Below are 41,478 nucleotides of genomic sequence, written 5' to 3'. Positions count from 1 at the left end.
CCTCGACACGCACCTACGGGCCGTCCTCGGGACCGGCCTCGACGACTTCACCGCGCGCTGGCGCGCCTATGTACAGCGGGAGTTGGCATGACGACCGGTGGGAGCAGTGACGGTGACGGGGTGCCGGAGGCGGACTTCACCCCTGAGGAGATCGCGCGGGGACGGGCGCTGCGGCGCGGGCAGTGGCCGCCCGCCCTCGCCGGCCGGCTGGCCTCCCTCCTGCTCCTTCTCGTCCTCGGGCTGACCCCGGCCGGCGCCGGCCTCGTCGGTCTCTTCGGCGACTCCTGGGCCGCGCGGATCGTCGGCGGCGGGCTCGCCCTGGTGCTGCTGCGACAGCTCGTCGCGCTGCCCTTCGCCGCCCGGGTGCGGATCGTACGGGCCCGGTTCGGGCTGGTCACCCAGGGGTGGGGCGGCTGGGCGGTGGATGTGCTGCGCGGGCTGCTCGTCTCCGTACCGCTCGCGCTGGGTGCGCTCTTCGCCGTCTACGCGCTCGCCGGGACCACCTCCCGGTGGTGGATCTGGACGGCGCTCGGTGCGGCCGCCGTCACCGTCGCCCTCTCGTGGCTGGCCCCCGTCGTGTTCGAACCGCTCTTCAACCGCTTCGCCCCGATGGAACCGGGTCCGCTGCGCGACGCGCTCCTCGCCCTCGCGGCGCGCGACGGGATCGCCGTACGCGATGTCCTCGTCGCCGACGCCTCCCGGCGCACCACCGCGCTCAACGCGTACGTCTCCGGCTTCGGCCGGACGCGGCGGATCGTCGCCTACGACACGCTCCTGACGACCGCCGAGCCGCGCGAGGTCGAGCTGGTCGTGGCGCACGAGCTGGGCCATGTGAAGCACCGGGATGTGGCGCGGGGGACGGTGCTCGGCGCGCTGGGGGCGGCGGCCGGGGTGTGCGTGCTGGCGGCGGTGGTGAGCCGGCAGCCGCTCCTCGACGCCGCGGGCGTGTCCCGCTTCTCCGACCCGCGCTCGATGATGCTGCTCGCGGCGGTGGCCGCGGTGGGGTCGACGCTGGCGGGGCCGTTCGGATGTGCGCTGAGCCGCCGGGTGGAACGCCGGGCCGACGCGCACGCGCTGCGGCTGACGGGGGATCCGGCGGGGTTCATCGCGATGCAGCGCCGGCTGGCGGTGGCGAACATCGCGGATCCGGAGCCGCCGCGGGTGCTGCATGCGCTGTTCGGTACGCATCCGACGTCTGCCGAACGGATCGCGGCGGCGCGGTAGTGCCACGCGCCCCGGGCGGTGGGGACGTCAACGGGAGGTGAGCGCGGGGGTGCGGATTCCGGCGGTGCGCTGACGGGGGAGCGGATCCCCCAGACCCAGGCCCCGGTGAGCCGCCGGCCGGGGCCCCGGCCGGCCCGCAGCAGGCCGCGAACACCGCGGCGTCGGCGGCGCACACGAGGCAGAAGAACTCCGCCGCGTAGCCCAGGAACGGCAGCAGCGCGGGGGAGAGCACGACGAGGGCGGCGGCCGGCGGATACTGCCAGGTCACGTCGTCCAGCGGGAAGGTGCCGGTGCGCAGGATCTGGTACCAGCCCTGGTAGATCACGGACACATCGGTCGTGACATCCGGGCACGGCAGGACGACGACGTGGAAGACGCACAGCAGCAGCGCACCGCGGGTCAGCGCCCACACGAGGACGACGGGCTTCCTGCTGACCTGTGCGGTGCTCACCGGTGCGTCATGCGGCCGGAGTGACCGGAGGGAGCCCACGACGCGGCGGCGGCGCCCAGTAGGGTGAAGGCTCGTTCACGAGGGAGGGCGTCGAACGGTGGCACAGCTCGTCGCATCGCAGTCCGCGCGCGAGAGCGCGGCAGCCGCGCCGATCGCGCGGCAGCGGGACCGAATACGCACGGTCGCCCTGACCGTGCTCTGCTTCGCCGCCGTGCTGGCCGTGGGGCTGCAGCAGTGGGTGACCGTCCGGATCGGCGGGTTCGACCTGGGGATATTCGACCAGGCGGTCCGCGCGTACTCCCACTTCCAGCTGCCGCGCTCGCCCATCAAGAACTACCACCACGAGTTCCCGCCCGGCTTCTCCCTGCTGGGTGACCACTTCTCGCCGGTCCTCGCCCTCCTCGCCCCGCTGTACTGGGTGTGGGACGACCCCCGCATGCTGATCGGCGCCCAGGCGGCGCTCTTCGCGGCCGGCGTGCCGGTCGTGCGGCGGATCGCGGGGCACTGCTTCGCCGAGGCGCCGCAGGCCACCGTCCGCAGGGCCGCCGACCTGAGCTGCCTGGTCCACGGGCTGGGCTGGCCGCTGCTGCGCGCTTCGGGGGTCGGCTTCCACGAGGTCGCCTTCGCCGTCCCGCTGACCCTGCTGATGCTGGAGCGCGGGCTGGCCCGGCGCTACGGCGCGGTGCTGGTCTGCGCCGTCCTGCTGTGCTGCACCAAGGAGGACCTGGGGCTGCTCGCGGCGGCGTACGGGGCCGTCCTCATCGGCCGCGGCCGCCGGGACGGGGACCGGCCGGCGGTGCGTACCGGGCTCACGCTGTTCGTGCTGGGGCCGGTGGCGGCGCTGCTCGCGATCCGGGTGCTGATACCGGCGATGGGCGGGGTGCCCGGCTACTACTGGAACTACAGCGCCCTCGGCCCGGACATGGGGTCCGCGGCGCTGCGCTTCCTGACCGATCCGATCGCGGCCTTCGCGGTGACCGTCGACCACTCGGCGAAACCGGTTCTCCTGCTGTGGCTGCTGGGGCCGCTGCTCCTGCTGCCGCTCGGGTCCGCCACCTTCTGGTGCGCGGTCCCGCTGCTCGCCGAGCGGCTCTTCTCCGACAACCCCAGCCACTGGGCGACCACCCACCACTACGACGCCTTCCTGTGGCCGGTCCTGCTGGTGGCCGCGGTGGAGACGGCGGCCCGGCTGCACCGCAGACACACCGGGCGGCCGGTCGCTCGCTGGACGCTGGTGGCGGTGGCCTGTTCACTGCTGGTCTCGGTCGTGTGCGGTCTGGGCAATCTTCTGCTGCCGGCCGCCTGGACGCCCAGCCCCTCGGAACGGGCGCTCGCCGAGGGCGTGCGCCTGGTGCCGGCGGGGGCCACTGTCGAGGCCGACAACAACGCGGCGCCCCGGCTGACCCGCCGCGCCCAGGTCGTCATCGCGGACGAGACCCCGCGCGACGCCGAGTACGTGCTGCTCCAGACGGTGCGGAAGATGTTCCCCTTCACGACGGTGGACGACCAGCGCGACCGCGTGCTGCTGCTGCTCGACAACGGCTACACCGTGCTGTGGGCGAAGGACGGCGTCGTCCTGCTGCACCGGACCGACCCCGGCCGCCCGGTACCCGGCGCGCGGGTGCCGGGCGACGACAGCGTGCCCGTCAAGGAACCGGAAGTCCGTTCCTGACACCCAGGGGCAGGGACCGGTGCGGACCGGCAGGGACCGGCACCGGTCGGCTACTCTCGGCGGCGATGGACAAGACCTTGATCGTCACCAATGACTTCCCGCCCCGGCCCGGCGGCATCCAGGCCTTCGTGCACAGCATGGCGCTGCGGCTGGATCCCGGACAGGTGGTCGTGTACGCCTCGACGTGGAAAGGGCCGGACGGCGGCGAGGTCGAGCGCTTCGACGCCGAACAGCCGTTCCCGGTCATCCGCGACCGTACGACGATGCTGCTGCCCACCCCCGGCGTGACCCGGCGCGCGGCCGGGCTGCTGCGCGAGCACGGCTGCTCGTCGGTGTGGTTCGGAGCGGCGGCGCCGCTGGGGCTGATGGCCCCCGCGCTGCGCCGGGCGGGCGCGCGCAGGCTGGTCGCCACCACGCACGGCCACGAAGCGGGCTGGGCCCAACTGCCCGCCAGCCGGCAGCTGCTGCGCCGGATCGGCGAGGGCACCGACACCATCACGTACCTGGGCGAGTACACGCGGTCGCGGATCGCGAAGGCGCTCACGCCCGCCGCGGCGGCGCGGATGGTGCAACTGCCGCCCGGTGTCGACGAGAAGACCTTCCACCCGGCCTCGGGCGGCGCCGCGGTACGGGCCCGGCTCGGGCTCGCGGACCGGCCGGTGGTGGTGTGCGTCTCGCGGCTGGTGCCGCGCAAGGGACAGGACACGCTGATCCTGGCGATGCCGCGGATCCTGGCCGCCGTGCCGGACGCGGTGCTGCTGGTGGTCGGCGGCGGACCGTACGCCAAGGACCTGGCCGAACTCTCGGCGCGGACCGGCGTCACCGACTCCGTGCGCTTCACGGGACCGGTGCCCTGGGAGGAGCTGCCCGCCCACTACGGCGCGGGGGACGTCTTCGCGATGCCGTGCAGGACCCGCCGCGGCGGGCTGGACGTCGAAGGCCTGGGAATCGTCTACCTGGAGGCCTCGGCGACCGGACTGCCGGTGGTGGCGGGCGATTCGGGCGGCGCCCCGGACGCGGTGCTGGACGGCGAGACCGGTTGGGTGGTGCCCGGAGGTTCGCCCGCGCAGGCGGCGGACCGGATCGTCACCCTGCTGGGCGACCCGGAGCTGCGCCGGCGGATGGGCAAGCGCGGCCGGCGCTGGGTCGAGGAGGCGTGGCGCTGGGATCTGCTGGCGGAACGTCTGAAGTCGTTGCTGTAAAGGGCACTTGACGCGCAACGGCTCCCCCGGACGAGGTCCGGGGGAGCCGTTTTCCGTGCGTGCGCTCAGTGCTGGTAGAGCGCCTCGATCTCGCCCGCGAAGTCCTTCATGACGACGTTGCGCTTCAGCTTCAGCGACGGCGTCACATGGCCCGACTCCTCGGTGAACTGGTTCGGCAGGATCTGGAACTTGCGCACCGACTCGGCCTTGGAGACGGCCGCGTTGCCCTGGTCCACCGCGTGCTGCACGGCGGCCAGCAGCTCCGGGTCCTCGGCCAGTTCGGCCACGCTGCGGCCGGCCTTGCCGTGCTGTTCCGCCCAGCGGGGCAGGAACTCCTCGTCCAGGGTGACGAGGGCGGCGATGAACGGCTTGCCGTCACCGACGACCATGCACTCGGCGATCAGCGCGTCGGCCCGGATCCGGTCCTCGATCACGGCGGGGGCGACGTTCTTGCCGCCGGCCGTGACGATGATCTCCTTCTTGCGGCCGGTGATGGACAGATAGCCGTCCTCGTCGACCGTGCCCAGGTCACCGGTGTGGAACCAGCCGTCGGAGACCGCGTCGGCGGTGGCCGTCTGGTTGTTCCAGTAGCCGGAGAACAGGTGCTCGCCATGCAGCAGCACCTCGCCGTCGTCGGCGATCCGCACCGTCGAACCGGGCAGCGGCTGGCCGACCGTGCCGATCTTCGTACGGTCCCAGGGGTTGAACGCGGTGGCCGCACAGGACTCGGTGAGGCCGTAGCCCTCCAGGACGGTGAAGCCGATGCCCCGGTAGAAGTGCCCGAGCCGCTCGCCCAGCGGCGCGCCGCCGGAGATGGCGTGCGTGGCGCGGCCGCCGAGGACGGCGCGCAGCTTGCTGTAGACCAGCCGGTCGAAGACCTTGTGCTTGAACTTCAGGCCGACCGACGGGCCGCCGGCGGAGTCCAGCGCCCGGCTGTAGGTGATCGCGGTGTCCGCGGCCTTGTCGAAGATCTTGCCCTTGCCGTCGGCCTGCGCCTTGGCCCGCGCCGAGTTGTACACCTTCTCGAAGACCCGGGGCACGCCCAGGATCATCGTCGGCCGGAACGCGGCCAGCTCGTCGGTGAGGTGCTTGATGTCGCTGACGTGCCCGAGCTTGATCGGCGCCATCACGGCCGCCACCTCGACCAGCCGGCCGAAGACGTGCGCGAGCGGCAGGAACAGCAGCACCGAGGACTCGCCGGTCCTGAACAGCGGGGCGAGGCGTTCCACCACATTGCCGCACTCGGCGAAGAAGGCCCGGTGGCTCAGCACACAGCCCTTGGGGCGGCCGGTGGTCCCGGAGGTGTACACGATCGTGGCGGGGGAGTCCGCGATGGCGGTCGCTCCCCGCTCGTCCACCACCTTCTCGGAGATGTCGGCGCCGACGGACACCAGGTGTTCCACGGCGCCGGCGTCGATCCGCCAGACGTGCTTGAGCTCGGGGAGCCGGTCGTGCACCGAGGCGACGGCGGCCTCGTGGGTACCGGACTCGACGATGCAGGCCACCGCGCCCGAGTCACCGAGGATCCACTCGACCTGTTCGGCCGAGGACGTCTCGTACACGGGCACGGCGACCGCGCCGGCGCTCCAGATCGCGAAGTCGAAGAGCGTCCACTCGTACCGGGTGGGCGACATCAGGGCGACCCGGTCGCCAGGCTGCACGCCGGATGCGATCAGTCCCTTGGCGACGGCTCTGACCTCGGAGAAGAAGTCGGTGGCGGTGACGTCCTGCCATTCGCCGCCCGCGTTCTTGCGGGCGATCACCGGAACAGCTGGGTGCTGAGCGGCGTTGCGGCGGATCAGATCCGTCAGGTTGCCGTCCGCGGGGACCTCGTAAAGGGCCGGAAGGCTGAACTCACGCAAGGCTGGTGCTCCTCATCGGCGCGACGGCGCACCCGGAGGGATAGTTGGACGGCCTGGACGTTACCCACCGGTAAAGCTTTCGCGATAGGGGTGCAGTACAGATGTTTTATGCATCACATACCCAGGAGTGCGGCTGAACCGCTCCGCGAACAGTAGTCCAGAGCGCCGGTAACCCGCAGGTAACCGGCGATAGGCTGACGGCCATGCGGGTCCATGTGGTGAGCGATGTGCACGGTGCGGCGGAGGCTCTGGCCAGGGCCGGAGACGGTGCGGACGCCTTGATCTGCCTCGGCGACCTCGTGCTCTTCCTGGACTACGCCGATCACTCACGGGGGATCTTCCCGGACCTCTTCGGCGCGGCGAACGCCTCGCGCATGGTCGCGCTGCGGACCGCCAAGCGCTTCGAGGAGGCCCGCGCCCTCGACCGCGAGCTGTGGGAGGGCATCGACCGGCGCGGCGCCATCGAGACCGCCGTACGGAAGCAGTACGCGGAACTCTTCGCGGCCTTTCCCGCGCCGACGTACGCCACCTACGGCAATGTCGACATTCCGGCGCTGTGGTCGGAGTACGCCACCGAGGGCACCACGGTCCTGGACGGCGGCACCGCCGAGATCGGCGGCCTGGTCTTCGGCTTCGTCGGCGGCGGACTGCGGACGGCGATGCGCACCCCGTACGAGATCGACGAGGCCGAGTACGCCGGGAAGGTCGCGGCGCTCGGGCGGGTCGACGTGCTCTGCTCGCACATCCCGCCCGCCGTTCCCGAGCTCTGCTACGACACCGTCGCCCGCCGCTTCGAACGCGGCAGCGAGGCGCTGCTCGACGCGATCCGCACCACCCGCCCCAAGTACGCCCTCTTCGGCCATGTCCACCAGCCGCTGGTCCCGCGGATGCGGATCGGCAGGACCGAGTGCGTCAACGTCGGACACTTCAACGCCACCCGCAGGCCATGGGCCCTGGAGTGGTGAGTGCCGGGGTGACAGTTGTTCGACCGGCAGGCGGTAGCCTGCACCAGCAGACCCAGACATACGGCGCGAAGTCCCGGAGGGGCCACAGCGATGGCGGAACACACCAAGTCGAGCATCACCATCGAGGCGGCCCCGGCCGACGTCATGGGCGTCATCGCCGATTTCACCCGCTATCCCGAGTGGACCGGTGAGGTGAAGGAGGCGGAGATCCTCTCCGCCGACGCCGAGGGCCGCGCGGAGCGGGTCCGGCTGCTGCTGGACGCCGGGGCGATCAAGGACGACCACACGCTCGCCTACCGCTGGGTCGGCGACAGCGAGGTCCACTGGTCGCTGGTCAAGTCCCAGATGCTCCGCACCCTGGACGGCTCGTACGCCGTCGCCCCGCTGGACGGTGGCGCGCGCACCGAGGTCACCTACCAGCTGACGGTCGACGTCAAGATCCCGATGCTCGGCATGATCAAGCGCAAGGCCGAGAAGGTCATCATCGACCGCGCACTCGCCGGTCTGAAGAAGCGCGTCGAATCCGGTCCGCCCGCCGGCGCGCCCGACAGTCCGCCCGACAAGAGCTGAGCGCCGTGCGCACGGTCCTGGTCACCGGCCCCGGCGGAGCCGGCCGCACCACGGCGGCCGCCGCCACGGCGGTGAGCGCGGCCCGGCAGGGTGCCCGCACCCTGCTGCTGTCCACGGACCGTGGCACGTCACTGGAGGCCGTACTCGACGGGGACCGGACCACCGTGCCCGGTCTGCGCGCCCACCGGATAGACACCCAGGCGACGTTCCGGGCCGACGCCCGCGACGTCCAGTCCCGGCTCGGCTCCCTCCTGGACCTGCTCGGCGCCGAACCGCTGGACCCCGAGGAACTCACCGAACTCCCCGGCGCCGACTCGCTGGCCCTGCTGCGCGCGCTGCGCGAATCGGCCGACGGATCCGCCGGCTGGGACGTGGTCGTCGTCGACCTGCCGGCCACCCCCGCGGCGCTCGCCGCCCTCGCCCTCCCCGAGCAGCTGCGCCGCTACCTGCGGCGGCTCGTCCCCGTCCAGCGCCAGGCGGCCAGGGCGCTGCGCCCGGTGCTCGCCCAGCTCGCGGGCGTGCCGATGCCGGCCCAGTGGGCGTACGAGGCCGCCGAGCGCGTCGACCGTGAACTCGCCGCCGCCCAGGCGGTGATCGAGGCCGCGGGCACGACCGTACGGCTGGTCGTCGAGCCCGGCGCGGCCGCGGCCGACGCGGTCAGGACCGCCCGTACCGGACTGGCGCTCTTCGGGCACCGGCTGGAGGCCGTGGTCGCCAACCGGCTGCTGCCCGACCACTCGCCCGACCCCTGGCTCGCCGACCTGTCCGGCGTCCAGCACAAGGAACTCGCCGCGCTGCGGGCCGAATTGGCCGGAACCGGTACGGCGGTCCATGAACTGCCGCACCTGGGACGGGAACCGCGCGGCACCGACGACCTCGGCGCGCTCGGCGCCGGACCGCCGGGTCCCGGGGCGGAGCCGGACGGGACGGACGGGCGCGCGGCCGATCCGTGGAGCGTGACCGACCAGCCCGGCGCCGAGGACCGTTTCCGCTGGCGGCTGCCGCTGCCCGGGGCCACCCGTGAGGGTCTCGGACTGGTCCGGCGGGGTGACGAACTCGTGGTCGACGCGGAAGGTTTCCGCCGGATCCTCCCGCTGCCCTCCGCCCTGCGGCGCTGCACCGTCGACGGCGCGGCGCTGCGCGACGGAGCCCTGGAGGTCCGGTTCGCGCCGGATCCCGACCTCTGGCCGCGCTGAACGCAGTGCGTCCATTCGGGTACCGTCGGTAGAACAACCCCGGAGCGCCGCGAGGGAGACCGTCATGAGCGAGACCACCGACCGGCCCGACGCCGACGCGTGGGCCAAGGCCAGCGCGGAGGACACCGCCGCCGAGAACGCCCGGCGGCGTGAGCAGGCAGGACAGGGCGTCGGCAGCGCCACGGAAGAGCTGCGACGGCTCGCCGAGGCCGTGACCGAGAAGCTCGCCGAATTCCGCAACCCGGCGGTGACACTCGCCGCACAGACGGTGATCTCGCAGGTCAAGTCGGTTGTCGAGCCCATCCGCGAGCGCAACCCCGAGGTCTTCGAGCATCTGTCCTCGGCCGGCGTCGAGCTGCTCGCCGCGTACCGCTCGGTCGTCGCGGGACACGAGACCCGGTGGACCGCCAAGGACACGGCCGCCGGACACCGCGCTTCCGAGACACCGCCCGACTCATCCACCGGCTCAACCAGTGAGCACATCGACCTCGACTGACCTCCCCTCCGGTACGGTTGGCTGAAGCGGGGATCGACCGAAAACTGAGGGACACATGGGACTCACCATCGGCGTCGACATCGGCGGCACAAAGATCGCGGCCGGCGTAGTCGATGAGGACGGCTCGATTCTTGAGACGTGCAAGGTGCCGACCCCGGCGACCCCCGAGGCAGTCGTGGACGCCATCGCGGACGCGGTGCGCACGGTCAGCACCGGCCATGAGGTCGACGCGGTCGGCATCGGCGCGGCCGGCTACGTGGACGACAAGCGTGCCACCGTGCTCTTCGCCCCGAACATCAACTGGCGGCACGAAGCGCTCAAGGACAAGGTCGAGCAGCGCGTCGGCCTCTCCGTCATCGTCGAGAACGACGCGAACGCGGCGGCGTGGGGCGAATACAAGTTCGGTGCGGGCCAGGGTCACGACGACGTCGTGTGCATCACCCTCGGCACCGGCCTCGGCGGCGGCATCATCATCGGCGGCAAGCTGCACCGCGGCCGGTTCGGTGTGGCGGGCGAGTTCGGCCACGTACGGATGGTGCCGGACGGGCTGCTGTGCGGCTGCGGCAGCCAGGGTTGCTGGGAGCAGTACGCCTCCGGGCGCGCTCTCGTCCGCTACGCGAAGCAGCGTGCCGCGGCCACGCCGGAGAACGCGGAGCTGCTGCTCTCCCTCGGCGACGGCAACCCCGACACCATCGAGGGCAAGCACATCAGCGAGGCCGCGCGGGGCGGTGACCCGGTGGCGATCGACTCGTTCCGTGAGCTGGCCCGCTGGGCGGGCGCGGGCCTGGCCGACCTGGCCTCGCTCTTCGACCCGTCGGCGTTCATCGTCGGCGGCGGGGTCTCGGACGAGGGCGAGCTGGTGCTCGACCCGATCCGCAAGTCCTTCCGCCGCTGGCTGGTGGGCGGCCAGTACCGGCCGCATGCCCAGGTGCTCGCCGCGCAGCTCGGCGGCAAGGCAGGACTGGTCGGCGCCGCCGACCTGGCCCGCCAGGGCTGACGACCGTGCTCGCGGACCTGCCGCCCTCGACCACCGAGCCGGGTGACTCGGCGGTGGTCCGCGTGCTCAGTTACAACATCCGCTCCATGCGGGACGACAGGGGGGCGCTCGCCCGGGTCATCCAGGACTGCGCCCCCGACCTCGTCCTCCTGCAGGAAGCGCCGCGCTTCTTCCGCTGGCGCAAGGCCGCCGCCTGGCTCGCCCATGAGTGCAACATGGTCATCGTCACCGGTGGCGCCACCGCCGCGGGACCGATGATCCTCTCCTCGCTGCGCGCCCATGTCGAGCGCACCGAGGACATCCTGCTGCCGCGTACCCCCGGTCTGCACCAGCGTGGTTTCGCCACCGCCGTCGTACGGATCGGCGGCGCCCGGCTCTCCGTGCTCAGCTGCCATCTCAGCCTCAGCGCGGCGGAACGCGACGGACAGTCCGCGCTGCTGCTGGAACGGCTCGCGGAAATGGGCGAGCCGTATGCCGTGGCGGGCGGCGATCTCAACGATCATCCGGACGGCCGTGCGTTCGGCCGGCTGTCGGCGGAGCTCCAGGACGCCTGGGCCACCAAGCCGTGGGGCAGCGAGTTCACCTCGGTGCCGGACAACCCCTACCAACGCATCGACGCGATCTTCGCGACGCAGGGCGTCGAGGTGCTGGGGTGCGGGGTGCCGCAGGGCCTTCCCGGTGTCGATCCGGCGGACCTGCTGGCCGCCACCGACCACCTGCCGCTGCTGGCCGCGTTCCGTATCCCGGCCGCGGCCCCGTCGGTCATCCCCGGCGGCTGAACCGCGCGGGAAACGGCCTGGTCAGACGACCGCGCCGCCACCGGGCAGCTCGTCGTCGTCCTCGCCCGTGCGCAGCCGCGTGACGAGGGTGCAGAAGCCGCCGACGAAGCCGCCGACGCCCAGTGTCATGACCCACCAGGTGATCTCCTGCTGGAGCAGGATGAACACGATCAGCAGCAGCGGCCCGCCCAGGACCGCGAGCCAGGCGAACTTGGTCGTGACATCGGCCCGCGGAAGCGGCGGGGGCTCGGGCGGTACGTAGTGGCCCTCGTCCTCGTCCTCATGGGCCGTGTAGTCGCGCGGGCCGTGGATCACCGGGTGGACGACGATGCTGCGGGTCGGCGGGCCGGACCCGGCGTCCGGGTCGCTGTCGCCGGCAGGGTCGTCGGGCCGGGCGGGCGAGAGGTTCTCGGCGTCGGGCCAGGAGGCGGTGCCCGGCTCGGGCTCGTCGTCGAAGCCCGCGACCAGCTCGGCCCAGGCGGCGTCCTCGTCCAGCGGCGCACGGGCCGCCCCGTCGGCGGGGTCCGCGACGGCCGGCTCGGGGGCGTCGGGAGCGGTCTCGTCGGGAACCTGGTCCTCCTCGCGCTCAGCCACTGGCCGTTACCTCCTTGTCCACCGCGGGCGCCAGGCGCCGGATGAATCCGTAGGACTCCTCGAAGATCTGTTCCGCGTCATGGTCCAGCGTCGCCACGTGGTAGCTCCGCTCCAGCACGATCTCGGTGACGTCGCTGGAGGAGACCTTGCTGAGGACGACCGCGGTGTTCGACGGGTGGACCACATGGTCCACCCGGCTGTGCAGCAGCAGCAACGGCTGCGTGACCTGCGGCAGCCCCGCTCTGACGAGTTTCCAGAAGCGGCTGAGGGAGTACACGGCGTGCAGCGGCGTCCGGTCGTAACCGACCTCCAGGCCGCCCTCCTTGGCGATGTCGCTGGTGATGCCCGGCACCGACGGCACCAGATGGCGCAGCACCGGAACCGCCTTGATCTGGTGGCTGTCGGCCTTGACCGAAGGATTCACCAGGACGATGCCGCTGATCGAGTGGCCGTGCAGCGCGGCGAGCCGCAGTGTCAGGGCGCCACCCATCGACATGCCGCAGACGAAGACCTGCGAGCAGCGGGCCGACAACTCGCGCAGCGCGCGGTCGACCTCGGCGTACCAGTCCTGCCAGCCGGTCTGCTGCATGTCCTGCCAGCGGGTGCCGTGACCCGGCAGCAGCGGCACGGACACCGTCAGGCCGCGGGCCGCCAGATACTCGCCCCAGGGGCGCATGGACTGCGGTGTGCCGGTGAATCCGTGACAGAGCAGGACACCGGTCTCGCCACCGTCGTGGCTGTACGGCTCGGCTCCGGGCATGAGCGGCACCGTGGGACTCCTGTTCGCCGCGGGGAGGGTGGCAGGAGTTCAGCGTACGCGGCCCGGATACCCCCCGGTAAGCCCCGTCGCGTGGACGCGGGGAGTGCCGGGGGCCGAACTGGCGTTAAGGTCTTTGCGTCAGCTACAGGAGGTCCTCGGTTGTTCTACGGCGCGATGAAGCTCGCGATCGGTTCGCCGCTCAAGCTCGCCTTCCGCCCCTGGGTGGAAGGCATTGAGAACATCCCCAAGGAGGGGCCGGCGATCCTTGCCAGCAACCACCTCTCCTTCTCGGACTCCTTCTTCCTCCCCGCGATGCTCGACCGGCCGGTCACCTTCATCGCCAAGGCGGAGTACTTCACGTCCCCGGGCGTGAAGGGGAAGCTGACGGCCGCCTTCTTCAAGGGCGTCGGCCAGCTCCCGGTGGACCGCTCCGGCGCGCGCGGCGCCGGCGAGGCCGCGATCAACAGCGGGATCCAGGTGCTGGAGCGCGGTGAGCTGTTCGGCATCTACCCCGAGGGCACCCGTTCCCCCGACGGCCGGCTCTACCGGGGCAAGCCCGGCGGCCTGGCCCGGGTGGCGCTGGCCTCCGGAGCGCCGGTGATCCCCGTCGCGATGATCGACACCGAGAAGGTGCAGCCGCCCGGCAAGGTGCTGCCCAAGGTCTCGGTGCGTCCCGGCATCCGGATCGGCAAGCCGCTCGACTTCAGTCGCTACCACGGCATGGAGGGCGACCGCTTCATCCTGCGCTCGGTGACCGACGAGGTCATGTACGAGATCATGAAGCTGTCCGGCCAGGAGTACGTGGACATCTACGCCACCGCCGCGAAGCGCCAGATCGCGGAGGAGGCCAAGCGGCAGGCCGAGCTGGAGAAGTCCGAGAAGGCCGAGCGGGAAGCCGCCGAGAAGGCGGCCCAGGACAAGGGCGGGCCGGCCGGGTCCTAGGACCGGCCGGACGGGCCCCGGGCGGGCCGTGGGGGGAGGGGGAGCGGTGGCGGCGAAGGCGATCCGGATGTCCGTCGAGCAGCCGCTGTGGCGTGCGCTGATCGCGTACCGCGTGCTCACCCTCGGCTATGCGCTGGCCCTGTTCGGCGACGCCTACGGGGAGTACCGGCACCCGCTGGTCGCCGCCGTGTACATGACGGTGCTGACCGTCTGGACGTTCCTCACCCTGGGGCGGGTGCGGTCCGCCGAACGGTGCACCAAGCGCTTCCTCTTCGCCGACCTCACCATCGCGCTGACCGGGATACTGCTCACCCCCGTCGCCGACACGCATCTGCGGATCGTCGAGGGCGCCCCGACGCTGCCGTCCATCTGGACGGCGGGATCCGTCCTCGCCTTCGCGATCAAGGGTGGCTGGCGCTGGGCCGCGGTCGCCTCCACGCTCGTCGGCGTCGCCAACGTCGTCCAGCGCGGCTCCTTCGCCCGCGACAGCCTGCACAACGTCCTGCTGGTGTGGGTGGCGAGCATCGCCATCGGCTATGTCGTCGAGGTCGCCCGCGCCAGCGAGCGGACCCTCGCGCGGGCGCTGCAGATCGAGGCGGCCACCCGTGAGCGGGAACGGCTCGCCCGGGACATCCACGACAACGTGCTCCAGGTGCTCGCCATGGTCCAGCGCCGGGGCAGCGAGGCGGGCGGCGAGGCCGCGGCGCTCGGCCGGATGGCCGGTGAGCAGGAGTCGGCGCTGCGGGCGCTGGTCTCCGACGGCTTCGTCCCCAACCCCCGGCACCCCGAGAACGCCGCCGCGGTCCGCCGTGGCCGGCTGCTCGCGGCGCTCCGCTCGCGCACCGGCGCCGCCGAGGCCGACCAGGAGGCCGCGGACGCGGCACTCGGCCCGTGCGACGTACGGGCCCTGCTCACGCCCTACGGCAGCTCGCAGGTGACGATCTCGGCACCCGGGACCCCGGTCCTGGTCGACGCGTACGCCGCCGCCGAGCTCGCGGCGGCCGTCGGCGCCGCCCTCGACAACGTCCGCACGCACGCCGGGGAGCAGGCCCACGCCTGGATCCTGCTGGAGGACGAGCCCGGCGAGATCCTCGTCAGCGTCCGCGACGACGGCCCCGGCATCCCGGAAGGCCGGCTCGCCGACGCCGAACAGGAGGGCCGGCTCGGCGTCGCCCAGTCCATCCGCGGCCGGCTCCGCGACCTCGGCGGCACCGCGTCCCTCATCACCACCCCCGGCCAGGGCGCCGAGGTCGAACTCCGGCTCCCCAAGAAGCGCCCCACGCCCTGAGCTCCGCGTATCCGCCGCGTTTGTAGAGTTGCCCCGGCACGGAGATTCGGCCGGACGAGAGGCAGTCACATGGCGGGGGACACCCAACCCGAGCAGGACCACACCGTGAAGGTGATGGTGGTCGACGACCACCCGATGTGGCGGGACGCGGTCGCGCGGGACCTGTCCGAGGCCGGCTACCAGGTGGTGGCGACGGCGGGCGACGGGCCGGAGGCCGTGCGCCGGGCCAGGGCGGCGATGCCCGAGGTGATCGTGCTGGACCTCAACCTGCCGGGGATGTCCGGAGTGCAGGTGTGCAAGGACGTGGTCGCGGACAATCCCGCGCTGCGGGTGCTGGTGCTGTCGGCGAGCGGCGAGCACGAGGACGTGCTGGAGGCCGTGAAGTCCGGTGCCACCGGCTATCTGCTGAAGTCCGCCGGCCGTGACGAGCTGGTGGAGGCGGTCCGCAGGACGGCGATCGGCGATCCGGTCTTCACCCCGGGGCTGGCCGGGCTGGTCCTGGGCGAGTACCGGCGGCTGGCCTCCGACCCGGCCCCCACGTCCTCGGACGAGCCCGAGGCGCCTCGGCTGACGGACCGTGAGACGGAGGTGCTGCGGCTGGTCGCGAAGGGCCTGAGCTACAAGCAGATCGCCGAGCGGCTCGTCATCTCGCACCGCACCGTGCAGAACCACGTGCAGAACACCCTCGGCAAGCTGCAGCTGCACAACCGGGTGGAACTGGTGCGATACGCGATCGAGCGCGGTCTCGACGGCGAATGACCCCGTTCGCCCCATCCCGCATGTGACCCAAGTCACGCTAGCGTTGCCCGAGTTGGTTCCCGTTAAGGCAATGCAACGCAGTGCTGGCGAAGGGAAGAGTCCATGCGGGTCGGAGTACTGACCGGTGGTGGTGACTGCCCCGGTCTCAACGCGGTCATCCGGGCGATCGTCCGCAAAGGTGTCCAGGAGTACGACTACGAGTTCATCGGCTTCAGGGACGGCTGGCGCGGTCCCCTCGAAGGCGACACCGTGCCGCTCGACATCCCCGCCGTGCGGGGCATCCTGCCGCGCGGCGGCACCATCCTCGGTTCCTCGCGCACCAATCCGCTCAAGGTCGAGGACGGTATCCGCCGGGTCAGGGAGAACCTCGCCGCCTTCGACGTCGACGCGCTCATCGTGATCGGTGGCGAGGACACCCTGGGGGTGGCCGCGACCCTCTCCGACGAGCACGGCATTCCGTGCGTCGGCGTTCCCAAGACCATCGACAACGACCTGTCCGCCACCGACTACACCTTCGGCTTCGACACGGCGGTCAACATCGCCACCGAGGCGATCGACCGGCTGCACACCACTGCCGAATCGCACATGCGTGTCCTCGTCGTCGAGGTGATGGGCCGGCACGCCGGCTGGATAGCCCTGCACTCGGGGCTGGCCGGCGGGGCCAACGTCATCCTCATCCCGGAACAGCGCTTCGACGTCGAGCAGGTCTGCGGATGGGTGGAGAGCCGGTTCAAGATCCGTTACGCGCCCATCGTGGTCGTCGCGGAAGGCGCCATGCCCAAGGACGGCGACATGGTGCTCAAGGACGGCACCCTGGACTCGTTCGGCCATGTCCGGCTCTCCGGCGTGGGCGAATGGCTCGCCAAGGAGATCGAGAAGCGCACCGGCAAGGAGGCCCGCACCACGGTGCTCGGGCACGTCCAGCGCGGTGGAACGCCCAGTGCGTTCGACCGCTGGCTGGCCACCCGGTTCGGGCTGCACGCCATCGACGCGGTGCGCGAAGGGGACTTCGGGAAGATGGTCGCGCTGCGCGGTACGGACATCGTCCGGGTGCCGATCGCGGAGGCCACCGCCCGGATCAAGACCGTCGATCCGAAGCTCTACACGGAGGCGGGGGTCCTCTTTGGCTGAACCTTGAACATCAGGGGAACATCACTGCTTGCAGCAGACGATCAGTGCGCCTTATTCTCCGTCCACCCGGCTTGTCCGGCCGCTTCGTTTTCCCCCTTTGAGCACATGAGGAGCGCCCGGTATGACGGGTGTGACGAACAGGTGGCGCACACCTGTACTGGCGGTCGCAGGCGGCACCGCATCGGGCAAGTCAACCCTTGCCGAGGCGCTGTCGCTGCACCATCACGAGACCATCGGTCTGATCCACCTCGATGACTTCTACGTGCCCGCGCACGACACCGTGCGCGGGGTGCGCACGGTCAGCGCGAGCGGGTCCGAGGTCCTGGACTGGAACCATCCCGGCTCGATCGACGAGCTCGCGGTGGTCGCGGCGATCGAGGCCGCGGCCACTTCGGGCCGGCACCGGCTGGTCGTCGTCGAGGGCCTGTTCGCCCTCACCCTGCCGTCGGTCGCCGGCCGGGCGACCTGGCGGGTGTACGTCGACACCCCCGACGACATCCGGCTGGCCCGCAAGATCCTCCGCAAGATCGACGTCCAGCGGCAGGACCCGCGGCTGTCGCTGCTGAACTACCTGGAGACCGGGAGGGAGCGGCATGCCGCGCATGTCGCCCCCTCCCGGGCCCTGGCCGACCTGGTGGTCGACGGCACCGCCGACGAGTTCCGCATGATCGCCGAGGTGATGATGCTGATCGGACCGGTGCTCGCCGATCCCGTGCTGGACGCCTCGGCGTTCAGCGAGACGGCGTGAGCACGGCCGCCAGCAGCTCCGCCGCGATCGCGGTGCCGTTCAGGGTGAGCACCGACTCGGGGTGGAACTGCACGCCCGCGAACCCCGGCCCGCGCATCGCGTGCACATCACCGGTGGCCGGGTCACGGCTCAGCTCCACCCGGTGGGTGGCGAGCTCCTCGGCGGTCGCGTCGTCGCAGCGCGCCGTGAAGGTGTTGTAGAACCCGACGGTCTCCGGCCGGCCGAAGAAGTCGATGCGCTCCTGGGCGCCCTGGAAGGGGACGTCCTTGCGCACGATGTCCAGCCCCAGTTCCGCCGCGAGCAGCTCCTGGCCCAGGCACACACCGAGCAGCCCCTGCCGGTGGCCCTTGACCAGGTCGGCGGCGAGGGTGCGCAGGAAGCGCATCTTCGGGTCGGTGGCGTCCGCCGGATTGCCGGGTCCGGGGCCGAGCACGACCGGACCCTCGTGGGACAGCGCCGCCTCCCGCAGGCCCGGCTCGTCGTAGCGCCGTACGGTGACGCCCAGCCCGGACGAGCGCAGCACATGCGCGAGCATCGCGGTGAAGGTGTCCTCCGCGTCGATCACCAGCGCGTGCGCCGACAGCGCGCGCCGGTCGGCCGGGGACGGCTCGACCTGCATCCGCAGCCAGAACGGCGCCAGGTTCGCCCGCCGGGCGTCCAGCGCGGCCCGCACCCTGATGTCGTCGGCCAGCCGGTACGCCGGCTCGGGAGCGTGCTCGGGGGCCGGCCGCACTCCGAGCGCGGTGAGCACCCCGGCCGCCTTGGCGTGCGTCTCGGCGACCTCGCCGCGCGGGTCGGAGTGCCGGACCAGCGTCGCGCCGACCGGCACCTTCAGCTGCCCGCCGGGGTCGATGTCCGCGGTCCTGATCAGGATCGGCGAGTCCAGCGTCCTGGTCCCGGCCGCGTCCCGTCCGATCAGGGCCAGCGCGCCCGCGTAGTAACCGCGGCCCCCCGGCTCGTACCGCTCGATGACGCGGCAGGCGTTCTGCACCGGGGAGCCGGTGACGGTCGCGGCGAACATCGTCTCGCGCAGCACGTCCCGTACATCCATGGTGGTGCGGCCGCGCAGCTCGTACTCGGTGTGCGCGAGGTGGGCCATCTCCTTGAGCCGCGGCCCGACCACCACACCGCCGAGGTCGCCGACGGTGCACATCATCTTCAGTTCCTCGTCGACCACCATCGTCAGCTCCTCCACCTCCTTGGGGTCGTGGAGGAAGGCGAGCAGCCCCTCGGGGTCCGGCCCGGTGACGGGATAGCGGTAGGTGCCGCTGATCGGGTTCATCACGACCGTGCCGCCCGCCATCCGCACATGCACCTCGGGACTGGCGCCCACCAGCGTGCGGTCCGGGGTGTGCACGACATACGTCCAGTACGCGCCGCGCTCACCGCTGAGCAGCTTCCGGAACAGGGCGAGCGCGGAGCGCGGCCCGTAGCCCGCGATCTGCCCCCGGAACGTCCGCCGGATCACGAAGTTGGCGCCCTCGCCGCGGCCGATCTCGTCCTCGATCACCCGCTCGACGATCCCGGCGTAGGTGTCGTCGTCCACGTCGAACGCACCCTCGTCGACCGTCACCTCCTGGTCCGGGAGCGCGGCGAGGACGTCCGCCAGCGGCAGCTCGTACGTCTCGTCGGGCCGCAGCACGGCCAGCGGCGTCCCGTCGTCGCGCACGTCGAAGCCGCGTTCGCGGATCTGCCGGAACGGTACGAGCGCGAGCGCGTCCAGCGCCGGGCCGTCACCCGGTGCACCGTCCGGCAGGGTGATGTCCCGCAGCCGGCCGGCTTCGGTGACGGGCCCGAGGAGCACTTCGACGAGGTCGGTGTCGCGGCCCGGGGTGCGGCGGCGGAGCAGGGCGAACGGTGGGCAACCGGGGGAGAGCAGCCGCTCGACGAGGGCGGTGGCTGTGGTGGCTTCGGTGCCGGAGACGGGATGCACGGCGGGTCCTTCCGATGGTGGGACAACGGAGGGAGCGGCCGGGAAACAGAAAAGGCCGCCCCTTGGGCGGCCTTCGCGGTGAGTCGTTACGTACGCGCGATGAGGTGGGCCGCCGGTTGAGCGGGCCACCACCAGTTGGTGTGCTGTTGCGCGAACATGTTCAGAACCCTAACGCACGGGGGACGGCGCAGTGGGGCTCGTCTCATCCAATGGGCGGCGTCGGATTCCGCCTGTCGTCACCCCGTAGTGTGGTCGTGTGACCGTGAACGCTAACCCCGCAGCCGGTGGAAACACCTGGCGATCCCTTCCCGCGGCGCAGCAGCCCGAGTACCCCGACTCCGAGGCGCTGCGCAATGTGCTCGCGGAGCTCGAGTCGTATCCGCCTCTCGTCTTCGCCGGCGAGTGCGATCAGCTGCGTACCCGCCTGGGGGCTGTCGCCCGTGGCGAGGCGTTCCTGTTGCAGGGCGGCGACTGCGCCGAGGCCTTCGACGCCGTGTCCGCGGACCAGATCCGCAACAAGCTCAAGACGCTCCTGCAGATGGGTGCGGTGCTGACGTACGCGGCCTCCGTGCCGGTCGTGAAGGTGGGCCGGATCGCCGGCCAGTACTCGAAGCCGCGCTCCAAGCCGACCGAGACCCGCGACGGCGTGACGCTGCCGACGTACCGCGGTGACTCGGTCAACGGCTTCGCCTTCACCGAGAAGGAGCGGGTCCCGGACCCCGAGCGGCTCAAGCGGATGTACAACGCGTCCGCCTCGACGCTCAACCTGGTGCGCGCCTTCACCACCGGTGGCTACGCGGACCTGCGCCAGGTGCACGCCTGGAACCAGGACTTCGTGAAGTCCTCGCCGTCCGGACAGCGCTACGAGGCGCTGGCCCGCGAGATCGACAACGCGCTGAACTTCATGGCGGCGTGCGGGACCGACCCCGCCGAGTTCCGGACCGTGGAGTTCTACGCGTCGCACGAGGCGCTGCTGCTGGACTACGAGTCGTCGCTGACCCGCGTCGACTCGCGGACCGGCTCGCTGTACGACACGTCGGGCCACATGGTGTGGATCGGCGAGCGCACCCGGCAGCTCGACGGGGCGCACATCGAGTTCGCCTCGAAGATCCGGAACCCGATCGGCATCAAGCTCGGCCCGACGACGACGCCGGAAGAGGCGCTGACGTACATCGACCGGCTGGACCCGGAGCGTGAGCCGGGCCGGCTGACGTTCATCGTCCGCATGGGCGCGGACAAGGTCCGCGACAAGCTCCCGACGCTGGTCGAGAAGGTCACGGCCTCGGGCGCGCAGGTGGCGTGGGTGACCGACCCGATGCACGGCAACACCTACGAGGCGGCGTCCGGCCACAAGACGCGGCGCTTCGACGACGTGCTCGACGAGGTCAAGGGCTTCTTCGAGGTCCACAAGGGCCTCGGCACCCACCCGGGCGGCATCCACGTCGAGCTGACCGGCGACGATGTGACCGAGTGCGTGGGCGGCGGCGACGAGATCTTCGTCGACGACCTGCACCAGCGGTACGAGACGGCCTGTGACCCGCGGCTCAACCGCAGCCAGTCGCTGGACCTGGCGTTCCTGGTCGCGGAGATGTACCGGGGCCAGTAGTCCTGGCGGACAGCCGGAAGACGGCACAAGGGGCGCGGATCACACAGATCCGCGCCCCTTGCCGCTTTTCACCGACGGACGTGCCGGGTAAGGTAAGGGTAACCTCAGCCCAGGCGCCCGAGAGGGGTGAACCGCGTGTACGTGTGCTCTTGCTTCGGCATCACCGAGCAGCAGGTCAAGCAGCACGCGGATTCCGGCGCCTGCAGCCCCCGCAAACTCGCCTCGGCCTGCAAGGCCGGCACCGACTGCGGGTCGTGCGTCAAGCGCATCCAAGCACTGCTCGGCCGTACGGCGACGCCGGTGGCCCGGCCGGCCGCTGGGCAGCTGGCCGTAACGGAAGAGCCGATGGCCGAAGCGGCCTGAGCTGTCCGCTGCGCGGGACCGGCGTCAGCTCTCCGGTTGTTCGATGAGCTGCGCGATGTAGAGCGGCTCGCCCAGCTTCTCCACCAGTTCGAGCTGGGTGTCGAGGTAGTCGATGTGGTGCTCCTCGTCGGCGAGGATCGACTCGAAGATGTTCGCCGAGGTGATGTCGCCCTTGGTCCGCATGACCTCGACGCCGCGCTTGAGGCGGTCGATGGCCTCGACCTCGACCTGGCGGTCGGCCTGGAACATCTCGGTGACCGTCTGGCCCACCCGTACATGGAACAGCCGCTGGTAGTTCGGCAGGCCGTCGAGGAAGAGGATGCGGTCGGTCAGCAGTTCCGCGTGCTTCATCTCGTCGATGGATTCCGAGCGGGTGTATTTCGCGAGCTTCGTCCAACCGAAGTTCTCCTGCATCTTCGCGTGCAGGAAGTACTGGTTGATCGCGGTCAGCTCTGCGGTCAGCTGTTCGTTGAGGAACTCGATGACCTCGGGGTCGCCCTGCATGGCAACGCCGTCCTTCCAAAGGGAATCGACAAGATGGCCGCATCTTTGCACTGCGGGCACGGCTGATCCAGTAAGTGCACGCTTACATCCGGTGGGGACCGGCGGTCCCGAATCGGGCCCAGCCCGGTCAGAAGCACTGGGTCCGGTCTGTCACCATGGAGTCATGGGTCAGTCCGAAAGCCGTGCGGGTGAGCTTCCCCCGGGGCAGCGGCTACAGCGGGGCTGGCCGGTCACCCACTACGGTCCCGTGCCGCGCTTCAAGCCGGACCGGTGGGAGTTCCGGGTCTTCGGGAACACGGCCGACGGGGACAAACACTGCTGGAACCACGAGGAGTTCTCGGCGCTGCCGTACTCGATCGTGAAGGCCGACTTCCACTGCGTGACGAAGTTCAGCATGGTCGGCATGGAGTGGGGCGGGGTCGCCGCCGCGACGGTACTGCGGCTCGCGCCCCCGGCCCCCGGCGTCACGCACGTGATGGTGTGGGCGGAGTACGGCTTCAGCTCGAATCTCCGGATCGAGGACTTCTCCGACGACAAGTCGATATTCGCCACCCACAAGGGCGGCGAACCGCTGACCGCGGAGCACGGTTTCCCGGCCCGGCTGGTGGTCCCGCACCTCTACGCCTGGAAGGGGCCCAAATGGGTCAGGGGCGTGGAGTACATGACCGCCGACCGCCGCGGCTTCTGGGAGGAGCGCGGCTATCACAACGTCGGCAGCCCCTGGTCGGAGCAGCGCTACTCCTACCAGGAGGAGCCCGGGGACGGCCCGGAGCTCTGACCGCCTGATCAGTGGTACTGGTGGACGACCGCGTGGCCCTTGCCGCGGCCTATCAGCCACTTGTTGACCGGTGTGGTCACGAGGAACGCGACGACGAACGACAGCGCCAGGCTCACCCAGAAGAGTGCGTCCGACAGTGTCGCGTCCATGGCGCCGGGAAAGACGATGATCGTCCCGTTGTCGGCGAGCTCCATGAAGATGATGGAGACGGTGTCGGCGGCGAGCGCGACCCGGAACGCGGCGCGCAGGTCGAGTCCGGCGCGCAGGACCCCGCGCATGGTGAGCGCGTAGCCGAAGGCGAAGGCCAGCACGATGGCCAGGATCATCGTCGGAACGTTGTGCCAGCCGAGCGCGGTGCCGATCAGCATGCCGAGCACCTCGCCGATGGCGCAGCCGGTGAGGCAGTGCAGGGTCGCCGTCGCCGCCATGCGCCAGGACGCGGAGCCGTGGGCGGCATGCCCTTCGTGGCCGGTCTGTGGCTCGTGGTGCGTGTGTTCTTGGTGCGTCGTGTGGTCGTGCTGCATGACGTTCCACCCCCATCAGGAATCGCCGGTTGGTTGCTCTGTAGCCAACCGTATACCCCCAGGGGGTATTCCCGTAAGGGGTTATCCGTCCTGCGGACCGTCCCTCAGCGCCTTCAGGAGCGCCACGTCCGCGGCATGGCCCTCGGGCCCGCCCGGTGTCTCGATGATCAGCGGAACCCCGGCGGTGGCCGGGTGGCGGAACAGCTCGCGGAACGGCTCGGCGCCGATGTGGCCGGCCCCGATGTTCTCGTGCCGGTCCTTGTGGGCGCCGCTCACGTCCTTGGAGTCATTGGCGTGGATCAACTTCAGCCGGCCCTCGCCGACGGTGTCCACCAGCTCGTCGAGCAGCAGCTTCATCCCGCCGGGCGCCGCCATGTCGTGCCCGGCCGCGAAGGCGTGGCAGGTGTCCAGGCAGACCCCGAGCTTCGGATGCCGGTCGAGGGCGTCGGCGTACGGGCCCAGGTCCTCGATCAGCGAGCAGAGCGAAGCGCCCTGGCCCGCGGTCGGCTCCAGCAGCAGCCATGGGTCGTCGTCGTGGGTGAGCTCGTCGAGCAGCGGCAGCATGTGCTCCCGCACCTGTGCCAGGGCGGTCGAGCGGGGCCGCCCGCCCGTCGCGGACCCGGTGTGCACCACCACGCCCAGCGCGCCGATCTCCCGGCCCCGGCGCAGCGAGTGGCGCAGTGATTCCACCGACTTCTCGACCGTCGCCGGGGTGTCCGAGCCGAAGTTGATCAGATACGGGGCGTGGACGTACGCGGGCACCGACCCGGCGGCGCGGCCCGCGCGGAACAGCTCGTCCTGCCGCGGATCGCCGGGCGGGGTGGCCCAGCCGCGCGGGTTGGCCACGAAGACCTGGACGGCCTCGGCCGTCAGCCGCTCGGCGTTGGCCAGCCCGACGGTCGCGAGGCCGCCGGCCACCTGCACATGGCCGCCGACGGGATTGCGGTTCACCGGACCCACACGGTGATCGTGGCGCCCCTGGGCGCCTGCTGGCCCCCCTCCGGCGACTGGCTGAACACGGTGTCGCCGAAGAACGCGTGCATCACCCGGATGTCGAAGCCGGCGTTCTTGAGGATCTGCTTCGCGTCGCCCGCGCTCCTGCCCTTCACATCCGGCACGTCGAAGAGCTGCTGTCCCTTGGAGATCGTGATCGTGACGGTGTCGCCCGCGCCGGCCTGGGTGCCCTTGCCCGGCGTCTGGAGGGCCACCTTGTCCTTGTCGGCCACGTCCGAGAAGACCTTGTCCGGGGCGAGCACGACGGTCAGCCCGGCGTCCTGCAGCGCCTGCTGGGCGTCGGCGACCGAATCCCCGACCACGTCGGGGACATCCACCGGGGCGCCCTTGCTGACGACGATCGACACGACGGCGTCCGGCGAGCGCTTCGTACCGGCCGGCGGGTCCGTGGAGATCACGGCGCCCTTGGGTACGTCCTCCGTGAACTCCTGCGTCACCGTGCCCGGCGTCAGCGCCGCGCCCTTGATCTGCTCCTGCGCCACGGCCAGCGTCTTGCCCGTGACATCGGGTACGTGGACCTCCTGCGGCCCCTTGGAGACGGTCAGCGTGACCTCGGCGTTGCTGCGGACGCGCCGGCCCGGTCCGGGATCGGTGGAGATCACCTGGCCGCGGGGAACGGTGAGGCTGAAGCCGGTGGTGACCTTGGTGTGCAGCCCCGCGTGGTCGAGCTTCTGCTGCGCGTCCGCCTGCGACAGCGCGAGAACGGCCGGGACCTTGGTGAACTGGCCGTCGCTGATGTACCAGACGCCGGCGCCGACCCCGAGGATCAGCAGCGCCGCCACGATCACCGCGAGCACACCGCGCCGCGGGCCGCGCCGGGCGGTACGGTGCCCCGCGGGCCCCGACGGTCCCGGCGGGCCGGCCGGAACCGGCGGCAGCGGCGGCGGAAGCTGGAGAACGCTCGTGCGGTTGAGCTCCTCCTCGGCCGGCAGGACCGGCCGGGAGATGACGCTGGTCTGCTCCTCGTCGCCCGGCGCGCCCTGGGAGTCCTTCAGCCAGCCGGTGCCCGGAACGGCGTCCTGCGGCTCCTGAGCGTCCGGCACCGCCCGCGGCGGCACCAGGTCCAGCTGCTCCTGGCTCAGCGCCTGACGGGTGGTGTGCAGCTGTGCGAGCAGCTCCACGGCGTCGGCGGGCCGCAGCTGCGGGTCACGCGCGGCGGCCCGGCCGACCAGCGCGTCCAGCACGGGCGCCAGCCCGGGGACGGCCTCGGACGGCGCGACGATGTCCTCGTTCAGCACGTGGAAGATCACCTGCATCGGCGTACCGCCGGTGTGCGGCTTCCCGCCGGTCAGCATCTCGTACAGCAGCACGCCGCAGGCGTACACGTCCGTGCGCTGGTCTATGGTGCCGTGCTCGATCTGCTCCGGGGCGAGGTACGAGACCGTGCCCAGCACCGAGCCGGTCGTCACGCTGGTGTTGGTGTCGACCGCCCGGACCAGGCCGAAGTCCACGACCTTCACCCGGCCGTCGTCGCCGATCAGGACGTTCTCCGGCTTCACGTCCCGGTGGATGAGCCCGGCCCGGTGCGCGGCGCCGAGCGCGGCCAGCACCGGCTCCAGGATGTCCAGCGCGGCCCGTGGCTGCAGGGCGCCGCGCTCGCGCAGCACGTCGCGCAGCGTGCAGCCCGCGATGTACTCCATGGCCAGGTACACGAACGTGCCGTCCGTGCCCTGGTCGTACACGCCGACGACATTCGGGTGCGCGAGCCGGGCCACCGCCTTCGCCTCGCGGATGAAGCGGTCGACGAAACCGGCGTCGGCCGCCAGCCCGGGGTGCATCACCTTCAGCGCGAGCACCCGGTCGAGGCGGGTGTCCACAGCCCGGTAGACCGTGGCCATACCGCCGACGGCGATGCGCGCCTCGACCCGGTAGCGGCCATCGAGCGTCTGCCCGACGAGGGGATCCTGCAGGGTCGTATCCACGACACGGAAGTCTACGAGCCGCCGCCGACCCGTCTCGCCGAACGCGGCCGTACTGTGTCCCGCCCGTAGCGATCCGGGACGCAACCGTGACCGTCCGCCCCGGTGGGAGCGCTCCAGGCGGCGGATCGGATCCCGGACCGGGGCCCGGATCCGCCGCCCGGAGCGGGTCGTGGATCAGGTCCCGCTGAAGGCGGGCCGCTCCGGATCGAACGCGGCGACGCCCTCGACGGGGGACGACGCGGCGGCGTACTGCCGGCGGGGGATGCGTCCGGCCCGGAACGCGAGCCGCCCCGCCGCCACCCCGTGCCGCATGGCCTCCGCCATGAGAACCGGCTGCTGGGCGCGGGTCACGGCCGACGCCAGCATGACGGCGGCGCACCCCAGCTCCATGGCGAACGCCGCGTCGGACGCGGTGCCGGCCCCGGCGTCGAGGATGACCGGGACGCCCGCCCGCTCGGTGATCAGCTGGAAGTTGTGCGGATTGCGGATCCCGAGCCCGGAGCCGATCGGCGACCCCAGCGGCATGATCGCCGCGCAGCCGACGTCCTCCAGCTTGCGGGCGAGCACCGGATCGTCGTTGGTGTAGGGCAGGACGGTGAATCCGTCGTCGACCAGCGTCTCGGCGGCGTCCAGCAGCTCGACGGTGTCGGGCAGCAGGGTGCGCTCGTCGGCGATGACCTCGAGCTTGACCCAGTCGGTGCCCAGCGCCTCGCGGGCCAGCCGCGCGGTGAGGACGGCCTCGCCGGCGGTGAAGCAGCCGGCTGTGTTCGGCAGGACCCGGATGCCGTGCCGGCCCAGCACGGAGAGCACGGAGCCCTTCGTCGCCGGGTCGAGGCGGCGCATCGCCACCGTGGTGAGTTCGGTACCGGAGGCGAGCAGCGCCTGTTCGAGGATCTCCAGGCTGGGCGCACCACCGGTGCCCATGATCAGCCGGGAGGTGAAGGGGACGCCGGCGATGCGCAGGGTGTCGTCGGCGGCACCGGCCGTGTGCGGGGGGTGCGGCACGGGATCAGCCTCCCTGGACGGCGGTGAGGACCTCGACGCGGTCGCCGTCGGCGAGTGCGGTGGTGGTCCAGCGGCTGCGGGGGACGACGGTCTCGTTGAGAGCGGCGGCGACGCCCGAGGGGGCGGCGGTCAGGGAGGCGACGAGCCGGTCGAGGGTCAGGCCCTCGGTGATCTCGCGGGCCTCACCGTTGACGGAGACGGTCATGCGGGCTGCTCCTGAAGCGTGAAGCGTGCGGGGGAGAAGGGCCGGGCCGACTCCGGCACCGAGCCCGTCGTGAGCAGCTCGGCCATGATGTCGCCGGTCACCGGGGTCAGCAGCACACCGTTGCGGTGGTGGCCGGTGGCCAGCAGCAGACCGGGCAGCGCGCTGCGGCCGAGCAGCGGGGCGTTGTCGGGGGAGCCGGGGCGCAGGCCCGCGAGGGTCTCCACCAGCGGCAGTTCGGTGAGCCCCGGCACCAGTTCGTGGGCGTCGCGCAGCAGTTCGTAGACGCCGCCCGCGGTGACCGTGGTGTCCCAGCCGAGTTCCTCGCTGGTCGCGCCCACGACGAGCTCGCCGTTCTCGCGCGGCACGAGATACACCTGGCCGCCGCGCACCACGGCCCGCACCGTGCGGGAGAGGAACGGCGCGTAGCCCGGTGGGATGCGCAGCCGCAGGATCTGCCCCTTGACCGGGCGGACCGGCGGCAGGGCGTGCTCGGGGATGCCCGGCAGACCGCCGCTGCGGCTGCCCGCCGCGAGCACGGTCTGCTCGGCGGCGAGCACGGTGCCGTCGTCCAGCACCGCGCCGGTGGCGTGGTCCCGGACGGTCTCGATCCGGGCCACCGAACTCCGGTGCAGTGCCACGCCCGCGAGTTCGGCCGCGCGCAGCAGCGCGGCGGCCAGCCGGCGCGGATCGACCTGGTGGTCGCCGTCGACACGCAGTCCGCCTCGCACACCGGGCGCCAGCATCGGCTCCAGCCGGCGGCACTCCCGGCCGGACAGCCACTCGGACTGCAGGCCCAGCGACGTCTGGAAGGCGTGCAGTTCGCGCAGGTCGGCGCGGTCGTCGGCGTCCAGGGCGACGGCGAGCGTGCCGCACCGCCGGTAGCCGAGGCCCAGCCCGGTGGCGTCCTCCAGCTCGGCGGCGAAGGACGGATAGCGGCGGGCCGACGCGAGGTTGAGGTCGAGCAGCGTCTGCTCGCCGTACTGCAGCTCGGTGACGGCGGCCAGCATGCCGGCCGCGACATGCGCGGCACCGCCGCCCGGCGCCGGGTCGGCGACCGCGGTGCGCAGCCCGCGCTGCGCGGCGCGCCAGGCCGTGACGAGTCCGATGATTCCGCCGCCCACGACCAGTACGTCGTAGCGGTGGCGAGATGGATGCATGAGTGTCCCGCTCCTCCCTTCGCCGGCATGACCCGGATCAGGTTCGTACGGTCGGCGGCCGGTCAGCCGCCCTCTCAGCCCGGTACGTCCGGACTCCCGCGAGTGCGTTAGCCCCGCCACCCTAGTACGCGGGCCCGAACGGCGGTAAGGGAGCACCGTTCGGGCGGGAGGGGAGTGCGGAGACAGGGGGATCGGATTTCGCACTGGTGGCCTGCCGGTAATCAATGGGGCGTTACGGTGATCGTGTGAGCCAGCCAAGCGCCGAGCGCGCAGTGATCGTCGGGGCCGGGATGGCCGGAGTGCAGACCGCTGTGTCGTTGCGGGAACAGGGGTGGCGCGGCGACATCACGCTGATCGGCGCCGAGCCGCACGCACCGTACGACCGCCCGCCGCTGTCCAAGTCCGTACTCCTCGGCACGGCCGAGGGCTCGCCCTTCGACGTGGACTTCAACGGCCTCGGCGTCGAGTTGCTGCTCGGCCGGCACGTGAGCGCGCTGAGCGCCGCGGAACGGCACGTGGCCACCGAAGAGGGCCTGGTCCGGTACGACCGGCTGGTGCTCGCCACCGGCGCCCACCCGGTGGCACTGCCCGGCAGCGAGGGCATCCCGGGCGTCTTCATGCTGCGCACCCTGGACGACGCCGCCGAGCTGCGGCCGGTGCTCGACGAGAAGCGCGACGTCGTCGTGGTCGGGGCGGGCTGGATCGGCGCGGAGTTCGCCACGGCGGCCCGCCAGGCGGGCTGCGCGGTGACCGTCGTCGAGGCGGCCGACCGGCCGCTGGCCGGAGTCCTGCCGGGCTCCGTCACCGACCACATGCGCGGCTGGTACGCGGACGCGGGCGCCGAACTGATCACCGGGACCGCGGTAGCGGCCGTCGAGCCCGGCGCGGTGCTGCTCGCCGACGGGAGGCGGCTGCGGGCCGGGGCCGTCGTCGTCGGCATCGGCGCCCGGCCGGCCACCGGCTGGCTGGCGGGCTCCGGCGTCGAGCTGGGACCGGACCGCTCCGTGCTGGCCGACGACCGGCTGCGGACCTCCGTCGCCGATGTCTTCGCGGTGGGGGACTGCGCGTCCTTCCCGTCCGCGCGCTTCGGCGAGCGGCTGCTCGTCCACCACTGGGACAACGCGGTCCAGGGGCCGCGCGCCGCCGCCGCCAATGTGCTGGGCGGCGACGAGGTCTACGACCCGGTCCCGTACTTCTGGTCCGAGCAGTTCGGCCGTTTCGTGCAGTACGCGGGGCACCACTCCGCCACCGACACGATGCTGCTGCGCGGCGACCTGACCGGGCCCGCCTGGTCCGTCTGCTGGCTGCGGGACGGCGTGCTCGCGGCGCTGCTCGCGGTCGGCCGCCCGCGCGACCTGGCTCAGGGCCGCAAGCTCATCGAACGCGGCGCCCATCTCGACCCGGGCCTCGTCACCGACCCCGCGGTCCCGCTCAAGACCGCGGTACAGGCCACCCCCGGCAACAGCCCCGCGGGCGTCTGAGGCCAAAACCGGGCCTGCGCGTCAATTGTGGTCAAACCGTCAGGCCCGGCGGCGGCGAACCGGTACGCGGGTGCCCGTCAGGGATGGCACGCTTGTCCCGTGACCGAGATCGACGCAACGATTGATGCCCTCGTACCTTCCTGGCTGAACCTCCCCGAGGTCGCCGAGCGACTGGGTGTGCCCATCACCCGGGTCCGCCCGATGATCAAGGAGAAGCTGTTCCTGGCGATCCGCCGCGGTGAGAACCGGGTCCTGATGGTCCCCGCCGACTTCATCGGCGAGGGAAGCATCGTCAAGGGGCTGCCCGGCCTGCTGACGGTCCTCAAGGACAACGGCTTCAGCGACGAAGAGGTGCTGGAGTGGCTGTTCACCGCGGACCCGACGCTGCCCGGCACGCCCATCCAGGCACTGAAGGAGAACCGCGGGACCGAGGTGAAGCGCCGCGCCCAGGCGCTCGCCTTCTAGATCCCCTCAGCCGCCTGCCCGCAGGCCCGTAACGCAGTCAGGACCCGCAGCACCGAGGGGGAGCGCACCATGACCACGCCGAACACCGTCCGTGAGCGGTTCGCCGACGCCCGGCTGTATCTGTGCACCGACGCCAGGACCGGGCGGGGCGACCTGGCCGAGTTCGCGGACGCGGTGCTCGGCTCGGACGTCGACGTCATCCAGCTGCGCGCCAAGGGGATCGAGGCCCGCGACGAGCTGGACGCGCTCGCGGTCCTGGCCGACGCGTGCCGCCGGCACGGAAAACTGCTCGCGGTGAACGACCGGGCGGATGTCGCGCACGCGTCGGGCGCGGACGTGCTGCACCTGGGGCAGGGCGACCTGCCGGTACCCGCCGCTCGCGCGATCCTGGGCGAGGACGTGGTCATCGGACGGTCCTGCCACGCGGAGTCCGAGGCCGCGGCGGCCGCCGCGGAGCCCGGTGCGGACTACTTCTGCACCGGACCGGTCTGGCCCACCCCGACCAAGCCCGGCCGGCACGCGCCGGGCCTGGACCTGGTGCGGTACGCGGCCTCGCTGGAGACCGACCGGCCCTGGTTCGCGATCGGCGGGATCGACCTGGCCAACGTCGAGCAGGTGCTGGAGGCCGGGGCCCGGCGGATCGTCGTCGTCCGGGCGATCACCGAGGCCGACGACCCGGCCGCCGCGGCGGCCGCACTGGCGAAGATCGTCACCTCGTACGACGGCTGACCCCTCCCCCTGATGCGCCCCGCCACGGCCCGGTCACGCTCTGACCGATCGTGATCGGCCACCGGGTGTCCGACAGGCGTCCACTCCGTACCCCGCGCGTCACCAGCGCGTGTCCAAAGGATGGACGAGGGTGGGGCGCAAGCGGATAAATCGCCCGTCCTGGTTACGGGCGGTCGCGAGGCGCGGATACCCTTCGGGTATGGCCCTTGGGACAGCTTCCACCCGGACCGATCACGCGGTCACCATTCGTGAACTTCTCGCGTCCGGCGAGCGGTCGTATTCGTTCGAGTTCGCCGCGCCGAAGACCGAGAAGGGCGAGCGGACGCTCTGGAACGCCATCCGCCGCATCGAGGCGGTAGGGCCGACCTTCGTGTCCGTGACCTACGGAGCCGGCGGATCGTCCCGTGAGGGCACCGTCCGCGCCACCGACCGGATCGTCTCCGACACCACCCTGACCCCGGTCGCGCACCTGACGGCGGTCAACCACTCGATCGCCGAGCTGCGCAACATCATCGGGCAGTACGCCGACGCCGGGATCCGGAACATCCTCGCGGTGCGCGGCGACCCGCCCGGCGACCCGCTCGGCGAGTGGGTCAAGCACCCCCAGGGCCTGCTGTACGCCGCCGACCTGGTCCGGCTCATCAAGGAGTCCGGCGACTTCTGCGTCGGCGTCGCGGCATTCACCGAGATGCACCCGCGCTCCAGCGACTGGGAGTCCGACACCCGGAACTTCGTCGACAAGTGCCGCGCCGGGGCCGACTTCGCGATCACCCAGATGTTCTTCGACGCGGACGACTACTTCCGGCTGCGTGACCGGGTGGCCGCCGCCGGCTGCACGACCCCGATCATTCCCGAGGTCATGCCGGTCACCAACGTGCGACAGATCGAGCGCTTCGCTCAGCTCGGCAACGCGCCTTTCCCGCCGGAGCTGGCGGACCGTATCCTCGCGGTGAAGGACGATCCGGCGGCGGTGCGGGCGATCGGCATCGAGTTCACGACCGAGATGTGCCGGCGCCTGATGGCCGAGGACATCCCCGGACTCCACTTCATTACTCTTAACCACTCCACGGCGTCGCTGGAAATCTACGAGAATCTCGGTCTGCACCAGAGGTCGTGACCGCTCGTAAGGTGAGGAAGTGCGGACATGGGCTACACGCTGCTCTACATCGCGTTCGGCGTGGTCGCGCTGTGGCTGCTCGGTGAGGTGCTGCTGCAGTACAAGGCGCGGCTGCGCTGGCGGCTGCTCGCCTTCGCGGGATTCCTGGGAGTCGTCGGGGGTGTCTCGCTCCGCAACGCCATCGTCATCGCGGTCGGCGCCATCGCGTTCGGCACCGGCCAGACGTTCGTGACGATGTCCTACCGGCAGGGCTTCTCCACCGGCTGGGCGCTCGGCGGCAGCCCCGGCTCCAGCCGCCGCCGCAAGGGCACCCGCGGTGCGGGCGCCGGGGCGGGCGAGCCCGTCCTCGAGGTCAGCCCCATCGAGGAGGTGTCCGAGGGACCCGAACTGGCGACGGTCTACCAGGCGATGCCGGTGCTCGACGACACCGGCGAGTACGGGATCTACGACGGCCAGTCGTCCTACACCCCCGACCCGTACACCAGCGGTGGCTACGAGGGCTACGGCGCCCAGGGCTACGAGGGCTGGGGCGGTGGCGGCGAGCAGCAGCCGCAGCCCGCGGCGGCGGACGCGTACGCCTGGGGCGGTCAGCAGGACTACGACCCCGCCTACGCGGCTCCGTACCAGGACCCGGGCCAGCAGCAGTACACCCCGCAGTACGACCACGAGTTCGGCTACGACACGCCGCCCGGCGGTGTCTGGGTCCCGCAGCAGCAGTCCACCGAGCCGCAGTTCAACGAGCCGCAGCAGCAGGCGTACATCCCGCAGCAGCCCCAGCAACCGCAGTACGAGCAGTCGCAGTACGCGGATCCGTACGACCCCTACCGCTACTAGGGCGCGTGCCAGGCGTCGTGGGCCAGGCGGGACTTTCGCAACACGCCCTGGGACCGCTGCTCGGTCCTGACCGGTCCTGGGCGGATGGCCCTAGCGGCTGCCGCCCGGGCCGCCCGCGATCAGGTCCGCGACGATCGCGCCCGACATGCCGGCGTGCGCCAGGCCGCCGCCGGGGTGCGACCAGCCGCCCACGGAGTACAGCCCGGGGACGGCGGAGCGGTTGGCCGGGTGGAGATGCAGACCGCCCGCGCCCGCCAGGGCGGGGCCGGGCACCGCGCCGCCCGGGGCGCCGGTCTCCCGTTCGGTGTCGGCGGGGGTGCGCACCTCACGCCACAACTCCCGCTCGCGCAGACCCGGAACGGCCGCCTCTGCGGCCTTCACGACCCGCTCGGCGAAGCCCGCGGCGGCGCCGGGCGCCGCCCAGTCCGCCCCGCCGGCCGTCGTCGCCACGGTGACCTGGAGGGTCACCGCCTCGTGCGACGCGTCGGGGACCGTCGACGGGTCGTCGGGACGCAGCACCGTCACGGTCGGGGAGTCGCAGGGCCCGGCGCCGGAGAAGACGGACTCCCACTCCGCGGGGCCGTCCGCCGCGTGCACCACGGTGCGGTGTGCGGTGCCCGCCGGTCGGGGACCCCGCAGCGCCAGGCACACCACGAACCTGCCGGGCATGCCTCCTGCGGCGTGGGGCTCCCCGGGAGCGGGCAGCGGGGCTCCCGCGACCACCGTGTCCGCGTCGATCCGCCGCCCGTCGGCGAGGTCGAGACCGCAGGCCCGGCCGTCCTCCGCGGTCCTGACCCCGAGGACCTCGGCGCCGAAGTGGAACTCGACCTTGCGCGCCAGGCACCGCTCGTACACCGCGTCGGCGAGGGCCCGCATACCGCCGCTCACGTACCAGGCGCCGAAGGTCTGCTCCATGTACGGCAGCACGGTGGCGCTCGCCGGGACGGTGCGCGGGTCGAAGCCGTACGCGAGGGCGTAACTCGTCAGCAGGGCGGCCGCCCTGGGGTCGGCCAGCTCGCGTTCGGCGACGGAGGCGAGGGACGGGGCGCCGCGGCGGAACAGCCCGCGCCGCACGGCGGGGTAGGGGTCGCGGCCCAGCGGGGTGGTGTCGGCCGCCAGGGCGTCCTCCAGGAGCGGGCGGCGGGTGGCCTCCCAGACCTCGCGGGCCCGGCCGGTCACCTCACTCCAGCGCTCACCGGCGCCCGCACCGAACGCGCCGTCCAGCGCGCTGATGACGCCCGCGCGGGTGGCGTTCGGCAGCGACACGGCCGTGCCGTCCGGGAAGAGATGCCGGCTCGCCGGATCGACCTGCGCCAGGCCGACGCGGCTCTCCAGCGGTTCCTTGCCGGTCTTGACGAACAGATCGCGGTAGACGGCGGGCAGTTGGAGCAGACCAGGGCCGGTGTCGAAGGTGAAGCCGTCCCGGGCGAACCTTCCGACGGCTCCGCCGTACGTCGCCGAGCGCTCGTAGACCGCCACCCGGTGGCCGCCGACGGCCAGCCGGGCCGCCGTCGCCATTGCGCCCATACCCGCGCCGATTACCGCGATCCGTGCCATGTCAGGGACTGTATCGGGCGGCACCGACAGCGCCGTCCGGCAGGTCGTCTCAGGTCGGCGCGACCAGCCGCTTCTCCGCGCGCCGGGCCTTCCAGCGGCGCAGGAAGCGGCGGATCCGGGAGAACAGGAAGACGACCGTGATGATGCCGAGCACCAGTATCGTGCCCGCGATGATCGCGGCGGCGAGCGGATGGAAGAGCGCGAAGACGATGATCGCGGAGACACCGAGGTCCTCGGCGAGGCTGAGGACGATGTTGCTGGCCGGTTCGGGCGAGGTGTTGACCGCTATCCGCGTACCGGCCTTGACGAGGTGGCTGGCGAGCGCCGTCGAGCCGCCGATCGCGGCGGCGGCCAGCTCCGGCAGCGAACCGTTCTGCCCGGCGAGCAGCGCCGCGACCACCGCTCCGGCGACCGGGCGGATGACGGTGTGCACCACGTCCCACGCCGAGTCCACGAACGGGATCTTGTCGGCGACGGCCTCGCACAGGAACAGCACCCCGGCGACGATCAGCACATCGGGCCGCTCCAGGGACGCGGGTACCTCGTCGGTGACCCCGGTCGCGCCCATCAGGCCGAGCAGGAACACCACGGCGTAGGCGTTGATCCCGCTCGCCCAGCCGCTGGTGAACACGAGCGGAAGTACCGACATGGTCCGGATCGTAGCGAACCGTCCACAGGGAGCGGAGGCGAAACCACGCAGTTATGAGTACTGGTACCTAGACGAAGACTTGAGTAGGAGCGCGGATGGGCCGCGGCCCCCGTTCGGGGGAAGGTAGGGGCACGGACGGGCGCGGTGCCGGTACCGCCGACACGGGGCGGCGGAGCAGGGGCGGCCCGGACGCAACGGGGGTGCACGGGTAGCGCTGTTCTGGCACGGTCCGAAGGGGGATCGGGACGTGCCAGAACAGCGCTCACTCATGTCCGCTCAACCATCTCGTACCGTCAGGTCCGCCGTGAGTCGCCGCTGACCCGGCCCTGCAGCAGCCGGGACAGGGCGGAGTGCACGTCGTCGATACTGCGGTGCGACTGGAACGCCTGCCAGTCCAGGGCGGCGACCAGCACCATCCCGAAGAGCGCTGACGCGGTGAGCGGTACGTCGATCTCGTCGCTGAGCTCCCCGTTGTCCACCGCCTCGCGCAGCACCTTCTCCACCACCGCGACCGCCTCCTGGCGGACCAGCATCAGCGTGTCCTGCCAGGCGCGGTTGGTCCGCCACAGCTCGGCGACGTACAGCTGTGTGAAGGACGGGTAGCGGGCGATGAACGCCAGCCCGGCCCGGATCTGCGCGTCCAGCGCGTCGACCCGGGTGCCGCCGCGCGCCGCCACCTCGTCGGCGGCGTCCCGCAGCGAGACGGTGAGCAGCCCGACGCCGTGCTGGAGCAGCTGCTCGAACAATTCGTTCTTGCTGGCGAAGTTGTAGTAGACGGTGCCCTTGGCGACGCCGGCCCGCTCGGCGATCTCCTCCACCGTGGTGGCGGAGAAGCCCTGCTCGGCGATGAGTGTGACGGCGGCCTCGTAGAGCTTCTGCCGCGTGGCCTGACGACGTGCGGTGGTCATGGCGTCGATTGTCCCTGCCCGGGACGGCCCCGGCTCACAGGGTCAGCTCCGGGTGCAGCCGGTCCACGGTCCACACCTGCTTGGCGCGGGCGGTCAGGGTGGTGAGCGCCAGTGCGGCGCCGGTGAAGGCGAGGAGCACCAGGCAGGCCCGCCAGACCGGCCAGAGGTCGCCGCCGGTGATCAGGTGGCGGAGCCCCTCGACGACGTAGCTCATGGGCAGGAACGGGTGGATGGCACCGAAGAAGCCGGGGCTGGTCTGCACCGGATAGGTGCCGCCCGCCGAGGTCAGCTGCAGCATCAGCATCGCCAGGGTGAGCACCCGTCCGGCCGGGCCGAACCGGGCGCCCAGGAACTGGATGATGGCGGCGAAGCAGCCCGCGGCCAGCAGCAGGAAGCCGATCGTGCCGGCGGCGCGGGCCATCTGCAGCCCGACCACCCAGTGCAGCACCGACATCAGCGCCAGCACCTGCGCCACCCCGACCGCGGCCACCGGCAGCCAGCCGGCCAGCGCTATCCGCCAGGACGCGGCCCCGGCGGCGAGCGCCCGGCGGTTCATCGGCTGGAAGAGCATGTAGCCGACCATCGCGCCGACCCACAGAGAGAGCGGGATGAAGTACGGGGCGAGCCCCTCGCCGTAGTTGGACGCCTGGTGCAGGGACTGCGAGGCGAGCTGTACGGGGTCGGCCATCACCGCGGTGCGCGCGTCGCGCTCCTGGGCGTCGTAGTCCGGGATCTTGTCGACGCCCTCGTGCAGACCGGTGGCGAGCTGCCCGCTGCCGGTGGAGAGCTGCGTCAGACCGGTGGTGAGGCGGTTGCTGCCGGTGGCGAGCTGGTACATGCCGCCGCTGAGGGTGTCGGCGCCCTGGGAGAGGGTGCCGATGCCCTTGTCGAGGGTGCGGGCGCCGCCGGCCGCCGTGTGGGCGCCCGAGGCGACCTGGTGGGCCCCGGTGTTGAGCCGGTTGATGTCCTTCACTGCGCCGTTGATGTCCGAGGACAGGTGCGGCGCGGCGGCGGCCAGTTCCTGGGCGTAGTCGTGCAGCTTGCCCAGGTCGGTGGCGAGCTGGTCGAACGACGCCGGGCCGCTGACCTGCGCGTTGAGCCGCTCGGCCAGTGTCGCGGCCTCGGCCGCCTTGTCCGCGGCGCGCTTCAGCGCGACGCAGTCTCCGGTGGCGGGGGTTGCGGCGCACTGCTTCGTGTACTGCTGCCGTACGAGGTCGGCGGCGGTCCTGGACGCCTTGGCGGCGTCCGGTGCCAGCGCGGCGATCGTGTCCAGATGGTCCTTGATCGCCTGCGATCCGTCGGCGACGACCCGGGAGACCTCGCCGATCTCCCGGGTGTGGGCCTTCACGAACGCGATCTTGTCGGAGGCGCCGTTCACCGCGTCCACGAGCCGCTGGGTGCCGGACGCGACCTGGCCCGCGCCGGAGTCGAGCGTGGTGAGACCGGTGGCCAGGTCGCCGCTGCCCTTCCTGGCGTCCTTGAGGCCCGCGGCGAGCCGGCCCGCGCCCTGCTCGGCCTTGCGGATGCCGGAGCCGAGCTCCTTCGAGCCCTGCTCGGCGCTGCCCGCGCCGCCGGCCACGTCGGACGCGCCCTTCGCGGCCTGCTGCGTCTTGTCGTGCAGATCGGCGAACGACACGAAGATCCGGTCGTAGAAGCCGCGCGAGGCGCCGGCCGAGGTGGCCGCCCTGACCTGCGAGAACACACTGCGGGAGATCTGCCCGACGATGTAGTTGTTGGAGTCGTTGGTGCGCACCTGCAGGGCGCCGGTCTCCGGGTGGCTGCCCGAGCTGGACGCGATCCGCTCGCTGAAGTCGGCGGGGATGGTGAGCGTCAGGTAGTACGAGCCGTTCTCCAGGCCCTTCGTGGCGTCGGCGGGGTCCGTCTCCTGCCAGTCGAAGGTGGCCGTGTCGTGCAGCTTGGCGGCGAGTTCGTCGCCCGCCGCGATCTTCTTGCCGCCGGCGGTCGCGCCGCGGTCGGCGTTCACCAGGGCGACGGGGATCTTGTCGAGCCGCCCGTACGGATCCCAGAAGGACCACAGGTACAGGGCGCCGTAGAGCAGCGGCAGCAGCAGGAGGGCGGCCATGGCCGCCCGCGGCAGCCGGCCCCGGCCGAACTTCTTCAGCTCAAGCGCGGCGAGCTTCGGTGCACGCATCGACGGCCTCCTCTTCGGTCTCTTCGGTCGCGTCGGCGGTCCGGTCGGTGGTCAGGTCGGCGGTGGTGCCCTGTGCGGTCCCGGTGGCCCGGGTGGGGACCACGAGCGCGTCCCCGGGCGCCCTGGTGCAGACGCCGAGGACGGTGGTGCCCGCGTCGGCGACCGAGCGCAGCATCGACCAGGCCAGCTCGCGGTCGGTGTCGCCGAGCTTGTGGTCGACGTCGTCGATCCCGAGCACCTGCGGGCGTGGCAGCAGTGCGAGGGCGACGCCCAGCCGCAGTGCCTCCAGCCGTTCCAGATCGCGTACGGCCGTCCGCTCGCCCTTCACCAGCGAGTCCAGGTCGAGCCCCGAGGCCTTGAGGGCCGCCGCCACATCGGCGCGGTCGCGCGCGGCGCGGGAGGCGAACCTGCGCTGCAGCAGCACCCTCTCGCGCAGATGCTCGGCGACGGTGAGGGCCGGTTCGAGGGCGGAGATGCCGTCGACGGGACCGAGAGCACTGATCCGGCGTACAGCGGGCATGCGCCGGGGGAGGGGGTGTCCGTGGACCTCCGCCTGTCCCTCGGTGGCCTTCATGCGGCCGGTGAGCGCCAGCATCAGGCAGGTGCGGCCGGTGCCCGACGGGCCCTCGACGGCGATCAGCGTGCCGGCGGGCGCGCTGAACGACACCTCCCCGAACACCCGCCCACGCGGGCCGCGCAGCCCGTACCCCTCCGCGGTGATCACGAGTCACTCTCCTCTTTTGAACTGACTGGTCAGTACAAAAGACAAGTATGCAGCATCGCAGGGAGGGGCCCGCCGCAGGGGTGGGCGAACACCTGTGCTAAGGGCATTTCCGCAGGTCAGGGCCGATTGTCAGTGGTGTGCCCCACTATGTGTCGTACGAAGACAGGAGGCTCGTCATGGCTGCTCACGTAAGCGACATCCATCCCGTGCTGCGCCGTGCGGCGGCTCCGCCCGCCGCGCTCGACCTGCTCACCCAGGCCCACCTCGGACTCGACGAGGCGGCCGTCCTGGAAACCCCCAACGAGCGCTACGCCACCGCCCACCTCGCCGCACTGCGGACCGCCGCCGCGGTGCTGGCCGTGCGGGGCCGGCCCGAGCCGGGCCCCAGGCGGCGACAGCGGATACGCAGCGCCTGGGAGGTGCTGCCCGAAGTCGCGCCGGAGCTCAGCGAATGGAGCGCCATGTTCGAGTACGGCGCCCGCCGCCGGGCGCGCGCCGAAGCCGGCATCGAGGGCGCCGCCACCTGGCGGGACGCGGACGATCTGCTGCGCGCCGCCGGCATGTTCCTGCGCCTGGTGGAACGGATGCTGGTGCTCCAGCCCACCCTGCCCGCTGAACTGCGCGACGGCCTGCCGCCCGCCCTGCCGCAGCAGAAGGCCAATTGATCGGCCATGGGGTACCGCACGGATAGAGTGAAGTCGCTCGTTCCAGCCAGTCGTCCGCGAGGAGCCGCCCGCCATGTCCCGTGAAGGAGTGGTGGATCCGATCCGCCCCCGAGCGTCCCTCCGTACCGCCGTGGTCTGGGAGGTCCTGCGCGACGCACTGGAGCGGCAGGCCAAGGCCGGCGGCCGCGACGCCGAAGAGCCGCTGGACGTGCTCGACACCGGGGGCGGCACCGGAAACTTCGCGGTGCCCGTGGCGCGCCTCGGCCACCGGGTCACCGTCGTCGACCCGAGCCCGGACGCGCTCTTCGCGCTGGAACGCCGGGCCGCCGAAGCCGGGGTGACCGACCGGGTCCGCGGCGTCCAGGGCGACACCCACGGCCTGCTCGACGTCGTCGAGCCCGGCAGCTACGACGTCGTGCTGTGCCACGGTGTCCTGGAGTACGTCGACGACCCGGGCGAGGGCATCCGCAACGCCGTCGGCGCGCTCCGCCCGGCCGGGGCGCTCAGCCTGCTGGCCGCCGGCCGCGGCGGCGCCGTGCTGGCCCGGGCCATCGCCGGCCACTTCACCGAGGCCCAGCACGCCATAGGGGACCCGGACGGCCGATGGGGCGACGGGGACTCGCTCCCGCGCCGCTTCACCGCCGAGCAGCTGACCCGCCTGGTCTCCGACGCCGGCCTGCGGGTCGGCGCGGTGCACGGCGTCCGGGTCTTCGCCGACCTGGTCCCGGGCGTGCTGGTGGACACCGAGCCGGGCGCCCTGGAAGCGCTGCTCAAGCTGGAACTGGCCGCCGCGGAGCAGCCCGCGTTCCACTCGATCGCCACTCAACTGCACGTCCTCGCGGACCGCGGCTGACCCGGCCACCGGACACAGCGCCAGGAGTAGTCGGTCACAGGCCGCCCGGTCAGCCGTTCAGGACCGTATGCTGGCATGACGTAACGGCGGACGGGGAATGAAGCTCCCGTCGGATTGGCGTAGTGGGGCGGGTTTCACGGGGGCGAATCCCTGCCTATCCTTGAATAAGGGTCGGACCGGTCGCCCCCGCGACCGACGAGTAGGAGGACTCCGTGCCGCTCTCGGAGCACGAGCAGCGCATGCTCGAGCAGATGGAGCGAGCGCTGTACGCCGAAGATCCCAAGTTCGCGTCGGCGCTTGAGGGAAGCGGGCTGCGCACCTATACTCGGCGGCGCGTCTACCAAGCCGTAGCGGGCTTCCTGGTGGGTATCGCGCTGCTGATGGCTGGAATGATCAAGCAGCAGCCCTGGATCAGTGTGGTCGGTTTCCTCGTCATGCTGGCTTGTGCCGTGCTCGCGGTCACGGGCTGGCGGAAGGCCGGCAAACCCGGTGAGCAGCAGCCCGCCGCAACCACCGGCCGAGGCCACCCCCGTCGCAGGGGGAAGGTCATGGACCGGATCGAGGAACGCTGGCAGCGCCGCAGGGACGGGCAGGAAAGCTAGGCCCACCCGGCCGCCGCCCAGGCAGAGGGTTCTCAACAGTTCTCAGAATGACGACGAGGGGCGCGGAACCCGGAAACGGGGCCGCCCCCCCCCGC

General features: G+C 71.9%; 41 protein-coding genes, 1 pseudogene and 1 riboswitch. Of the genes and pseudogenes, 25 read left to right on the top strand and 17 right to left on the bottom strand.

Going from position 1 to position 41,478, the window contains the following annotated elements:
* Positions 1-87: 87 nt before the first annotated feature.
* Complete coding sequence (locus O3W51_RS22050; protein WP_269287198.1) at positions 88-1,224, top strand: M48 family metallopeptidase; 1,137 nt, start codon at positions 88-90, stop codon at positions 1,222-1,224.
* A gap of 62 nt (positions 1,225-1,286) precedes the next feature.
* On the opposite strand, the pseudogene O3W51_RS22045 reads toward O3W51_RS22050, so the two are convergent.
* A pseudogene (locus O3W51_RS22045) lies at positions 1,287-1,675 on the bottom strand (hypothetical protein); the annotation flags it as partial.
* 97 nt (positions 1,676-1,772) lie between these two features.
* Here O3W51_RS22045 and O3W51_RS22040 point away from each other — a divergent pair.
* Together O3W51_RS22040 and O3W51_RS22035 are read left to right on the top strand one after the other, a co-directional pair.
* On the top strand, positions 1,773-3,347 hold the full coding sequence (locus O3W51_RS22040) for a DUF2079 domain-containing protein (RefSeq protein ID WP_269287197.1): 1,575 nt from the start codon (positions 1,773-1,775) through the stop codon (positions 3,345-3,347).
* A gap of 65 nt (positions 3,348-3,412) precedes the next feature.
* Positions 3,413-4,549, top strand: a complete 1,137-nt coding sequence (locus tag O3W51_RS22035) for a glycosyltransferase family 4 protein (RefSeq protein ID WP_269287196.1) — start codon at positions 3,413-3,415, stop codon at positions 4,547-4,549.
* A gap of 65 nt (positions 4,550-4,614) precedes the next feature.
* On the opposite strand, the gene O3W51_RS22030 is transcribed toward O3W51_RS22035, so the two are convergent.
* Positions 4,615-6,411, bottom strand: a complete 1,797-nt coding sequence (locus O3W51_RS22030; RefSeq protein WP_269287195.1) for an AMP-dependent synthetase/ligase — start codon at positions 6,409-6,411, stop codon at positions 4,615-4,617.
* Positions 6,412-6,614: 203 nt separating this feature from the next.
* Here O3W51_RS22030 and O3W51_RS22025 point away from each other — a divergent pair, with 203 nt between their 5' ends.
* The 6 genes from O3W51_RS22025 (at position 6,615) to O3W51_RS22000 (ending at position 11,414) form a co-directional block, all read left to right on the top strand.
* Entirely contained in the window at positions 6,615-7,376 is a 762-nt protein-coding gene (locus tag O3W51_RS22025; RefSeq protein ID WP_138356183.1) for a metallophosphoesterase family protein, read from the top strand.
* A 90-nt stretch (positions 7,377-7,466) separates the two neighbouring features.
* Positions 7,467-7,946, top strand: coding sequence for an SRPBCC family protein (locus O3W51_RS22020; protein ID WP_138356182.1), 480 nt, complete (start codon positions 7,467-7,469; stop codon positions 7,944-7,946).
* A 5-nt stretch (positions 7,947-7,951) separates the two neighbouring features.
* Complete coding sequence (locus tag O3W51_RS22015; protein ID WP_269287193.1) at positions 7,952-9,142, top strand: ArsA family ATPase; 1,191 nt, start codon at positions 7,952-7,954, stop codon at positions 9,140-9,142.
* A 64-nt stretch (positions 9,143-9,206) separates the two neighbouring features.
* Complete coding sequence (locus O3W51_RS22010) at positions 9,207-9,638, top strand: DUF5304 domain-containing protein (protein ID WP_164296244.1); 432 nt, start codon at positions 9,207-9,209, stop codon at positions 9,636-9,638.
* A 55-nt stretch (positions 9,639-9,693) separates the two neighbouring features.
* Positions 9,694-10,635, top strand: a complete 942-nt coding sequence (locus O3W51_RS22005) for an ROK family glucokinase (RefSeq protein ID WP_138356180.1) — start codon at positions 9,694-9,696, stop codon at positions 10,633-10,635.
* A gap of 5 nt (positions 10,636-10,640) precedes the next feature.
* Positions 10,641-11,414, top strand: a complete 774-nt coding sequence (locus tag O3W51_RS22000) for an endonuclease/exonuclease/phosphatase family protein (RefSeq protein WP_443048321.1) — start codon at positions 10,641-10,643, stop codon at positions 11,412-11,414.
* Between the two features lie 21 nt (positions 11,415-11,435).
* Here the strand turns inward: O3W51_RS22000 and O3W51_RS21995 are convergent, their stop codons facing one another.
* Complete coding sequence (locus tag O3W51_RS21995; protein ID WP_443048320.1) at positions 11,436-12,008, bottom strand: hypothetical protein; 573 nt, start codon at positions 12,006-12,008, stop codon at positions 11,436-11,438.
* Positions 12,001-12,777: an alpha/beta hydrolase gene (locus O3W51_RS21990; protein WP_138356178.1), complete on the bottom strand. Its 777-nt coding sequence runs from the start codon at positions 12,775-12,777 to the stop codon at positions 12,001-12,003. Before O3W51_RS21990 ends, O3W51_RS21995 begins: the two co-directional genes overlap by 8 nt.
* Before the next feature lie 150 nt (positions 12,778-12,927).
* On the opposite strand from O3W51_RS21990, the gene O3W51_RS21985 reads away from it, so the two are divergent.
* The 5 genes from O3W51_RS21985 to O3W51_RS21965 all read left to right on the top strand — a co-directional run bounded on the left by O3W51_RS21985 (position 12,928) and on the right by O3W51_RS21965 (position 17,636).
* Complete coding sequence (locus O3W51_RS21985; protein ID WP_138356177.1) at positions 12,928-13,710, top strand: lysophospholipid acyltransferase family protein; 783 nt, start codon at positions 12,928-12,930, stop codon at positions 13,708-13,710.
* 67 nt (positions 13,711-13,777) lie between these two features.
* Positions 13,778-14,998: a MacS family sensor histidine kinase gene (gene macS, locus O3W51_RS21980; protein WP_138356176.1), complete on the top strand. Its 1,221-nt coding sequence runs from the start codon at positions 13,778-13,780 to the stop codon at positions 14,996-14,998.
* A gap of 69 nt (positions 14,999-15,067) precedes the next feature.
* Entirely contained in the window at positions 15,068-15,757 is a 690-nt protein-coding gene (locus tag O3W51_RS21975) for a response regulator (protein ID WP_138356175.1), read from the top strand.
* Between the two features lie 102 nt (positions 15,758-15,859).
* Positions 15,860-16,888 carry a 6-phosphofructokinase gene (locus tag O3W51_RS21970; RefSeq protein WP_198357151.1) on the top strand — a complete coding sequence of 343 codons (1,029 nt, stop codon included), beginning with the start codon at positions 15,860-15,862 and terminating at the stop codon, positions 16,886-16,888.
* Between the two features lie 121 nt (positions 16,889-17,009).
* Complete coding sequence (locus O3W51_RS21965; protein ID WP_138356173.1) at positions 17,010-17,636, top strand: uridine kinase family protein; 627 nt, start codon at positions 17,010-17,012, stop codon at positions 17,634-17,636.
* Here the strand turns inward: O3W51_RS21965 and O3W51_RS21960 are convergent.
* Positions 17,620-19,569 (bottom strand): anthranilate synthase family protein, encoded by a 1,950-nt coding sequence (locus tag O3W51_RS21960; protein ID WP_269287191.1) that lies wholly within the window; start codon positions 19,567-19,569, stop codon positions 17,620-17,622. The two genes, O3W51_RS21965 and O3W51_RS21960, sit on opposite strands and share 17 nt — an antisense overlap.
* 256 nt (positions 19,570-19,825) lie before the next feature.
* Between O3W51_RS21960 and O3W51_RS21955 the strand changes: the two genes are divergently transcribed.
* Positions 19,826-21,175 (top strand): class II 3-deoxy-7-phosphoheptulonate synthase, encoded by a 1,350-nt coding sequence (locus tag O3W51_RS21955; protein WP_138356171.1) that lies wholly within the window; start codon positions 19,826-19,828, stop codon positions 21,173-21,175.
* A 126-nt stretch (positions 21,176-21,301) separates the two neighbouring features.
* The gene (locus O3W51_RS21950) at positions 21,302-21,538 is read left to right on the top strand and encodes a (2Fe-2S)-binding protein (protein WP_164296254.1); all 237 of its coding nucleotides are present in this window, start codon (positions 21,302-21,304) and stop codon (positions 21,536-21,538) included.
* A gap of 24 nt (positions 21,539-21,562) precedes the next feature.
* On the opposite strand, the gene bfr is transcribed toward O3W51_RS21950, so the two are convergent.
* Positions 21,563-22,042: a bacterioferritin gene (gene bfr, locus O3W51_RS21945; RefSeq protein WP_138356169.1), complete on the bottom strand. Its 480-nt coding sequence runs from the start codon at positions 22,040-22,042 to the stop codon at positions 21,563-21,565.
* Between the two features lie 163 nt (positions 22,043-22,205).
* On the opposite strand from bfr, the gene O3W51_RS21940 reads away from it, so the two are divergent.
* On the top strand, positions 22,206-22,820 hold the full coding sequence (locus O3W51_RS21940) for a sulfite oxidase-like oxidoreductase (RefSeq protein ID WP_138356168.1): 615 nt from the start codon (positions 22,206-22,208) through the stop codon (positions 22,818-22,820).
* An 8-nt stretch (positions 22,821-22,828) separates the two neighbouring features.
* On the opposite strand, the gene O3W51_RS21935 is transcribed toward O3W51_RS21940, so the two are convergent.
* The 6 genes from O3W51_RS21935 to thiO all read right to left on the bottom strand — a co-directional run bounded on the left by O3W51_RS21935 (position 22,829) and on the right by thiO (position 28,647).
* Positions 22,829-23,344 carry a DUF4396 domain-containing protein gene (locus O3W51_RS21935; RefSeq protein ID WP_138356167.1) on the bottom strand — a complete coding sequence of 172 codons (516 nt, stop codon included), beginning with the start codon at positions 23,342-23,344 and terminating at the stop codon, positions 22,829-22,831.
* A gap of 81 nt (positions 23,345-23,425) precedes the next feature.
* The gene (locus tag O3W51_RS21930; protein ID WP_187144836.1) at positions 23,426-24,304 is read right to left on the bottom strand and encodes a deoxyribonuclease IV; all 879 of its coding nucleotides are present in this window, start codon (positions 24,302-24,304) and stop codon (positions 23,426-23,428) included.
* Positions 24,292-26,280 (bottom strand): Stk1 family PASTA domain-containing Ser/Thr kinase, encoded by a 1,989-nt coding sequence (gene pknB, locus O3W51_RS21925; RefSeq protein WP_138356166.1) that lies wholly within the window; start codon positions 26,278-26,280, stop codon positions 24,292-24,294. Before pknB ends, O3W51_RS21930 begins: the two co-directional genes overlap by 13 nt.
* Positions 26,281-26,454: 174 nt before the next feature.
* On the bottom strand, positions 26,455-27,285 hold the full coding sequence (locus O3W51_RS21920; protein WP_138356165.1) for a thiazole synthase: 831 nt from the start codon (positions 27,283-27,285) through the stop codon (positions 26,455-26,457).
* Positions 27,286-27,289: 4 nt separating this feature from the next.
* Positions 27,290-27,490, bottom strand: coding sequence for a sulfur carrier protein ThiS (thiS, locus tag O3W51_RS21915; RefSeq protein ID WP_138356164.1), 201 nt, complete (start codon positions 27,488-27,490; stop codon positions 27,290-27,292).
* Positions 27,487-28,647, bottom strand: coding sequence for a glycine oxidase ThiO (gene thiO / locus O3W51_RS21910; protein WP_138356163.1), 1,161 nt, complete (start codon positions 28,645-28,647; stop codon positions 27,487-27,489). The genes thiS and thiO overlap by 4 nt, the downstream gene beginning before the upstream one ends.
* A riboswitch (TPP riboswitch) is annotated at positions 28,644-28,757 on the bottom strand. Its footprint overlaps the gene before it by 4 nt.
* A gap of 114 nt (positions 28,758-28,871) precedes the next feature.
* Here thiO and O3W51_RS21905 point away from each other — a divergent pair.
* From O3W51_RS21905 to O3W51_RS21885, 5 genes are all read left to right on the top strand, one after another.
* Positions 28,872-30,128, top strand: a complete 1,257-nt coding sequence (locus O3W51_RS21905; RefSeq protein ID WP_198357155.1) for an NAD(P)/FAD-dependent oxidoreductase — start codon at positions 28,872-28,874, stop codon at positions 30,126-30,128.
* A 99-nt stretch (positions 30,129-30,227) separates the two neighbouring features.
* The gene (locus O3W51_RS21900; protein ID WP_138356161.1) at positions 30,228-30,593 is read left to right on the top strand and encodes an Rv2175c family DNA-binding protein; all 366 of its coding nucleotides are present in this window, start codon (positions 30,228-30,230) and stop codon (positions 30,591-30,593) included.
* Positions 30,594-30,662: 69 nt separating this feature from the next.
* The gene (gene thiE / locus O3W51_RS21895) at positions 30,663-31,322 is read left to right on the top strand and encodes a thiamine phosphate synthase (protein WP_138356160.1); all 660 of its coding nucleotides are present in this window, start codon (positions 30,663-30,665) and stop codon (positions 31,320-31,322) included.
* Between the two features lie 199 nt (positions 31,323-31,521).
* Positions 31,522-32,439, top strand: a complete 918-nt coding sequence (gene metF / locus O3W51_RS21890; protein WP_138356159.1) for a methylenetetrahydrofolate reductase [NAD(P)H] — start codon at positions 31,522-31,524, stop codon at positions 32,437-32,439.
* A 27-nt stretch (positions 32,440-32,466) separates the two neighbouring features.
* Complete coding sequence (locus O3W51_RS21885) at positions 32,467-33,273, top strand: hypothetical protein (protein WP_138356158.1); 807 nt, start codon at positions 32,467-32,469, stop codon at positions 33,271-33,273.
* A 90-nt stretch (positions 33,274-33,363) separates the two neighbouring features.
* On the opposite strand, the gene O3W51_RS21880 is transcribed toward O3W51_RS21885, so the two are convergent.
* The 5 genes from O3W51_RS21880 to O3W51_RS21860 form a co-directional block, all read right to left on the bottom strand.
* On the bottom strand, positions 33,364-34,830 hold the full coding sequence (locus O3W51_RS21880) for a phytoene desaturase family protein (protein ID WP_269287187.1): 1,467 nt from the start codon (positions 34,828-34,830) through the stop codon (positions 33,364-33,366).
* A 49-nt stretch (positions 34,831-34,879) separates the two neighbouring features.
* On the bottom strand, positions 34,880-35,479 hold the full coding sequence (locus O3W51_RS21875) for a DUF4126 domain-containing protein (RefSeq protein WP_138356156.1): 600 nt from the start codon (positions 35,477-35,479) through the stop codon (positions 34,880-34,882).
* A gap of 293 nt (positions 35,480-35,772) precedes the next feature.
* A complete protein-coding gene (locus tag O3W51_RS21870) occupies positions 35,773-36,387 on the bottom strand; it encodes a TetR/AcrR family transcriptional regulator (RefSeq protein ID WP_138356155.1) in 615 nt (204 codons plus the stop codon).
* Between the two features lie 34 nt (positions 36,388-36,421).
* Complete coding sequence (locus O3W51_RS21865; protein WP_198357157.1) at positions 36,422-38,539, bottom strand: YhgE/Pip domain-containing protein; 2,118 nt, start codon at positions 38,537-38,539, stop codon at positions 36,422-36,424.
* On the bottom strand, positions 38,511-39,263 hold the full coding sequence (locus tag O3W51_RS21860; RefSeq protein WP_269287186.1) for an ATP-binding cassette domain-containing protein: 753 nt from the start codon (positions 39,261-39,263) through the stop codon (positions 38,511-38,513). The genes O3W51_RS21865 and O3W51_RS21860 overlap by 29 nt, the downstream gene beginning before the upstream one ends.
* Positions 39,264-39,439: 176 nt before the next feature.
* On the opposite strand from O3W51_RS21860, the gene O3W51_RS21855 reads away from it, so the two are divergent.
* From O3W51_RS21855 to O3W51_RS21845, 3 genes are all read left to right on the top strand, one after another.
* Positions 39,440-39,928 carry an SAV_6107 family HEPN domain-containing protein gene (locus O3W51_RS21855; RefSeq protein WP_164296269.1) on the top strand — a complete coding sequence of 163 codons (489 nt, stop codon included), beginning with the start codon at positions 39,440-39,442 and terminating at the stop codon, positions 39,926-39,928.
* An 88-nt stretch (positions 39,929-40,016) separates the two neighbouring features.
* Positions 40,017-40,781 (top strand): methyltransferase, encoded by a 765-nt coding sequence (locus O3W51_RS21850; RefSeq protein WP_138356214.1) that lies wholly within the window; start codon positions 40,017-40,019, stop codon positions 40,779-40,781.
* A gap of 212 nt (positions 40,782-40,993) precedes the next feature.
* Positions 40,994-41,383: a DUF3040 domain-containing protein gene (locus O3W51_RS21845; protein WP_138356152.1), complete on the top strand. Its 390-nt coding sequence runs from the start codon at positions 40,994-40,996 to the stop codon at positions 41,381-41,383.
* Positions 41,384-41,478 lie beyond the last annotated feature (95 nt).

Origin of the sequence: Streptomyces sp. H39-C1 (genome assembly GCF_027158125.1) — a bacterium.
Lineage (GTDB): Bacteria > Actinomycetota > Actinomycetes > Streptomycetales > Streptomycetaceae > Actinacidiphila > Actinacidiphila fildesensis.
Note: the sequence above shows the minus strand (reverse complement) of the source record. Positions and strands in the feature narration are given on the sequence as shown.

Coding starts and splice junctions, on each gene's coding strand:
- O3W51_RS21865 (WP_198357157.1), bottom strand. CDS start 38,539: ATGCGTGCACCGAAGCTCGCCGCGCTTGAGCTGAAGAAGTTCGGCCGG.
- O3W51_RS21885 (WP_138356158.1), top strand. CDS start 32,467: ATGGGCTACACGCTGCTCTACATCGCGTTCGGCGTGGTCGCGCTGTGG.
- metF (WP_138356159.1), top strand. CDS start 31,522: ATGGCCCTTGGGACAGCTTCCACCCGGACCGATCACGCGGTCACCATT.
- O3W51_RS21870 (WP_138356155.1), bottom strand. CDS start 36,387: ATGACCACCGCACGTCGTCAGGCCACGCGGCAGAAGCTCTACGAGGCC.
- O3W51_RS21975 (WP_138356175.1), top strand. CDS start 15,068: ATGGCGGGGGACACCCAACCCGAGCAGGACCACACCGTGAAGGTGATG.
- O3W51_RS22010 (WP_164296244.1), top strand. CDS start 9,207: ATGAGCGAGACCACCGACCGGCCCGACGCCGACGCGTGGGCCAAGGCC.
- O3W51_RS22050 (WP_269287198.1), top strand. CDS start 88: ATGACGACCGGTGGGAGCAGTGACGGTGACGGGGTGCCGGAGGCGGAC.
- bfr (WP_138356169.1), bottom strand. CDS start 22,042: ATGCAGGGCGACCCCGAGGTCATCGAGTTCCTCAACGAACAGCTGACC.
- thiO (WP_138356163.1), bottom strand. CDS start 28,647: ATGCATCCATCTCGCCACCGCTACGACGTACTGGTCGTGGGCGGCGGA.
- O3W51_RS21935 (WP_138356167.1), bottom strand. CDS start 23,344: ATGCAGCACGACCACACGACGCACCAAGAACACACGCACCACGAGCCA.
- O3W51_RS21970 (WP_198357151.1), top strand. CDS start 15,860: ATGCGGGTCGGAGTACTGACCGGTGGTGGTGACTGCCCCGGTCTCAAC.
- O3W51_RS21940 (WP_138356168.1), top strand. CDS start 22,206: ATGGGTCAGTCCGAAAGCCGTGCGGGTGAGCTTCCCCCGGGGCAGCGG.
- O3W51_RS21880 (WP_269287187.1), bottom strand. CDS start 34,830: ATGGCACGGATCGCGGTAATCGGCGCGGGTATGGGCGCAATGGCGACG.
- O3W51_RS21875 (WP_138356156.1), bottom strand. CDS start 35,479: ATGTCGGTACTTCCGCTCGTGTTCACCAGCGGCTGGGCGAGCGGGATC.
- thiS (WP_138356164.1), bottom strand. CDS start 27,490: ATGACCGTCTCCGTCAACGGTGAGGCCCGCGAGATCACCGAGGGCCTG.
- O3W51_RS21905 (WP_198357155.1), top strand. CDS start 28,872: ATGGGGCGTTACGGTGATCGTGTGAGCCAGCCAAGCGCCGAGCGCGCA.
- O3W51_RS22020 (WP_138356182.1), top strand. CDS start 7,467: ATGGCGGAACACACCAAGTCGAGCATCACCATCGAGGCGGCCCCGGCC.
- O3W51_RS22025 (WP_138356183.1), top strand. CDS start 6,615: ATGCGGGTCCATGTGGTGAGCGATGTGCACGGTGCGGCGGAGGCTCTG.
- O3W51_RS21855 (WP_164296269.1), top strand. CDS start 39,440: ATGGCTGCTCACGTAAGCGACATCCATCCCGTGCTGCGCCGTGCGGCG.
- macS (WP_138356176.1), top strand. CDS start 13,778: ATGTCCGTCGAGCAGCCGCTGTGGCGTGCGCTGATCGCGTACCGCGTG.
- O3W51_RS22005 (WP_138356180.1), top strand. CDS start 9,694: ATGGGACTCACCATCGGCGTCGACATCGGCGGCACAAAGATCGCGGCC.
- O3W51_RS21965 (WP_138356173.1), top strand. CDS start 17,010: ATGACGGGTGTGACGAACAGGTGGCGCACACCTGTACTGGCGGTCGCA.
- O3W51_RS22035 (WP_269287196.1), top strand. CDS start 3,413: ATGGACAAGACCTTGATCGTCACCAATGACTTCCCGCCCCGGCCCGGC.
- thiE (WP_138356160.1), top strand. CDS start 30,663: ATGACCACGCCGAACACCGTCCGTGAGCGGTTCGCCGACGCCCGGCTG.